The 55,897-nt window shown below is 66.6% G+C and carries 50 protein-coding genes and 1 pseudogene (2 of these 51 cut by a window edge); 34 read left to right on the top strand and 17 right to left on the bottom strand.

Annotation, left to right across the window (positions count from 1 at the left end):
- On the top strand, positions 1–373 hold the 3' portion of the coding sequence (locus ACSQ9E_RS25725) for an esterase/lipase family protein (RefSeq protein WP_436219542.1). The gene continues 524 nt to the left of window position 1, outside the view; 373 of the gene's 897 nt are visible here — the last part of the coding sequence; its start codon lies off the left edge, out of view; the stop codon is at positions 371–373.
- On the opposite strand, the gene ACSQ9E_RS25720 is transcribed toward ACSQ9E_RS25725, so the two are convergent.
- The 3 genes from ACSQ9E_RS25720 to ACSQ9E_RS25710 all read right to left on the bottom strand — a co-directional run bounded on the left by ACSQ9E_RS25720 (position 374) and on the right by ACSQ9E_RS25710 (position 3,429).
- Positions 374–1,342, bottom strand: coding sequence for a Bug family tripartite tricarboxylate transporter substrate binding protein (locus ACSQ9E_RS25720; protein WP_057200006.1), 969 nt, complete (start codon positions 1,340–1,342; stop codon positions 374–376).
- A 130-nt stretch (positions 1,343–1,472) separates the two neighbouring features.
- The gene (locus ACSQ9E_RS25715) at positions 1,473–2,468 is read right to left on the bottom strand and encodes a lipase secretion chaperone (RefSeq protein ID WP_436219541.1); all 996 of its coding nucleotides are present in this window, start codon (positions 2,466–2,468) and stop codon (positions 1,473–1,475) included.
- A 19-nt stretch (positions 2,469–2,487) separates the two neighbouring features.
- The gene (locus tag ACSQ9E_RS25710) at positions 2,488–3,429 is read right to left on the bottom strand and encodes an esterase/lipase family protein (protein ID WP_436219540.1); all 942 of its coding nucleotides are present in this window, start codon (positions 3,427–3,429) and stop codon (positions 2,488–2,490) included.
- A gap of 167 nt (positions 3,430–3,596) precedes the next feature.
- Here ACSQ9E_RS25710 and ACSQ9E_RS25705 point away from each other — a divergent pair, with 167 nt between their 5' ends.
- The 9 genes from ACSQ9E_RS25705 (at position 3,597) to fabB (ending at position 12,354) form a co-directional block, all read left to right on the top strand.
- Positions 3,597–4,079 (top strand): Lrp/AsnC family transcriptional regulator, encoded by a 483-nt coding sequence (locus ACSQ9E_RS25705; RefSeq protein WP_057200007.1) that lies wholly within the window; start codon positions 3,597–3,599, stop codon positions 4,077–4,079.
- A gap of 49 nt (positions 4,080–4,128) precedes the next feature.
- Positions 4,129–5,022 (top strand): ATP-binding cassette domain-containing protein, encoded by an 894-nt coding sequence (locus ACSQ9E_RS25700; protein WP_436219539.1) that lies wholly within the window; start codon positions 4,129–4,131, stop codon positions 5,020–5,022.
- On the top strand, positions 5,019–5,852 hold the full coding sequence (locus tag ACSQ9E_RS25695) for a hypothetical protein (protein WP_057200008.1): 834 nt from the start codon (positions 5,019–5,021) through the stop codon (positions 5,850–5,852). The genes ACSQ9E_RS25700 and ACSQ9E_RS25695 overlap by 4 nt, the downstream gene beginning before the upstream one ends.
- A complete protein-coding gene (locus ACSQ9E_RS25690; protein WP_428002601.1) occupies positions 5,849–6,805 on the top strand; it encodes a hypothetical protein in 957 nt (318 codons plus the stop codon). Before ACSQ9E_RS25695 ends, ACSQ9E_RS25690 begins: the two co-directional genes overlap by 4 nt.
- A 278-nt stretch (positions 6,806–7,083) precedes the next feature.
- Complete coding sequence (locus tag ACSQ9E_RS25685) at positions 7,084–7,815, top strand: GNAT family N-acetyltransferase (RefSeq protein WP_057200010.1); 732 nt, start codon at positions 7,084–7,086, stop codon at positions 7,813–7,815.
- A gap of 122 nt (positions 7,816–7,937) precedes the next feature.
- Positions 7,938–8,813: an HlyC/CorC family transporter gene (locus ACSQ9E_RS25680; RefSeq protein ID WP_057266387.1), complete on the top strand. Its 876-nt coding sequence runs from the start codon at positions 7,938–7,940 to the stop codon at positions 8,811–8,813.
- A complete protein-coding gene (lnt, locus tag ACSQ9E_RS25675) occupies positions 8,813–10,444 on the top strand; it encodes an apolipoprotein N-acyltransferase (RefSeq protein WP_436219538.1) in 1,632 nt (543 codons plus the stop codon). Before ACSQ9E_RS25680 ends, lnt begins: the two co-directional genes overlap by 1 nt.
- 168 nt (positions 10,445–10,612) lie before the next feature.
- Positions 10,613–11,143: a 3-hydroxyacyl-[acyl-carrier-protein] dehydratase FabA gene (gene fabA, locus ACSQ9E_RS25670; RefSeq protein WP_057200013.1), complete on the top strand. Its 531-nt coding sequence runs from the start codon at positions 10,613–10,615 to the stop codon at positions 11,141–11,143.
- On the top strand, positions 11,140–12,354 hold the full coding sequence (fabB, locus tag ACSQ9E_RS25665; protein WP_436219537.1) for a beta-ketoacyl-ACP synthase I: 1,215 nt from the start codon (positions 11,140–11,142) through the stop codon (positions 12,352–12,354). The genes fabA and fabB overlap by 4 nt, the downstream gene beginning before the upstream one ends.
- 70 nt (positions 12,355–12,424) lie before the next feature.
- On the opposite strand, the gene ACSQ9E_RS25660 is transcribed toward fabB, so the two are convergent.
- Positions 12,425–13,333 carry a LysR family transcriptional regulator gene (locus tag ACSQ9E_RS25660; RefSeq protein WP_436219536.1) on the bottom strand — a complete coding sequence of 303 codons (909 nt, stop codon included), beginning with the start codon at positions 13,331–13,333 and terminating at the stop codon, positions 12,425–12,427.
- A gap of 154 nt (positions 13,334–13,487) precedes the next feature.
- On the opposite strand from ACSQ9E_RS25660, the gene ACSQ9E_RS25655 reads away from it, so the two are divergent.
- The 8 genes and pseudogenes from ACSQ9E_RS25655 (at position 13,488) to ACSQ9E_RS25620 (ending at position 21,523) form a co-directional block, all read left to right on the top strand.
- The gene (locus ACSQ9E_RS25655) at positions 13,488–14,558 is read left to right on the top strand and encodes an asparaginase (RefSeq protein ID WP_428002599.1); all 1,071 of its coding nucleotides are present in this window, start codon (positions 13,488–13,490) and stop codon (positions 14,556–14,558) included.
- Positions 14,559–14,871: 313 nt separating this feature from the next.
- Complete coding sequence (glyQ, locus tag ACSQ9E_RS25650) at positions 14,872–15,792, top strand: glycine--tRNA ligase subunit alpha (RefSeq protein WP_057200239.1); 921 nt, start codon at positions 14,872–14,874, stop codon at positions 15,790–15,792.
- A gap of 23 nt (positions 15,793–15,815) precedes the next feature.
- Complete coding sequence (gene glyS / locus ACSQ9E_RS25645) at positions 15,816–17,948, top strand: glycine--tRNA ligase subunit beta (protein ID WP_436219535.1); 2,133 nt, start codon at positions 15,816–15,818, stop codon at positions 17,946–17,948.
- A gap of 35 nt (positions 17,949–17,983) precedes the next feature.
- Positions 17,984–18,553: a D-glycero-beta-D-manno-heptose 1,7-bisphosphate 7-phosphatase gene (gene gmhB / locus ACSQ9E_RS25640; RefSeq protein WP_436176663.1), complete on the top strand. Its 570-nt coding sequence runs from the start codon at positions 17,984–17,986 to the stop codon at positions 18,551–18,553.
- A gap of 69 nt (positions 18,554–18,622) precedes the next feature.
- A complete protein-coding gene (locus tag ACSQ9E_RS25635; RefSeq protein WP_057200240.1) occupies positions 18,623–19,381 on the top strand; it encodes a lysophospholipid acyltransferase family protein in 759 nt (252 codons plus the stop codon).
- A gap of 18 nt (positions 19,382–19,399) precedes the next feature.
- The gene (locus ACSQ9E_RS25630; protein WP_436220267.1) at positions 19,400–20,344 is read left to right on the top strand and encodes a YgjP-like metallopeptidase domain-containing protein; all 945 of its coding nucleotides are present in this window, start codon (positions 19,400–19,402) and stop codon (positions 20,342–20,344) included.
- Positions 20,345–20,380: 36 nt separating this feature from the next.
- Positions 20,381–20,911 (top strand): annotated as a pseudogene (locus ACSQ9E_RS25625) (MBL fold metallo-hydrolase); the annotation flags it as partial.
- A gap of 201 nt (positions 20,912–21,112) precedes the next feature.
- Positions 21,113–21,523, top strand: coding sequence for a rhodanese-like domain-containing protein (locus ACSQ9E_RS25620; RefSeq protein ID WP_369818153.1), 411 nt, complete (start codon positions 21,113–21,115; stop codon positions 21,521–21,523).
- A gap of 63 nt (positions 21,524–21,586) precedes the next feature.
- Here the strand turns inward: ACSQ9E_RS25620 and lysM are convergent, their stop codons facing one another.
- Positions 21,587–22,069 (bottom strand): peptidoglycan-binding protein LysM, encoded by a 483-nt coding sequence (lysM, locus tag ACSQ9E_RS25615; protein ID WP_057200020.1) that lies wholly within the window; start codon positions 22,067–22,069, stop codon positions 21,587–21,589.
- Positions 22,070–22,261: 192 nt separating this feature from the next.
- Here lysM and ACSQ9E_RS25610 point away from each other — a divergent pair, with 192 nt between their 5' ends.
- Positions 22,262–23,029: a type III pantothenate kinase gene (locus ACSQ9E_RS25610; RefSeq protein WP_436219534.1), complete on the top strand. Its 768-nt coding sequence runs from the start codon at positions 22,262–22,264 to the stop codon at positions 23,027–23,029.
- A 24-nt stretch (positions 23,030–23,053) separates the two neighbouring features.
- Here the strand turns inward: ACSQ9E_RS25610 and ACSQ9E_RS25605 are convergent, their stop codons facing one another.
- From ACSQ9E_RS25605 to ACSQ9E_RS25595, 3 genes are all read right to left on the bottom strand, one after another.
- The gene (locus tag ACSQ9E_RS25605; RefSeq protein ID WP_057200022.1) at positions 23,054–23,827 is read right to left on the bottom strand and encodes a tetratricopeptide repeat protein; all 774 of its coding nucleotides are present in this window, start codon (positions 23,825–23,827) and stop codon (positions 23,054–23,056) included.
- A 59-nt stretch (positions 23,828–23,886) separates the two neighbouring features.
- Positions 23,887–24,549: a TetR/AcrR family transcriptional regulator gene (locus tag ACSQ9E_RS25600; RefSeq protein WP_057200023.1), complete on the bottom strand. Its 663-nt coding sequence runs from the start codon at positions 24,547–24,549 to the stop codon at positions 23,887–23,889.
- Between the two features lie 246 nt (positions 24,550–24,795).
- Positions 24,796–25,410 (bottom strand): phasin family protein, encoded by a 615-nt coding sequence (locus ACSQ9E_RS25595; RefSeq protein WP_057200024.1) that lies wholly within the window; start codon positions 25,408–25,410, stop codon positions 24,796–24,798.
- A gap of 206 nt (positions 25,411–25,616) precedes the next feature.
- Here ACSQ9E_RS25595 and ACSQ9E_RS25590 point away from each other — a divergent pair, with 206 nt between their 5' ends.
- The 13 genes from ACSQ9E_RS25590 (at position 25,617) to ACSQ9E_RS25530 (ending at position 43,601) form a co-directional block, all read left to right on the top strand.
- A complete protein-coding gene (locus ACSQ9E_RS25590; RefSeq protein ID WP_436219533.1) occupies positions 25,617–27,602 on the top strand; it encodes an SDR family oxidoreductase in 1,986 nt (661 codons plus the stop codon).
- A gap of 111 nt (positions 27,603–27,713) precedes the next feature.
- Positions 27,714–28,802, top strand: coding sequence for a dTDP-glucose 4,6-dehydratase (gene rfbB / locus ACSQ9E_RS25585; RefSeq protein WP_057200025.1), 1,089 nt, complete (start codon positions 27,714–27,716; stop codon positions 28,800–28,802).
- Positions 28,799–29,689, top strand: coding sequence for a dTDP-4-dehydrorhamnose reductase (gene rfbD / locus ACSQ9E_RS25580; RefSeq protein WP_436219532.1), 891 nt, complete (start codon positions 28,799–28,801; stop codon positions 29,687–29,689). The genes rfbB and rfbD overlap by 4 nt, the downstream gene beginning before the upstream one ends.
- Positions 29,690–29,700: 11 nt before the next feature.
- Positions 29,701–30,585: a glucose-1-phosphate thymidylyltransferase RfbA gene (gene rfbA, locus ACSQ9E_RS25575; protein WP_057200027.1), complete on the top strand. Its 885-nt coding sequence runs from the start codon at positions 29,701–29,703 to the stop codon at positions 30,583–30,585.
- Positions 30,586–30,603: 18 nt separating this feature from the next.
- Positions 30,604–31,167: a dTDP-4-dehydrorhamnose 3,5-epimerase gene (gene rfbC / locus ACSQ9E_RS25570; protein ID WP_057200028.1), complete on the top strand. Its 564-nt coding sequence runs from the start codon at positions 30,604–30,606 to the stop codon at positions 31,165–31,167.
- A 32-nt stretch (positions 31,168–31,199) separates the two neighbouring features.
- Positions 31,200–32,171 (top strand): glycosyltransferase, encoded by a 972-nt coding sequence (locus tag ACSQ9E_RS25565; RefSeq protein WP_057200029.1) that lies wholly within the window; start codon positions 31,200–31,202, stop codon positions 32,169–32,171.
- Positions 32,168–33,283: a DUF1972 domain-containing protein gene (locus ACSQ9E_RS25560; RefSeq protein ID WP_436219531.1), complete on the top strand. Its 1,116-nt coding sequence runs from the start codon at positions 32,168–32,170 to the stop codon at positions 33,281–33,283. Before ACSQ9E_RS25565 ends, ACSQ9E_RS25560 begins: the two co-directional genes overlap by 4 nt.
- On the top strand, positions 33,280–34,176 hold the full coding sequence (locus ACSQ9E_RS25555; protein ID WP_436219530.1) for a hypothetical protein: 897 nt from the start codon (positions 33,280–33,282) through the stop codon (positions 34,174–34,176). The genes ACSQ9E_RS25560 and ACSQ9E_RS25555 overlap by 4 nt, the downstream gene beginning before the upstream one ends.
- A 342-nt stretch (positions 34,177–34,518) precedes the next feature.
- A complete protein-coding gene (locus ACSQ9E_RS25550) occupies positions 34,519–38,400 on the top strand; it encodes a glycosyltransferase (RefSeq protein WP_436219529.1) in 3,882 nt (1,293 codons plus the stop codon).
- A 57-nt stretch (positions 38,401–38,457) separates the two neighbouring features.
- On the top strand, positions 38,458–40,254 hold the full coding sequence (locus ACSQ9E_RS25545; protein WP_436219528.1) for a methyltransferase domain-containing protein: 1,797 nt from the start codon (positions 38,458–38,460) through the stop codon (positions 40,252–40,254).
- Positions 40,255–40,287: 33 nt separating this feature from the next.
- Positions 40,288–40,803 (top strand): hypothetical protein, encoded by a 516-nt coding sequence (locus ACSQ9E_RS25540; RefSeq protein ID WP_057200034.1) that lies wholly within the window; start codon positions 40,288–40,290, stop codon positions 40,801–40,803.
- Between the two features lie 373 nt (positions 40,804–41,176).
- Positions 41,177–42,349, top strand: a complete 1,173-nt coding sequence (locus tag ACSQ9E_RS25535; RefSeq protein ID WP_157412321.1) for a hypothetical protein — start codon at positions 41,177–41,179, stop codon at positions 42,347–42,349.
- A 67-nt stretch (positions 42,350–42,416) separates the two neighbouring features.
- Complete coding sequence (locus ACSQ9E_RS25530; protein WP_164470707.1) at positions 42,417–43,601, top strand: hypothetical protein; 1,185 nt, start codon at positions 42,417–42,419, stop codon at positions 43,599–43,601.
- 243 nt (positions 43,602–43,844) lie between these two features.
- Here ACSQ9E_RS25530 and ACSQ9E_RS25525 read toward each other — a convergent pair whose 3' ends face one another.
- The 9 genes from ACSQ9E_RS25525 to ACSQ9E_RS25485 all read right to left on the bottom strand — a co-directional run bounded on the left by ACSQ9E_RS25525 (position 43,845) and on the right by ACSQ9E_RS25485 (position 52,869).
- Positions 43,845–44,729, bottom strand: a complete 885-nt coding sequence (locus ACSQ9E_RS25525) for a hypothetical protein (protein WP_436219527.1) — start codon at positions 44,727–44,729, stop codon at positions 43,845–43,847.
- A gap of 214 nt (positions 44,730–44,943) precedes the next feature.
- Complete coding sequence (locus tag ACSQ9E_RS25520) at positions 44,944–46,077, bottom strand: glycosyltransferase (protein ID WP_436219526.1); 1,134 nt, start codon at positions 46,075–46,077, stop codon at positions 44,944–44,946.
- A complete protein-coding gene (locus ACSQ9E_RS25515) occupies positions 46,068–47,252 on the bottom strand; it encodes a class I SAM-dependent methyltransferase (RefSeq protein WP_436219525.1) in 1,185 nt (394 codons plus the stop codon). Before ACSQ9E_RS25515 ends, ACSQ9E_RS25520 begins: the two co-directional genes overlap by 10 nt.
- Positions 47,249–48,010, bottom strand: coding sequence for a hypothetical protein (locus ACSQ9E_RS25510; RefSeq protein ID WP_436219524.1), 762 nt, complete (start codon positions 48,008–48,010; stop codon positions 47,249–47,251). The genes ACSQ9E_RS25515 and ACSQ9E_RS25510 overlap by 4 nt, the downstream gene beginning before the upstream one ends.
- Positions 48,011–48,025: 15 nt before the next feature.
- Positions 48,026–48,886: an LpxL/LpxP family acyltransferase gene (locus ACSQ9E_RS25505; protein ID WP_162261371.1), complete on the bottom strand. Its 861-nt coding sequence runs from the start codon at positions 48,884–48,886 to the stop codon at positions 48,026–48,028.
- Between the two features lie 77 nt (positions 48,887–48,963).
- On the bottom strand, positions 48,964–49,974 hold the full coding sequence (locus ACSQ9E_RS25500; RefSeq protein WP_436219523.1) for a hypothetical protein: 1,011 nt from the start codon (positions 49,972–49,974) through the stop codon (positions 48,964–48,966).
- Positions 49,971–51,308, bottom strand: a complete 1,338-nt coding sequence (locus tag ACSQ9E_RS25495) for an ABC transporter ATP-binding protein (protein WP_436219522.1) — start codon at positions 51,306–51,308, stop codon at positions 49,971–49,973. The genes ACSQ9E_RS25500 and ACSQ9E_RS25495 overlap by 4 nt, the downstream gene beginning before the upstream one ends.
- Positions 51,298–52,089 (bottom strand): ABC transporter permease, encoded by a 792-nt coding sequence (locus tag ACSQ9E_RS25490; RefSeq protein WP_157412327.1) that lies wholly within the window; start codon positions 52,087–52,089, stop codon positions 51,298–51,300. Before ACSQ9E_RS25490 ends, ACSQ9E_RS25495 begins: the two co-directional genes overlap by 11 nt.
- An 81-nt stretch (positions 52,090–52,170) precedes the next feature.
- Entirely contained in the window at positions 52,171–52,869 is a 699-nt protein-coding gene (locus tag ACSQ9E_RS25485) for a Crp/Fnr family transcriptional regulator (RefSeq protein ID WP_162261372.1), read from the bottom strand.
- Between the two features lie 319 nt (positions 52,870–53,188).
- Between ACSQ9E_RS25485 and ACSQ9E_RS25480 the strand changes: the two genes are divergently transcribed.
- Together ACSQ9E_RS25480 and ACSQ9E_RS25475 are read left to right on the top strand one after the other, a co-directional pair.
- Positions 53,189–54,637 (top strand): FecR family protein, encoded by a 1,449-nt coding sequence (locus ACSQ9E_RS25480; RefSeq protein ID WP_428002581.1) that lies wholly within the window; start codon positions 53,189–53,191, stop codon positions 54,635–54,637.
- Positions 54,638–54,730: 93 nt separating this feature from the next.
- Positions 54,731–55,897, top strand: the 5' portion of a protein-coding gene (locus tag ACSQ9E_RS25475) for a CHASE2 domain-containing protein (RefSeq protein ID WP_436219521.1). 906 nt of this gene lie beyond the right edge of the window; 1,167 of the gene's 2,073 nt are visible here — the first part of the coding sequence; the start codon lies at positions 54,731–54,733; its stop codon lies beyond the right edge, outside the window.

Below are 55,897 nucleotides of genomic sequence, written 5' to 3'. Positions count from 1 at the left end.
GTGCCACAGCATGGGTGGCTTGGCGGTGCGCGCCTGGCTGCGCGTGCATGCGGCCGATGCGCGCGTGCACCGCATCCTGACCCTGGGTACGCCGCACGGCGGCACGTGGCTCGGGCGCTTCAGCCGCGCCGTCAACGGCCGCCAGATGAGCCTGGCGGGCGACTGGGTGAAGGGCCTGCTGAGCGTGGAGCCGCAGGGGCGGGCGCAGCGCTTCACCTGCTGGTATTCCAACTGCGACAACATCGTCTTCCCGGCCAGCACCGCGACCCTGGCGGGGGCGGACAACCGCTTCCTCGACGGCCTGGCGCATGTGCAGATGGCACTGCACCCCGAAGTGATGGCCGCCTGCCTGACCGAGATCGGCAGGGACTGACTATTCGATCTTGATCTTCGCGGCCCGGATCAGGAACTCGTACTTGCTGTTTTCCGAGCGCACGAACTGCGCGAACCCGTCCAGCGTGAGCTCCTCGGGGGTGATGCCCATCTGCTTGAACTTCTCTTTGCCGGCCGCCGACTGCATGGCGGCCGTGAAGGCCGCCGCGTAGCGCTGCGCATCGGTCTGCGGCAGCGATGCCGGTGCGAACAGCCCGAACCAGGTCGAGACGTTGAAGCCCTGCACGGCATCGTTGATGCTGGGAACCTGCGGCAGCGCGTCGCTGCGGCTCAGGGTGGTCACGCCCAGCGCGTGCAGCTTGCCCGAGCGGATGTGCGGCAGCGCCGACGCGAGGTTGTCGAACACCATCAGCACCTGGCCAGACTGCAGCGCTGCCAGCGCCGGGTTCGAGCCCTGGAAGGGTGTGTGGCCCATCTTGGTATTGGTCAGCGACTTGAACATCTCGGCCGAGATATGGCCGATGCTGCCGTTGCCGCCCGAACCGTACTTGGCCTGGTCGGGGTTTTTCTTGAGGTACTGCACCAGGTCGGGCGTGGTCTTGATGCCCAGCTTGGCTGCCTGCTCCGCGTTCACGACCAGCACGTTGGGTGTGCGGGCCACAAGTGCGATGGGCTTGAAGTCCTTGATGGCGTTGTACGGGAAGTTCTTGTACAGCCAGGGGTTCACTGCATGGGTAGCCACGGCGCCCATCAGCAACTGGTTGCTGCCGGCCGGTGACTTGGCCACCAGGTCGGCGCCGGTGCCGCCGCCGGCGCCGGGCTTGTTCTCCACCTTGATGGCTCCCAGTTGCGCAGCTGCGCCTTCCGCGATGATGCGGGCCGAGGTGTCCAGAGGGCCGCCCGCAGGGTAGGGCACCACGATGGTCATCGGGGCGGAAGGGGTCTGGGCCATGGCGGCGGTGGCCGCCATGGCCAGGGCCACACTGAACAAGGTGCTACGGAGCGACATCGGGATCCTCTTGATTTCCGGAGTGCGCAGTATATGCACGTGTACAGGGTTTACCCTTTGTTACTTACCGAGTGGTCAAACCGCCTGTGCAGGTGGAACGCGCTCAAGAGGCGTTTGGCTGTGCCCCGCTTCAGCGGACGGGAGTTACGCCCTGGAGTGCACGCAACGCCAGCGCGGCATCCACGCGCTGCAGTTCCTCCGGCGTGAACAGCTGCTGGCGCAGGGCTTGCGCCGCCGCCTCACCCTGTCCGGTGCGCGCCTGGCTGAGTTCGTCGAGCCGGCTTTGCCACTGCTGATCCTCGCGGTCCAGTTGCGCCAGGGCATGGGCGGCCTGCTCCCCGAACTGTGCGCTGCGCGCCGTGTGGCGCTGGAAATCGCCCACGCCCTGGGCATTGAAGGCGGCCGTCTGCGCGGCGGCATCCATGTGGGCCATGGCCGCAGCGCGCTCGGCACGGCGCTCGGGAGCGAGTTCGGCTTCGGTGGCGCGCAGCGCGCTGTCACGCTGCTGCGGAGTGAGTTGGGTATTGCGCGCGATCTCCAGGCGCGCCAGGGTGTAGCGGTCGAGTTCGGCCTCCTGTGCAAACAGGGCGTCGTACTCTTCGTCCTGGAAGTGCTGCTGCCGGATCTTCTGGCGCGCCTCCATGGCCTCGCGCAATGCGCGCGGATCACCGGGGTCGCGGGGGGCCGACAAGGCGCCCAGTGCCACGCGGTAGTCCACATAGCGCTCGGCCAGGGTCAGGGCGCGCGTGGCCAGTTCGGCGGGGAAATGCTTGCCCACCAGTTGCGCCAGGCGTTGCTTGAGCGCTTCGGGATCGCTGGCTTCGCCGGCTTCGAAGAGGAGGGCCTCCAGCGTGTTGCGCAGGCCGGGCACCAGCAAGGGGTCGGCCCCCCCGGCTGTCGAAGAGGCGGCCGGGGCAGCGGCGAGGGCTGCGGAAGCCGGTGTGAGCGCTGCCGATGCCGTGCGGCCGGGGGGCGCCGCCGCGCCTGCCGCAGGCAAAGCCGCGCTGGCGCCAGGACCGGTGTCCTGGCTCGCCTCGGCCCGCCAGGCACGCCACCCGAGCACGGCCGCGACCAGCAATGCCAGCACGATGGCAGCGGTTACGGCAGGGCGGGGGAAACGGTCCATGGCGGAGATCATCGCAAAATCACAGGCCGGCCGCCTTGAGGCGGTTGCCCTGCTGGCGGTACAGCGTGACCGGGTCGGTCGAGAGCCAGTCGCGCAGGCCCACGAGCTGGTTCACTTCATCGAGGTGGTTCTGGCGGTAGTCGCCCAGGTGGGTGCCCAGGCGCGAGGAGCAGGCCGAGACCAGGCCGTCGTTGGCTTCGCCGAAGACCAGGCCCAACACGCCCAGCAGCGCGTCGCTGGCGTCCAGCACATTGGTCAAGGTCTTGGTACCCGTCCAGGAGTAGTAGCGCACGCCGTTGACCAACTCGGCGCCATTGCCGCAGCCTGCGGTGGGAACGCCCTGCGGGAAGCGGCGGTTGAACGCGGCCGAGCCGGCGGTGGTGAGCGAATCGAGCGCAGCCGTGGGCATCTGCGGCAGGCCTGAGCCGCCCGAGGTCAGGTTGATCAGCGCCACCAGGGCCGATGCCGCGCCGCTGGCGACGGTTTCGGACACCGAACCCGCCGGCGCCACGCCGCGCAGGATGTCGGCCACGCGCGAGCCGCGGTTCACGCCGCCCACCGAGGTCACCGAGGCGATCTTGCCCGGGGCCACGCCGGCCACGTAGCGCGCGGTGGGGCCGCCATGCGAGTGCCCCACCAGGTTCACCTTGGCTGCGCCGGTGATGGCCAGGATGTTCTTCACTTGGGCCAGCAATTGCTCGCCTCGCACTTCGGTGCTGTTGGCTGCCGAGACCTGGGCCACGTAGACCTTGGCGCCGCCCTGGCGCAGCGCGTCGGGAATGCCGTAGAAGTAGTCCACGCCCAGCGCCGAGTCGAAGCCGAAAAGGCCGTGCACCAGCACGATAGGGTAGCGCGTCTGCGTGTACCCGGCCTGTGCGTGGGCACTGGCCCCGAGGAGCAGTGTCGATGCCGTGGCGGCGAGCGCCAGTCGCCGCAGAAGGCGGCCAAAGAAACCTGTCATGTGCTTGTCTCCGTTGATGGATATTTTTGGTTTTCACAAAAAAGAACGACCGTTCGTTTTTTGCGGTATTCATTGTTCTCTGGCAGCCCCTGGTGTCACTATCGGGACATACCCGAGTCTGGTGAAGGGCCATCGCGGTCGACGCCAATTTCGTAGAATCCTGCGTCATGACTGCTTTCAACGCACTTGACAAGCTGGATCGAGCAATCCTGCGCCGTTTGCAGGAAAACGGCAGGGAAACCTACGACGTGATCGGCGAGCAGGTGGGCCTGTCGCCCAGCGCCGTCCTGCGCCGGGTCAAGCGGCTCGAAGACAGCGGCGTGATCGCGCGCTATGTGGCCCTGGTGCCGCCCGAGGCCGTGGGCCTGGGGCTCACCGCCTACCTCAACGTGCGCCTGGAAAAGCACACCGAGAGCCACAAGCGCAACCCCATGGACGTGTTCCGCGCGAGCGTGCAGACCTGGCCCGAAGTGGTCGAATGTGCCTCGCTCACGGGCGAGATGGACTACCTGCTGCGCGTGGTGGTGGCCGACATGGCGCACTACAGCCGCTTCATCATGGACACGCTGCTCAAGCACCCCAGCGTGCAGGACTGCAAGACCAGCTTCGTGCTGGACCGTGTGAAGGCGACCACGGCCGTGCCCGTGTGAGAATCCGCGGGCCTGCTCCCATGCCGAGGGAGGTGTTTCACGGATGCCCATGATCGCCATCGACGACCTGCACTTCGGCTACGGCCGCATCGCGCTCTACCAGGGGTTCTGCGCAGAGGTGCGCCAGCCCGGCATCTACGGCCTTTTCGGGCGCAACGGCAGTGGCAAGTCCACCTTGCTCAAGCTCCTGTGCGGGCTGCTCACGCCCTGGGGCGGGCAGGTGCGGGTGATGGGCCAGGTGCCCCGCCAGCGAGCGGCGGACTTCCTGGCCAGTGTCTACATCGTCCCCGAGGAATTCCACCTGCCCAATCTGACCACGGGCCAGCTGGCAGACACGCAAGGCGTGTTCTACCCGCGCTTTTCCACGGCTCTGTTCGGCGAATACCTGGCCGAGCTCGAGGTGCCCACCGCCAGTCGCTTCGAGGCCATGAGCCTGGGGCAGAGGAAGAAGGCGGCGATCGCCTTCGCGCTGGCGACGGGTACGCCGCTGCTGCTGATGGACGAGCCCACCAACGGGCTGGACATCGTCGGCCGCGGCCAGTTCCGTCGCCTGATGCAGCGCCCCGAGCATGCCGAGCGCGCCGTGCTCATCAGTACCCACCAGGCGCACGACCTCGAAAGCATACTGAGCCACATCTGGTTCATTGACCAGGGGCAACTGGCCCTGTCGGCGCGCATGGCCGATCTCGCCGGCGTGCTGCGCACCGGCGTGGCGAGCGGCGCGCAGGATTTGCCTGCCGCGCAGGACCTGCTGTACCAGGAGCGCATCGGCCAGCAGACTGCCTATGTGGCGCGGCATTCCCGATCCGATGCAGAGGCTCCGCTGGCTGGCGGGGCGGTGCAGCTGGAGCTGCTCTACAAGGCACTGAGCCTCAACCGCGATGGCATGCTGGCGGCGCTGGTGCCGGCGCAGCAGACGGGCTTGTCCGTGGAGCAGGCATGAACATCGAATTCATCCCTGTGCGCGCCCCGGAATCGCCCACTTTTTCGTGGGCGCGCTGGTGGCGCCTTGCGCGGGCCCAGTGGGCCGAGCAGCGGCCCCAGTACCTGGCGCACCTGCTGGTGTGCGGAATGCTCTACATCGCGCTGCTGCTGTTCTTGCTGGGGGTTTCAGGCTTTTCTGCGTTCCAAACCGCGGTGCAGGTCTCGCTGTACTTTGGGGGCTTGTTTCTCACGGGCTTCGTGTTCGCCGGGCGCTATTTCGGGGCCATGGCGCAGCGCGAGTCGGCCTTGCTGGCATTGATGCGGCCCGCGTCGGTGTTCGAGAAATGGCTGCTGTGCGCCGTGGTGGTGGCCATGGCCTACCCGCTGGCCTACAGCCTGCTGTTCCTGGCGATCTCCTGGCCCGTGCAGCAGATGGTCATCGCAGTGCGCTCGGCCCTGGAGCCGCAGACCTTCAAGCCCGAGGACTATGCGCTCTTCGTGCCGCTGGCGAAGATGGCCGCCCGGCAGGCCATGCCGGTGCCCCAGCAGGCAGGCTTTCTGGTCGCTTTCTGGGCCCTGCAGGCCTTTGCCGTGGCGGGCTCGCTCTACTATGCGCGCGCCTCTTTGCTCAAGACCCTGGCGTTGGGCTTTGCGCTGTTCGTGCTCACGGCGCTGGTGTGCTCCGTGGCGGGTGTGCGGGGTGAGGTGCTGTTTGCCTGGTGGTCTTCGAGCGGGGCCGTGCCCCGGGATGCGGGCGTCCATGCCATCAACGCGCTGCTGTGGATCGGCCTGCCCGCGCTGCTGTGGCTGCAGGCCTATGTGCACCTGAAAGAAAAGGAGCTGCGGTGAGCACCCCCGTGGCCCCACGGCGCGCCCCGCCCCGGCGCGGGCGCTGGCTTTTTCTGGGAACCCTGCTGCTGTTCTGGACGCTGCTGTTCACGAGCGGCATGGATCGCTTCAAGAGGCCGGAGCCCACCGCCGTCGCCTACACCGTCGAGGCCCGGGCGCTGGTGGGCGTGAACGGTCTGCGGCTGGAGGAGGCGGGCGACAATGCCTCGCGGTTGTCGGTGCGCGTGGTGCTGGACGATGTGCCCGATGTGCGGATCACAGTGCAGTCGCGCCATGGGGACGGCGATGGTCCGGAGACGCTGCCCGGAAAATTCCCGGGGCTCACCGCCACCCGCGAAGGCGACACGCTGGTCCTGCACTGGACTGACGTGCCGGCGCCTGCCGGTGCGCAGCCCAGACGGCCTGGGAAACCCGCCGTGTGGATGGAACAGATCGTTCTGCCCACCCAGTTCAGGCACCTGGCACTCGCACGCGCCCGTATCGAAGCGCAAGCCCCCGTGGAGCGGCTGGAAGTGGCCGGGCAGGCTATCGCCGTACGCGGCACCGTCACACACCTGGACCTGTGGTCCACGCAGTGCCGGCCCTGTGGCACCTGGGTGGTGCCCGCAGTGGCCGAGGACCCGGCCCAGTGCGCGGAACGCACCCGCCGGGGCACGGCGTCGATGGAGGTGCAAGCGGCCGGCATGCGTTCACTGCGGGTGGACGCCCTCGCCGGGAAACTGGATCTATCGGAGACCCAGGGCCTGCAAAGCGCGGTTCTGCAACTGGGGGACTCCGTCGCAGTTTCGGTCGACCGTGCGAGCGTGCTGGAGAAGGCGCGCGGCAGCGCCAGGGATGATGCCCTTGGCCTGCCTGACGCCTGCGGCGTGCCGGCTGCGGCGCCCAGGCCCGTGCCCGTGTCGTCGGCCTATACATCGCAGGCCGAGGACACACCGGCCCGCCAAATGCCTTGAACGGCGAGCTGCCAACAGCGGGCAGTCCCCGTGTGGCCAGGGGTGTTGCTCTTGCATCCTGTGCGCCACAGGCTTAACGTGGCGCTGCCGGGCGGATGGCTCGCAGGGCTGGTGCGCAACCGGCATGCCGGTCGTTTTGCTATTAAATGGAGAGCATCCCGTGCCGGCTGTGTTTCATGTCATCCCACTTTTCGAAGGAATTCGACGCACCTCACTATTTTGCTGCAATGCAGCAAAAATCACTGGAAATTCCTAGGGAAAACCCTTATATTTGCAGCATGACCGCTACCAAAAACTGGCTCAAGGCATCCTGGGACGCAGGCCGGGGAATGCTGCGCCCGGTCACGGGGCGTCCGCATGAGAGCGAGGACAAAATGTCTCCACCGGTGATGGTTCCCATCCGTTCGCTCGGCCCTTCTTACCGCGAGCGCATCACGGCCCACCTGCTGCAGCTGGAGCCCGCTGACCGCTATCTGCGCTTCGGCTACGCTGCCAACGACGAGCAGATCCGCCGCTATGCGGACCAGCTCGACTTCAACCGCGACGAGATCTTCGGCATCTACAACCGGCGCCTGGAGCTCATCGCCATGGCGCATCTGGCGTTCTCCGAGCACCCTGAGTACAAGCACTGCGCCGAGTTCGGCGTGTCCGTGCTCAAGCAGGCCCGGGGCCGAGGCTTCGGTGCACGCCTGTTCGAGCGCGCCGTGATGCACGCCCGCAACGAGGGGGTGAACATGGTGTTCATCCATGCGCTGTCCGAAAACACCGCCATGCTCAAGATCGCCCGCAATGCCGGCGCTCAGGTGCGCCGCGACGGCTCGGAGTCCGAGGCCTACCTGCAGATCGCACCGGCCAGCCTGGACACCCGGATGGCCGAACTGGTCGAGCAGCAGTTCGCCGAGGTGGACTACCAGCTCAAGCGCCAGGCCAAGCAGTTCTGGGACTTTCTGGCCAGCGTGCAGGAAGTGCGCAGCGGCGTGCAGCATGCGCGCCACCAGTCCGCCGAATAGGCCGGACAGCGTGGGCAGGCGGTCCTGCAACCGCCGATTGGCCTCAGGACGACAGGCGATGTCACAACAATCCGCTATCCTAGGGGCCTGTTCCACTACCGCACGTCCTGCACTCCAAGACAGTGTCTGACCCGCACCCCGGGCGATTGCCCGAAAAGGAAGACAAGCGCACCTTCCTGCAGAAAGTCGCCGAGTTCATCCACCCCGGACCGGACTCGACCGAAGAGCTGATCGAAACGCTGGCCGAGGCCGAGGACAACGACGTCATTGGCGCCGAGTCGCGCGTGATGCTCGAGCGTGTGATCCGCATGGCCGACATGACGGCGGGCGACGTGATGGTGGCCGCGCCCCGCATGGACCTCGTCAACATCGATGCGCCGTTCGATGAGCTCCTGTACCTGGTCATCAACACGGCGCACTCGCGCTTTCCGGTGTACCAGGGCGAGCGCGAGAACATCATCGGCATCCTGATGGCCAAGGACCTGCTCAAGCTGCAGCGGGCGCCCGAGCTGAACATCCGCGCGCTGCTGCGCCCGGCCGTGTTCGTGCCCGAGAGCAAGGGCCTCAACGACCTGCTGCGCGAGTTTCGCGGCAATCGCAACCACCTGGCCATCGTGATCGACGAGTTCGGCCGCGTGGCAGGGCTCGTCACCATCGAAGACGTGCTCGAACAGATCGTGGGCGAGATCGAGGACGAGTTCGACATCCCCGAGGATGCGGGCGACATCTTCGCCCTGGCCGACCGCACCTACCGCGTGAGCGGCGACACGCCCATCGAACGCGTCGCCGAGTCCTTCGAGGTCACGCTGCAGGGCAGCGATGCCGAGGAACAATTCGACACCATTGGCGGCCTCATCGCCCACGAAATGGGCCATGTGCCCAAGCGTGGCGAGCAGGTGGAGCTCGGTGGCCTGCACTTCGTGGTGCTGCATACCAAGGGCGGCGCCGTGCGCTGGTTCAAGGTATCGCGGATCGAAGAGAGCCAGGCTGGCGCTTGATGGGGTTGGCGCGCCGAACGCAGGGATCCGGACTTGCCTTGCCCGTGCTGATCGCCGTGCTGGCGGGGCTCGCGCAGGCGGCCTCGCTGGCCTTGCCCTGGAATGGGCAGCCCAAATGGTGGCTGCAGATCGCATCGCTGGCCGTGCTGGCCTGGCAGGTGCGCGCGGGAGCCTCCACCGCGCGCCGTGGCGCGCTGCTGGGATTTGCCTTTGCCACCGCCTGGCTGTGCGGCACCTTCTGGTGGCTCTATATCTCCATGCACACCTATGGCGGGCTGGCTGCGCCGCTCACGGTGGCTGCCATCCTGGGGCTGGCGGCCTTTCTGGCCAGCTATTACGCGCTCGCGCTCGGCGTCTTTTGCCGGCTGGCCGTGGTGCACCGTGCCGGCGCTGCGCTGCTGTTCGCCGCGCTCTGGACGCTGGCCGAGATGGCGCGCGGCTGGCTCTGGACCGGTTTTCCCTGGGGCGCCGGCGGTTATGCCCATGTGGATGGCCCGCTGGCGGCGCTGGCGCGCTACGTGGGTGTCTACGGCCTGTGCTTCGTCGCGGCCGCCATCGCCATGCTGCTCGTGCAGGCGCGCGCCAGCGATCTGCTCCGCCTGCGCGCCTGGGCCCTGGTGGCGGGCGGGCTGGCGGTGCTGGGTCTGGCCACGGTGGACCGCCACTGCGCCGTGGAGCTGTGCCACACCCCTGCGGCGCGCGCACCGGCCCCGCTGCAACTGGCGTTGTTGCAGGGCAATATCCCGCAGGACGAGAAATTCCAGCCGGGCTCGGGTGTTCCCATGGCATTGCAGTGGTACCGCGAGCAACTGGAGCGTGCCACCGCGCCCCTGGTCGTGGCGCCCGAGACGGCCATTCCCCTGCTGCCGCAGCAGCTGATACCGGGCTACCTCGAAGGCATCGCCCAGCGCTACGCCAGCGGCTCGCAGGCGGTGCTGCTGGGCATTCCGCTGGGGGATGAGCGCGAGGGCTACACCAACTCGGTGCTGGGTGCACGGGCGGGGCTGGCCGAACCCTACCGCTACGACAAGCACCACCTGGTGCCGTTCGGCGAGTTCATCCCGCCCTTCTTCAAGTGGTTCACGCAGATGATGAACATCCCCCTGGGGGACTTCAACCGGGGGGGCTTGGGCCAGGCGCCGTTTGCCTTTGCGGGCCAGCGCATCGCCCCCAACATCTGCTACGAGGATCTGTTTGGCGAGGAGCTGGGAGCGCGCTTTGCCGATCCGGCCGGCGCCCCCACGGTGTTCGTCAATTTCAGCAACATCGGCTGGTTCGGCAACACGGTGGCCATCGACCAGCACCTGCACATCAGCCGCATGCGCGCGCTGGAGTTCGAACGCCCGATGGTGCGCGCCACCAACACCGGTGCCACGGCCATCATCGATCATCGGGGCGTGGTCACGCACCAGCTGGAGCGCCACACCCGTGGCGTGCTGCTGGGCGCGGTGCACGGCCGGGGAATGGATGCGCAGCAGGGCTGGGCCATCACGCCCTACGCCTTCTGGGTGTCGCGCTGGGGCCTGGTTCCCCTGGCACTGCTGGCGGCCGCCATCGTGCTGGTGGCGGCCCTCGGGGCGGGTCGGCGTGGCCGGGCTGTGCGGTCTAAAAACGGTGGTTTTCGGGAGTAGCGGGCCTTGATCCTGGTCAGCTGCGGCAGGGGTGCCCCAGTGCCCTGGCAGGCCAATGCGCGGCACAGGCTCGCCGTGCCTTGATAATAGAGCCCGCAAGCGGGGGCTTGTGTTGGATACAACGATGATTTGAAGCGGTGTGGCCGCTGTTCTGGAGCACGACTGAAAATGGCAGATTCCTTTTCCTACGAACAACTGATCGCCTCGGGCGAGGGCCGGCTGTTCGACGCTGACAGCGGGCGCCTGCCGCTGCCGCCCATGCTGATGTTCGACCGCATCACGCACATCGATAGCGATGGTGGCGAGCACGGGCTGGGAAAGGTTCGCGCCGAGCTGGACGTGCGTCCTGACCTCTGGTTCTTTGCCTGCCACTTCCAGGGTGACCCGGTCATGCCCGGTTGCCTGGGCCTGGACGCCATGTGGCAGCTGATCGGGTTTTACCTGACCTGGCTGCGCCTGCCGGGCAAGGGCCGCGCCCTGGGCGCCGGCGAAGTCAAGTTCACCGGCGAAGTGGGCCCGGACGTTAAATTGGTCACCTACGAGATCGACATCAAGCGCGTGATCAAGCGCAAACTGGTCATGGCCATCGGTGACGCGCGCCTGTATGCTGACGGCAAGGAAATCTACGTGGCCAGCGACTTGCGCGTGGGCCTGTTCAAGCGCGAGGAAGCCGGCGCAGCCCCAGGGGAGGCAGCATGAAACGCGTGGTCATCACGGGCACGGGCATCGTCTCGTGCATTGGCAATGACAATGCCAGCGTCACCGAGTCGCTGCGCGAGAGCCGTCCGGGCATCCGCGCCATGCCCCAGTTCACCGAGCTGGGCATGCGCAGCCAGGTGGCCGGCGTGCCGCAGATCAACCTCGAAGAGCTGATCGACCGCAAGCAGCTGCGCTTCATGGGCGATGCGGCGGCCTATGCGCACATTTCGCTGGCCAACGCCATTGCCGAATCGGGCCTCACGCCCGAGCAGGTCTCGCACCCGCGCACCGGGCTCATCATGGGCTCGGGGGGCGGCTCGCCCGCCAACCAGATCGAGGCCGCCGACATCCTGCGCAGCAAGGGCATCCGCCGCGTGGGGCCTTACCAGGTCACGCGCTGCATGAGCTCCACCGTGTCCGCCTGCCTGTCGACCAACTTCGGCATCAAGGGCATCAACTACTCCATCACCTCGGCCTGCAGCACCTCGGCGCACTGCATCGGCGCAGCCGCCCAGCAGATCGCCTGGGGCATGCAGGACGTGATGTTCGCCGGTGGCGGCGAAGAAGTCAGCTGGGGCATGGGCCTGCTGTTCGACGCCATGGGCGCCATGTCCAGCGCCTACAACGCCACGCCCGAAAAAGCCTCGCGCGCGTACGACGCCCACCGCGACGGCTTCGTGCTGTCGGGCGGCGGCGGTGCCGTGGTGCTCGAAAGCCTGGAACATGCACAGGCACGCGGCGCCACCATCCTGGGCGAAATCGTCGGTTTCGGCGCCACCTCGGACGGCGCCGACATGGTCGCCCCCTCGGGTGACGGCGCCATTGCCTGCATGTGCCAGGCCATCGCCACGGTGGACGGCTCCATCGACTACATCAACACCCACGGCACCTCCACACCCGTCGGCGACGTGCCCGAGTTGCGTGCGATCCGCGAAGTGTTCGGCGATGCCATTCCCCCGTTCTCGTCCACCAAGTCGCTCACCGGCCACTCGCTGGGCGCCACCGGTGTGCAGGAGGCGATCTACTGCCTTTTGATGCTGCGCCAGGGCTTCATCGCCGGCTCGGCCAACATCGAAAACCTGGAGCCCGCCGCCGAGGGCATGCCCCTGGTACGCGAGACGCGCGATGCGCCGATCCGCACCGCGCTGTCCAACAGCTTCGGCTTTGGCGGCACCAACGCCAGCCTGGTTCTGCGCCGATGGGATAACTGATCCGCGCGATCTCCGGCAACCCACCATCCTGCAAGGGATGGGCGGGTTTTTCATGCCCGCCGGTCGGTGGTCAGCGCGTGGGCTTGGATGACAAGGCCTGGTGCAGAAGCCCTGGCAGCATGGCCAGCATGCGCGTGGCCTGCAGGCCCGGGGGTAGGGCGCGGGCGTGGTAGCAGTACAGCGACATGGGCGGCAGTTCGTGCAGCTCCACGGCCACCATGGCCTCTGGGTCGAGTTGGGTGGCGGTGAGGAAGTCGACCACCGTCCAGCCCATGCCCCGGCGCACCAGGTCCAGCGCCAGGCGCGAGGTCTGCACCTGCAGCCCCGGGCCGGCGGGTGTGCCCAGGCGCTGGGCGATCTCGTCGATGGACTGGCGCATGGGATCGTCCCCCACGAGCCGGATCACCGGCACCTGGGCCAGCCGGGCTGCGGGCGTCACAGCGCGCGGCGCACGCGTCCACACCGACTGTGCCACGGCCAGGTACATGCGGCCGCTGACCAGCAGGTCGCTGCGCACCTGCGGATGCGGGTGCTTGTAGAAGCCCAGGCAGAAGTCCACGCTGCGCGTGAGCAGCGCCTGCGTCATCTGGTCCTGGTGGATGGTGCGCACCTCCACACCCACCTGCGGGTAGCGCAGCGCGTGCTCCTGCAGCACCAGGGGCAGGAATTCGTGCGTGATGGACGGAATGGCCGCCAGGCGCACGTCCCCGGTGTCGCTGGTGCCCAGGTTGCGCGCGGTGCGGCGCAGGGCATCGAGCTGGCGGTGGATGCCGCTGGATTCGGTGGCCAGCACCTGTGCCTCGGGTGTGGGTGTGAGGCCCGCAGGCGTGCGCACGAACAGCCGGTAGCCCAGCTGCAGCTCGGTGTGCGCCACGGCCTTGCTCACGGCCGAGGGCGTGATGCACAGCAGCCGCGCTGCCGCGCTCATGTTGCCGGTTTGCAGCACGGCCTGGAACACCTCGAGTTGGCGCAGGTTCATGGGTATGAGTGAAATTCACAAGAGGTGGCTGATTATTCCCTGTTGCTGTGCGCAAGTCTCTCATACGATCCGGCACCGCCAACGAGCGGGTGAGGGCGCAGCAGCAAAGTCTGTTGGCAAGCCTCTTCAAAACAACTGTCTGGAGATTTCCGTCATGCGCATTTCCTACCCCATGCACCGCTGGCTTGCCGGCCTGCTGCTCTCCGCTGCCTCGGCTGTGGCCATGGCCCAGGCCGCCCGCCCCCATGTCGTGGTGTTGGCCACCGGTGGCACCATCGCCGGTGCCGGCGCGTCTGCGGCCAACAGCGCCACCTATGCGGCGGCCAAGGTGCCGGTGGACAAGCTGTTGGCCGGCCTGCCCGAACTGACGGGCGTGGCCCGTGTCACGGGTGAGCAGGTGTTCCAGATCGCCTCGGAAAGCTTCACCAACGAGCACCTGCTGCAGCTCGGCAAGCGCGTCTCGGCCCTGGCCAAGCAGGCCGACGTGGACGGCATCGTCGTCACGCACGGCACCGACACGCTCGAAGAAACGGCGTACTTCCTGAACCTGGTGGTGCGCACCGCCAAGCCCATCGTGGTCGTCGGCTCCATGCGCCCCGGCACGGCCCTCTCGGCCGACGGCGCGCTGAACCTGTACGACGCCGTGAGCGTGGCCGCCAGCAAGGATGCTGCCGGCAAGGGCGTGCTGGTCACCATGAACGACGAGATCCAGAGCGGCCGCGACGTCAGCAAGACCATCAACATCAAGACCGAGGCCTTCAAGAGCCAGTGGGGCCCGCTGGGCATGGTGGTGGAAGGCAAGAACTACTGGTTCCGCGCGCCGGTCAAGCGCCACACCACGGCGTCCGAGTTCAACATCGACGAGATCCAGGCCCTGCCCGCAGTGGATATCGTCTACGGCTACGGCAACATGAACAGCACCGGCATCGAGGCCTACGGCAAGGCCGGCGTGAAGGCGCTGATCCATGCCGGCACCGGCAATGGCTCGGTGGCGGCCCAGGCCGTGGCCTCGTTGCAGGCGCTGCGCGCCCAGGGCGTGCAGATCGTGCGCTCGGCCCGTGTGCCCGATGGTTTTGTGCTGCGCAATGCCGAGCAGCCCGACGACAAGTACGACTGGGTGGTGGCCCACGACCTGCGCCCACAGAAGGCCCGCATCCTGGCCATGGTCGCTTTGACGAAAACAAACGACAGCAAAGAGCTGCAACGCATCTTCTGGGAATACTGATTTTTGACTTGGCGCACCACGCGTGCGCCGACCGGTCGCCCCAAGGGGCGGCCACCGGTGCGCACCGGCAGACTGCCCGCGCAACTGGTTGGAAAGGCCGGGGCTCCAAAAGGGCCCCGGCCTTTGTACTTGGTGCTTTGTTTTCGCGCTCTGGCGCGGCCTCCCAGGGCCTTGCGAGCGAAGGCTTGCTGCAGCGCCGTAAAATCACGGGTTTTGCGCGCACGCTGCAAAGCCCCTCGGGCCTGTCTGCTGCGCGCCTTCGGCTTTTTCATCCCCCTTTGCCCGGCCCTGGTCCGCCAGCGCCACAGACGCCATGTTGACATTCCAGCAAATCATTCTGAAGCTGCAGTCCTACTGGGACGCGCAGGGCTGCGCCCTTTTGCAGCCCTACGACATGGAAGTGGGCGCTGGCACCTCGCACACCGCCACCTTCCTGCGCGCCATCGGCCCCGAGCCCTGGAAGGCCGCCTACGTGCAGCCCAGCCGCCGCCCCAAGGATGGCCGCTACGGCGAGAACCCCAACCGCCTGCAGCACTACTACCAGTTCCAGGTGGTTCTGAAGCCCGCGCCGGCCAACATCCTGGAGCTGTACCTGGGCTCGCTCGAAGCGCTGGGCTTCGATCTCAAGAAGAATGACATCCGCTTCGTCGAAGACGACTGGGAGAACCCCACCCTGGGCGCCTGGGGACTGGGCTGGGAAGTCTGGCTCAACGGCATGGAAGTGACGCAGTTCACCTACTTCCAGCAGGTGGGCGGCATCGACTGCAAGCCTGCCACCGGTGAAATCACCTACGGCCTGGAGCGCCTGGCCATGTACCTGCAGGGCGTGGACAACGTCTACAACCTGACCTGGACCGAGGGAGCGGACGGCTCGAAATTGAGCTATGGCGACGTCTACAAGCAAAACGAGGTGGAGCAGTCCACCTACAACTTCGAGCACAGCGACGCCGACTTCCTGTTCACCGCCTTCAATGCGCACGAAAAGCAGGCCAAGCACCTCATGGAGCAGCAGCTCGCCCTGCCGGCCTACGAGCAGGTGCTCAAGGCTGCGCACAGCTTCAACCTGCTGGATGCGCGCGGGGCGATTAGCGTGACCGAGCGTGCTGCCTACATCGGCCGCATCCGCAACCTGGCGCGCGCCGTGGCGCAAAGCTACTACGAGAGCCGCGAGCGCCTGGGCTTTCCCATGGCCCCCCGCGAATGGGTGGAGCAAATGCCCAAGAAAGCCGCCTGAGCCACCGCCGGAGCCCCTGAAAAATGACAACGCAAAATCTTCTGGTCGAATTATTTGTGGAAGAGCTGCCTCCCAAGGTGCTCAAGAAGCTGGGCGATGCCTTCGCCAGCGTGCTGGCCGAGCAACTCAAGGCCCTGGGCCTGGCCACGCCCGCATCCGCCGTGACGGCATTCGCCTCGCCGCGCCGCCTGGCCGCGCACGTGACGGCCGTGGCCGGCAAGGCCGCCGACAAGGCCGTGCAGCAAAAGCTCATGCCCGTGACGGTGGGCCTGGATGCCAGCGGCAACGCCGCGCCCGCACTGCTCAAGAAGCTGCAAGCCCTGGGCGCGGATGTGTCCGACCCGGCAGCGGCCGTGGCCGCCTTGAAGCGCGCCCCCGACGGCAAGGCCGAGGCGCTGTTCTATGACAGCGTGGTGCCTGGCGCCACGCTGGAAGAGGGGTTGCAGAAGGCACTTCTGGAATCCATCGCCAAGCTGCCCATTCCCAAGGTCATGAGCTACCAGCTCGAGTCCGACTGCGAGTTGCCCGGCTGGACCAGCGTGAACTTCGTGCGCCCCGCGCATGGCCTGGTGGCGCTGCATGGCAGCACCGTGGTGCCCGTGAAGGCGCTGGGCCTGAAAGCCGGCAACAGCACCCTGGGCCACCGCTTCGAGGCGGCCGTGTCGCCTGTGGTGTTCAAGGATGCCGACAGCTATGCCGCCACGCTGCACAAGGACGGAGCGGTGATCGCTTCGTTCGCCGAGCGCAAGGCCGAGATCGCGCGCCAACTGGCCGCCGCCGCCGCCCAGGTGGGCAACGGTGCCCGCCCCATCGAGGACGATGCGCTGCTCGACGAAGTGACCGCCCTGGTCGAGCGCCCCAACGTGCTGACCTGCGCGTTCGAGCAGGAATTCCTCGACGTGCCGCAAGAGTGCCTGATCCTCACCATGAAGGCCAACCAGAAGTACTTCCCGCTGCTGGACGCCGCAGGCAAGCTGACGCACCAGTTCCTGGTGGTGAGCAACATCAGCCCCGAGGACGCGAGCTTCGTGATCGGCGGCAACGAGCGCGTGGTGCGCCCGCGCCTGGCCGATGCCAAGTTCTTCTTCGACCAGGACCGCAAGAAGACCCTGGCCTCGCGCGTGGACGGTCTGTCCAAGGTGGTCTACCACAACAAGCTCGGTACGCAGGGCGAGCGCGTGGAGCGTGTGCGTGCCATCGCCAAGGCCATTGCCGAACAACTGGGCGATGCCACCCTGGTGGCGCAGGCCGATCAGGCCGCGATGCTGGCCAAGACCGACCTGGTGACCGACATGGTCGGCGAGTTCCCTGAGTTGCAGGGCACCATGGGCCGCTACTACGCGCTCAACGACGGTCTGGGCGAGGTGGTGGCCGATGCCATCGAAGACCACTACAAGCCGCGCTTTGCCGGCGACACGCTGCCACGCAATACCGCTGGCGTGGTGGTGGCCCTGGCCGACAAGCTTGAAACCCTGGTCGGCATGTTCGGCATCGGCAACCTGCCCACGGGCGACCGCGACCCGTTCGCGCTGCGCCGCCATGCGCTGGGCGTGATCCGCATGCTGGTCGAAAAAGACCTGCCGCTGGACCTGAGCGCCCTGCTGGCCGGCGCCGTTCCGGCCTTCGGCGACAAGATCACCGATGCCTCGGCCGCCCTGGCCGACTTCATCTATGACCGCCTGGCCGGCAGCCTGCGCGAGCAGGGTTACAGCGCCCAGGAAGTCGACGCCGTGCTGGCCCTGCGCCCGCAGCGCCTGGCACTGGTCGAAAAGCAGCTGGCCGCCGTGCGTGCCTTTGCCGCGCTGCCCGAAAGCCCGGCCCTGGCCGCCGCGAACAAGCGCGTGGCCAACATCCTCAAAAAGGCCGGCGAGGTGGATGCCCACGTCAACCCCGAGCTGCTGCAGGAAAAGGCCGAGCAGGATTTGTATGCGGCACTGCAGCGCTTCGTGCCCGAGGCCAACGCGCAGTTCGACGCGGGCGACTACACGGCATCGCTGCAGACCCTGGCCGTGCTGCGCGCCCCGGTGGACGCTTTCTTCGACGACGTGATGGTGAACGCCGAGCAGATGGACCTGCGCCTGAACCGCCAGGGCCTGCTCAAGAGCCTGCACGATGCGATGAACCGGGTAGCCGACCTCTCCCGCCTGGCGGCGTGACCTGCTAGGCTGGCGTCTGTCACAAGGGGACCCCCATGAAACTCGCCATCCTGGACCGCGACGGCACGTTGAACCCGCTGGGTGAGGACTTCGTCACTTCGCCCGAGGAATGGACGGCCGTTCCCGGCGCGCTCGAGGCCGTTGCACGCCTGAACCACGCCGGCTGGCATGTGGCGCTGGCCACCAACCAGCCGGGTCTGGGGCGCGGGCTGTTCGACGTGGTGGCGCTCAACGCCATCCACGCCAAGATGCACAAACAGCTGTCGGCCGTGGGTGGGCGCATCGACGCCGTGTTCTATTGCCCCCATGCGCCTGACGAAGACTGCGCCTGCCGCAAGCCCGGCCCGGGCCTGCTTGAGCAGATCAGCGACCGCTATGGCGTGGAGCGCAATGACGTGCAGGTGGTGGGCAGCTGCCTGGCACACCTGCAGGCCGGCGCCGCGCTCGGTGCGCAAGTGCACCTGGTGTGCACGGGCAGCTCCGCCGGCGTGGTGCCGGGCCAGGCGCTGCCGCCCGGCTATCCCCCCGGCACGCAGGTGCATGCGAGCCTGGCGGCCTTCGTCGAGCAGCTGCTGCCGGCCGCCATCCCTTTGATGGCGGTCTGACCCTCAGCGCCCCTTGGTGCCTGCCACACGCCTTTGCTGCGGCGGCACCCATCGCAAGACCTTTTCACCATGGCCCTGATCCGCTCCATCATTCACCTGCTCTGGATGGCGACCACCGTCATGCCCTATGCGCTGGCCATCATGCTGGGCACGCTCTTCGGCGTGCGCGGCCTGCCGCTGTACCGCATCGCGGCCGCATGGCTGTCGCTGTGCATCAGCGGCGCACGCGTGCTGCTGGACATCCGCACCCGGGTGACGGGCATGGAGAACCTGCCGCAGGGCGAGCACGAGGGGGCGATCCTGCTGGTCAAGCACCAGTCGACCTACGAGACCTTTCTGATGCCCACGATCATGCCGCACCCGCTGGCCTACGTGTTCAAGAAGGAGCTGCTGTACGTCCCCTTCTTCGGCTGGGCCATCGGCCGGCTGGACATGATCCACATCGACCGCAGCCAGCGCGCCCAGGCCTTCAACAAGGTCGTGGAGCAGGGCAAGGACCTGCTGGCCAAGGGCATCTGGATCATCATGTTCCCCGAAGGCACGCGCATCGAGCGCGGGCAGAAGGGCACCTACAAGACCGGCGGCACCCGCCTGGCCATCGACACCGGTGCACCGGTGGTGCCGATTGCCGTGACCTCGGCCAAGGTCTGGTCGCGCAAGGCCTTCGTCAAGCGCCCCGGTGTGGTGGATGTGTCCATCGGCAAGCCGATCTCCAGCGTGGGGCGCGAGCCGGAAGAGCTGATGCGCGAGGTCGAGGACTGGATCGAGGCCGAAATGCGCCGCCTCGACCCCGAGGCCTATCCCGCAGCCGCACTGACGGCGCCCTGATCGGACCCCATTCCCATGATGCAGCGGCTCGTGCAACTGGCGTTGGACTTCTTCGACACTCCGCCTGCCAGCCCCGCACCGGCGCCCAAGGCGGTCGAGCCACCGCCGGCGGCCAGGGTTCCCGTGGCCGCACCGCCCCGGCCCGTGGGTCCGCCTGCGGTCCCGCTGCCTTCGCTGCTGTCTCCCGCCGAATTCCGCCACCCCGAGGCCAAACGCGAACTGCTGCTGGGTGACGCCGTGGTGGCGTATGCGCTGCAGCGCGCGCGCCGGCGCACCATCGGCTTCAGCGTGGGCCCAGACGGCCTCTCGGTGCGCGCCCCCAGCTGGGTCACCCTGGGCGCCATCGACGCGGCGCTGCGCGAAAAGTCCGAGTGGATCGTGCTCAAGCTCGGCGAGGCGCGTGAGCGCCAGCAGCGCATGGAAGGCGGACGCATCGTTTGGGCGGATGGCGCCGTGCTGCCCTACCTGGGCCGGCCGGTCACTGTGGTGCTGGACCCCGCGCACGGCTTCAGCGGCCGTGGTGGGCAGCTCAAAACCATCGCCGCAGCCGAGGACCCGGATGCACCGCTGGCCTCGCGCCTGCACATCGGCCTGCCGCACAGCGCCGGGCCTGCGCAGATCCGCGATGCCGTGCAGGCCTGGCTGATGCGCGATGCCAAGCGCCACTTCACCGAGCGGCTGGAGCACTTTGCGCCGCTCTTGGGCGTGCGCTGGACCAGCCTGCGCCTGTCGAGCGCGCAGACGCGCTGGGGCAGCGCCAAGGCCGACGGCTCCATCCGCCTGAACTGGCGCCTGCTGCACTACCGGCCTGCGGTCATCGACTACGTGGTGGCGCACGAGCTGGCCCACCTGCGCGTGATGGACCACAGCCCGCGTTTCTGGGACACGGTGGCCACCGTGGTGCCCGACTACGCGGCCCTGCGCAACCACCTGCGCGACGAGCCAGCCCCGCTCTGGGATTGAGCGCGCGCAGGGCAGGGCGAAACCGGGCGCGGCAAAATGGCGGAAACCACCGCATTCAGGCCCACCATGATTCCCCTGCAGCTCTTCGATCCCGCCTCCAGCACCTACACGTACGTGCTGCACGACCCCGCCACGCGCCAGGCCGCCATCATCGACCCCGTGGACGAGCAGCTCGACCGTGACCTGGCGGCACTGCAGTCCCTGGGGCTCACGCTGCGCTGGACGCTGGAGACGCACACCCATGCCGACCACATCACCAGCGCCGCGCGCCTGGCCGAGCACACGGGTGCGCAGACTGCGGTGCCCGCAGGCTGCGACATCGGCACGGCGGTCGTGCAGCTGCAGCATGGCGACACGCTGGCCTTCGGCGGCGAGACGCTGCAGGCGCTGCACACGCCTGGCCACACGGCGGGCAGCATGTCCTACCGCTGGCGTGACCATGTGTTCACGGGCGATGCCCTGCTCATCAACGGCTGCGGCCGCACGGACTTCCAGTCGGGCGACGCGGCCGAGCTCTACCGCAGCATCACCGGCGTGCTGTTCGCACTGCCGGGTGACACCACTGTCTGGCCCGGCCATGACTACCAGGGCCGCAGCCACAGCAGCATCGCCGCCGAAAAGGCCGGCAATGCGCGCGTGGCCGGTCGCAGCGAGGCCGAATTCGTCGCGCTGATGGACTCGCTGAACCTGCCGCGCCCACGCCGCATGGACGAGGCCGTGCCCGCCAACCAGCACTCGGGCCAGCGCCAGGACGCCGATGGCGCCGCGCTGCAGGCCCCGCGCGGGGCCGAGGGCTATGCCGGCGACGTGTCACCGGCGCTGGCCTGGCAGTGGGTGCAGGATGGCCAGGCCGTGCTGGTCGACGTGCGCAGCGATGCCGAGCGCGAATGGGTGGGCCAGGTGCCGGGGGCCGTGCCCGTGGCCTGGAAGCAGTGGCCCGGCATGGCCATGAATGCCGATTTCGATGCGCAGATTCGCCTGGCTGTGCCCGAAGGCGGGCGCGTTGTATTGCTGTGCCGCAGCGGCGTGCGCTCCGTGGCGGCCGCGAAGCGTGCGACGGAGCTGGGCATCACGGCCTACAACATTCTCGAAGGCTTCGAGGGCGACGCCGATGGCCAAGCCCACCGCGGGCGCAAGGGCGGCTGGCGCTACCGCGGCCTGCCATGGCGTCAGGGCTGAAGACACAGCTCCATGAAAAAAGCGGGCCATGTGGCCCGCTGTTCGTTGGGGAGCGCTGTGCGCTCAGAGTGGCGGAATGCGCAGCTTCTGGCCAGGGTAGATCTTGTCGGGGTGCGTGAGCATGGGCTTGTTGGCCTCGAAGATCTGGGGGTACTTGTTAGCGTCGCCGTAGAACTTCTTGGCGATGGCCGAGAGCGTGTCGCCGCGCACCACGTCGTGGTACTGGGCTTCGGGCTCGGGGTTGGTCACGTTCATCAGGTTCTCGACGCTGGTGACGCTGGCCACGTTGCCGCAGCACAGGGTGATCTTTTCCTTGGCCGCCTGCGTAGGGGCGTCGCCCTTGACGGTGACCTTGCCCTGGCTGCCATCGAACGCCACCTGCACGTTGGTCGCGCCCAGGTTCTGCGTGCCGATGTAGGTCTCGATGGCCTTGGCGGCCTTGGCGTTGAGTTCGTCCGGCGATGGAGCGGCGGCCGTGGCGGCCTGTGCTTCCTTGCCACCGAACAGCTTTTCGCCGGCTTCCTTGATGAAACTGAAAAGACCCATGTCGTATCTCCTAAGGTTGCAGAAACAGGAAGGGCCACTGTAGCGGCAAAGTGCGACACCCTGGTGTAAGACGGGCGCGCGACACGATTTTTCACATTGGCAGGTACCGCTGTCGCCGGGGCGACGAGCTGCGCTGCTGCCTTTGGCAAATGCACCAAGTGCGCATGGCCAAAACTCGGGATAATCCGCCGCATGACTTTTCTGGCCATCGACGTCGGCAACACCCGTCTCAAATGGGCGTTGTACGACGCCCACCGCCCAGGGGCTGCGCTGTTGGCGCATGGCGCCGAGTTCCTGGACCATATCGAGAAGCTCGCCGAAGGCAGCTGGGCAGCCCTGCCAGCGCCCGAGCGCATGCTGGGCTGCGTGGTGGCGGGCGATGCCGCCAAGCGCCGCGTGCAGGAGCAGATGGAGCTCTGGGATGTGGGCGCCCAGTGGGTGGTCTCATCCGACGAAGAGGCGGGGCTGGTCAATGGCTACGACCACCCCTCGCGCCTGGGCTCGGACCGCTGGGTGGCCATGATCGGTGCGCGCCACCACGTGCTGGCCCAGGGGCCTGCGCGGCCGCTGGTGGTGGTGATGGTGGGCACGGCGGTCACCGTGGAGTGCATCGATGCGCATGGGCGCTTCCTGGGCGGGCTGATCCTGCCGGGCCACGGCATCATGCTGCGCGCACTCGAAACGGGTACCGCCGGCCTGCACGTGCCCACGGGCGACGTGCGCATGTTCCCCACCAACACCAGTGATGCACTGACCAGCGGCGGCACCTACGCCATCGCCGGTGCCGTGGAGCGCATGGTGCAGCATGTCATCCAGCACTGCGGCGAGGAGCCGGCCTGCATCATGACCGGCGGCGCCGGCTGGAAGATGGCGCCGAGCATGACGCGCCCCTTCGAGCTGGTGGACAACCTGATCTTTGACGGCCTGCTGGAGATCGCCTCGCGCCGTTTCACCAGCTGAGCGCCGGGGCGGCGCCCGGCAGCTTCAGTCTTCCAGTTCGGCGCGCGCCATCTCCACGTCCAGGCGCTCCATCGCGTCGGCCGACTCGCAGGCAGCGGCCTTCTCGTAGAGCTGGGTCGCCTCCTTCATCTTCTTGTCGCCTTCGAGCATCACCAGCGCGTTGGCGTACTCCACCATGGCGATGGCCGAGCCGGGGTTGAGTTTAAGGGCCTCCTGGAACAGCTTGAGCCCGGTGTCCTTCTTTGCGCCATAGGTCATGCCGCCGATCAGCGAGCCCACCTTGTCGATCACCTCGGCGTGGAAGGCGCCCAGCGCAATGCGGGCGTCGGCGTGCTTGGGTGCCAGCGCGATGGATTTCTCCAGCGATTCCTTGACCTTGCCACCCAGGCCCTGGGCCAGGGCCTTGGCCACGCTGATGCCCTGGCTGTAGCGGCCCAGGGCATAGGCATGCCAGTACCAGGCGTTGGCGTTGTTCGGGTCTTCGCCGGCCTGGGCTTCGGCGCGCTCGGCCACCTGGGTGAACAGGTCCAGGCGGGTCTTTTCCTTTTGCTCCAGGTAGTTGGCGTAGATGGCCGTGGCCTTGTTGGCCACGGTGATGCCGGGGCCGCCAGCGGCCAGGCCGGCGGCCGTCGCCTTCTCGAAATCACCGCTGTGGAACAGCGCCCAGGCCTGCAGCACGGCCGGATCCTTGGGGCAGGGTTCGGCGTCGCCGCTGTGCAGTCGCGCCCAGTGCTTCTTCACGCTCGTGGCATCGAAGCTGTAGTCACCCGCATGGGGAAAAGGGGTCCATTTGGCCATGGTGTGTCTCCTGTGGTTCTTGGGGTCGGGTGTAGGGTGTGGACAGGGCGCCCTGGCGCTTAGCCCGGCGCGGTGGCATAGGCGCCGACGAGTTCCAGCAGGTGTGCGCGCTGCCCGCTTTCCAGGTAGGGCATCAGCAGGTTGAGCACGTGGTGGGCTCCGCGCAGCAGGGCTGCCTGGGCGCTCTCGGGCTCCAGCGCGCGGCGCGGGTCGCGCACGTACTCGAAGCTCAGCCAGTAGGTCAGCACCACCACCATGCTGGTCGCGGTGGCCTCCAGCTCACGCGTGTCGATGTGCAGCGCGTCCGATCGGCCCATGCCGTCCAGCATGGCGCGCACGGCCCGCGTCTTGTTCTTGAGGATGGCCTGGAAATGCGTTTCCAGGCGCCGGTTCTTGGACAGCAGGTCGTTCAGGTCGCGGTACAGGAAGCGGTACTGCCAGATCAGCTCGAACAGCGTGTGCATGAAGAACCAGGCGTCCTCCACGTTGCGCACGCCATCGGCGGCAGCCAGCAGCTCGGTCAGCGACTGTTCGTAGCGGTCGAACAGCGCATTGATCAACTCGTCCTTGGCCGGGTAGTGGTAGTACAGGTTGCCGGGGCTGATGCGCAGCTCGGCCGAGATCAGGGTGGTGGAGACGTTGGGTTCGCCAAACCGGTTGAACAGGTCCAGCGTGACTTCCAGAATGCGTTCTGCGGTGCGTCGCGGCGCTTTCTTCACCATGTGTGCGGGCCCTCTTCGCGTCGTTTTGGATCGGTGTTGGTATGTCTCTGGGGCCTACTCTAACCGAGCCGCAGATGCTGCACTGCATCAATATTGGCATGTCCTTGGAACGTGTTGACGTTCCGGCTGCGGCCACCCGCGCAGAGAGCGCGGCCCATGGCCCGAAGCGCTCCACAACGCAAAAGCGGCTGGCACGCACAAGGCGTGTCAGCCGCTTGCCGCAGCGGGCGGGCCGCTGGCAGAAGGTCAGTTGGAGGCGGCGGGTGCCGAGGCGGAAGCTGCGGCCTTGGCGCTGGCCTTCTTGGCAGGGGCTGCTGCGGCCTTCTTGGCGGGCGCGGCCTTGGCTGCAGGCTTGGCGGCGGCCTTGCGGGGAGCGGCTGCCTTCTTGACAGCGGCCTTCTTCGCGGGGGCTGCTGCCTTCACGGCGGCCTTGGCAGGTGCCTTGGTCGCGGCCGCTTTGCCGGCGCCCTTGGTGAGTGCGTCCACGCGGGCCGTCAGGGCTTCCAGGTCACGCGCCGAGGGGACACCGAGCTTGGACAGGGCCTTGGCCACGCGGTCTTCGAAGATGTTCTCGAGCTTGTCCCACTGGCCCTGGGCCTTGGAGCCGATGTCGCTGGCCATGGTGGTCACGCGGCTCGTCGCTTCGGAGATCTTCTCTTCGGCCACGGCCTGGGTCTTGCGCTGGATGGACAGGCCTTCCTTGACCAGGGACTCGAACACCTTGCCGCCTTCTTCCTGGGCCTTGGAGAAGGCACCCAGGCCCGCCAGCCAGATCTGCTGGGCCGAGTCCTTGACGGTGCTCGACAGCTGGGCGTTGCTCTTCTTGTTGTCGGCGCTGAGTTTCTGCAGTTTCTTGACCATGGGGCCTCCGGTATGCGGGTGGATAGTGGGGGTTGCCAGTGCCGGTTGGCTTTGGCGCATGGCCGAACTGTACGCCGCGCGGCAGGCCAGGTGTAGGCGCGCGCTCCTAAAAACGTAGAGCGCAGCGTCTAAGGCTGCGCGGGTTTGTGCTGAATCGGTCGGCGATGCGCTTGGGCAAGAATGAACAGATCTCACAGGAGTTTTTCATGCAGTATTTCGTGACGGGAGCGACGGGGTTCATTGGCAAGCGGCTCGTAAAGAAGCTGCTGGAGCGAAAGGGCGCCGTGGTGCACTTCCTGATCCGGCGAGAAAGCGCGGACAAGGTGGCCGACCTGCGCAGCTACTGGGGCGTGTCGGCCGCACGGGCCGTGCCGGTGTTCGGCGACCTCACGGCCAAGAAGCTCGGCGTGGCCTCCGAGGACGTGAAAAAGCTCAAGGGTCAGATCGACCATTTCTACCACCTGGCCGCGGTCTACGACCTCGGTGCCGACGAAGAGACCCAAGTGGCCGTGAACATCGAGGGCACGCGTAACACGGTCGATCTTGCCAAGGTCATCGACGCCGGGCATTTCCACCACGTCTCGTCCATCGCGGCTGCCGGCCTGTACGAGGGCGTGTTCCGCGAGGACATGTTCGAGGAGGCCGAGGGCCTCGATCACCCCTACTTCCAGACCAAGCACGAGAGCGAGAAGATCGTACGCCAGGACTGCAAGGTGCCCTGGACGGTGTACCGCCCGGCCATGGTGGTGGGCGACAGCACGACCGGCGAGATGGACAAGATCGACGGCCCCTACTATTTCTTCAAGCTGATCCAGCGCCTGCGCCAGCTGCTGCCGCCCTGGATGCCCACCGTGGGCCTGGAAGGCGGGCGCGTGAACATCGTGCCGGTGGACTTCGTGGTCAATGCGCTCAACGTCATCAGCCACCAGCAGTCCATTGCCAAAAAATGCTTCCATCTGGTGGACCCGGTCGGCTACCGCGTGGGCGACGTGCTGGACATCTTCAGCCGCGCCGCGCATGCGCCGCGCATGAACCTGTTCATCAACGCCGCGCTGCTGGGCTTCATCCCCAAGGGCATCAAGAAGAGCCTGATGGCCATGGCGCCGGTGCGCCGCGTGCGCAATGCCGTGATGAAGGACCTGGGCCTGCCCGAGGACATGCTGACCTTCGTGAACTACCCCACGCGCTTTGACTGCCGCGAGACCCTGGCGGCGCTCAAGGGCTCGGGCGTGACCTGCCCCAATCTCAAGGACTACGCCTGGCGCCTGTGGGACTACTGGGAGCGCAACCTCGACCCCGAGCTGTTCATCGACCGCAGCCTCAAGGGCACGGTGGCCGGCAAGGTGGTGCTGGTGACGGGGGGCTCCTCGGGCATCGGCCTGGCAGCGGCGCACAAGTTCGCCGAGGCCGGTGCCACCACCGTCATCTGCGGGCGCGACCAGGATAAGCTCGACGAAGCCTGCGCCGAGGCCCGGGCCAAGGGCTACGAGTTCATCGCCTACGCCGCCGATATCGCGGACATGGCCGATTGCGATCGCTTCGTGCAGTTGCTCATCGACAAGCATGGCGGCGTGGACTTCCTGATCAACAACGCGGGCCGCTCCATCCGCCGCGCCATCGAGTCGAGCTACGACCGCTTCCACGACTACGAGCGCACCATGCAGCTCAATTACTTCGGCTGCCTGCGCGTGACCATGGGCTTTTTGCCGGGTATGGTGGCCAAGCGCAAGGGCCATGTGGTCAACATCAGCTCCATCGGCGTGCTGACGAATGCGCCGCGCTTTTCGGCCTATGTGGCCAGCAAGGCGGCGCTTGATGCCTGGACGCGCTGCGCGTCGAGCGAGTTCGCCGACCAGGGCATCACCTTCACCACCATCAACATGCCGCTGGTGCGCACGCCCATGATCGCGCCGACCAAGATCTACAACAACGTGCCCACGCTGAGCCCCGAGGAGGCGGCGGACATGATCGCCCAGGCCTGTATCTTCAAGCCGGTGCGCATCGCCACGCGCCTGGGCATCACCGGCCAGTTACTGCATGCCCTGGTGCCCCGCGTGGCGCAGATCACCATGAACACCAGCTTTCGCATGTTCCCGGATTCCACTGCCGCCAAGGGCAGCAAGGACGCCAAGCCACAGCTGTCGGCCGAGGCGGTGGCGCTGCAGCAGATGATGCGCGGTATCCATTTCTGATGGCCTTTCAACCCGCCCCGGGGAGCCCGTGTTGAACTCTGTTACCGGGTAACCGGGCAGGGTGGGATAATCGCGGGTTCTGCCGAGCAGGCATTTCACACAGCCCACCCTATGATTCTGGTTACCGGCGGCGCGGGTTTCATCGGCGCCAACTTCGTTCTTGACTGGCTTGCTGCCTCCAGCGAGCCTGTCGTCAACCTCGACAAGCTCACCTACGCGGGCAATCTGCACAACCTGGACAGCATCCAGGGTGATGCACGCCATGTCTTCGTGCAGGGCGATATCGGCGACAGCGCCCTCATCGCCCGCCTGCTGGCCGAGCACCAACCCCGCGCGGTGGTCAACTTCGCGGCCGAATCGCATGTGGACCGCTCCATCCACGGACCCGAGGATTTCATCCAGACCAACATCGTTGGCTCGTTCCGCCTGTTGGAGGCCGTGCGTGCCTACTGGAGCGCGCTGCCCGAGGGCGAGCGCGAAGCCTTCCGCTTCCTGCACGTCTCCACCGACGAGGTTTACGGATCGCTGGCACCCACCGACCCGGCCTTTGCCGAGACGCGCGGTTTCGAGCCCAACAGCCCCTACAGCGCCAGCAAGGCCGCCAGCGACCACCTGGTGCGCGCCTGGCACCACACCTACGGCCTGCCGGTGCTGACCACCAACTGCAGCAACAACTACGGGCCCTACCACTTCCCCGAGAAGCTGATCCCGCTGATGATCGTCAACGCCCTGGCCGGCAAGAACCTGCCGGTCTACGGCGACGGCATGCAGGTGCGCGACTGGCTGTACGTGAAGGACCACTGCAGCGCCATCCGCCGCGTGCTGGAAGCCGGCACTGCCGGCGAGACCTACAACGTGGGCGGCTGGAACGAAAAGCCCAACATCGAGATCGTGAACATGGTCTGTGGCCTGCTCGACGAGTTGCGCCCGCGTGCCGACGGCCAGAGCTACCGCACCCAGATCACCTATGTGAAGGATCGTCCCGGCCACGACCGCCGTTACGCCATCGATGCGCGCAAGATCGAGCGCGAACTGGGCTGGAAGCCCGCCGAGACCTTTGACACCGGCATCCGCAAGACAGTGCAGTGGTACCTGGACCATGCCGACTGGGTGGCCAGCGTGCAGACCGGTTCCTACCGCGACTGGGTGCAGACCCAGTATGCGCAGGAGCCCGCAGCCGTGGCGGATGCCAGCGCATGAACATCCTGCTCTTTGGAAAGGGCGGCCAGGTCGGCTGGGAGCTGCAGCGCAGCCTGTCGGTGTTCGGTACCGTCACGGCGCTGGATTTCGACAGCACGGAACACTGCGGTGACTTCGCCAACCCGGCCGGCGTAGCCGAGACGGTGCGCGCCCTGCGCCCTGACGTCATCGTCAATGCTGCCGCCCACACCGCCGTGGACAAGGCCGAGAGCGAGGTCGACTTCGCGCGCACCCTCAACGCCACCACGCCCGGCGCCATTGCGCAGGAGGCCGCGAAGCTCGGCGCCTGGCTGGTGCACTACAGCACCGACTATGTGTTCGACGGCAGCGGCAGCCGCCCCTGGGTGGAGACCGACGCCCCTGCGCCCCTGAGCGTCTACGGCCGAACCAAGCTCGAAGGCGAGCAACTGATCGCCCAGTCCGGCGCAAAGCACCTGATCCTGCGTACCAGCTGGGTCTATGCGGCACGCGGCGGCAATTTCGCCAAGACCATGCTGCGCCTGGCCCAGGAGCGCGAGCGCCTGACGGTGATCGACGACCAGTGGGGCGCTCCGACCGGCGCCGACCTGCTGGCCGACGTGACCGCCCATGCCATCCGCCACCTGCAGCAGCACCCTGAGGATGCGGGCCTGTACCACCTGGTCGCGGCCGGCGAAACCAACTGGAGCGAGTACGCGAAGTACGTGCTGGCGGTGGCCGCCAAGCACTCCGTGGCTGAAAAGATCATCGCCAGGGAAGTGGCTCCGGTACCGACCAGCGCCTTCCCCACCCCGGCCGTGCGCCCCCACAACTCGCGCCTGGACACCACCAAGCTGCGCAGCACTTTCGGTCTGACCCTGCCGCATTGGCAGACGGGCGTGGCGCGCATGCTCACCGAGATTCTCTGAGAACGACCACCATGACGGCACGCAAAGGCATCATCCTCGCCGGAGGCTCCGGTACCCGGCTGCACCCGGCCACCCTGGCCATCAGCAAGCAGTTGCTGCCGGTGTACGACAAACCCATGATCTATTACCCGCTGAGCACCTTGATGCTCGCGGGCATCCGCGACATCCTGGTGATCAGCACGCCGCAGGACACGCCGCGCTTCGAGCAACTGCTCGGCGATGGCAGCCAGTGGGGCATCAATCTGCAGTACGCGGTGCAGGCAAGCCCGGACGGCCTGGCCCAGGCCTTCGTGATCGGCGAGTCCTTCCTCGGCGATTCCCCCAGCGCGCTGGTGCTGGGTGACAACATCTTCCACGGCCATGACTTTCATGAGCTGCTGGGTAGCGCGACCGAGCGCCAGAGTGGCGCCAGCGTGTTCGCTTACCATGTGCATGACCCCGAACGCTATGGCGTGGCCGAGTTCGATGCGCAGGGCAAGGTGCTGTCGCTCGAAGAAAAGCCCAAGGTCCCCAAGTCGAGCTATGCGGTGACGGGCCTGTACTTCTACGACAACCAAGTGGTGGAGCTGGCCAAGGGGCTCAGGCCCTCGGCCCGCGGCGAGTACGAGATCACCGACCTCAACCGCCTGTACCTGGAGCGCGGCCAGTTGAATGTGGAGATCATGGGCCGGGGCTACGCTTGGCTCGATACCGGCACGCACGAGAGCCTGCTCGAAGCCGGCCAGTTCATCGCCACGCTGGAGCACCGCCAGGGCCTGAAGATCGCATGCCCTGAAGAGATCGCCTGGCGCAGCCAGTGGATCGACAGTGCCCAACTCGAGCGTCTGGCCCAGCCGCTGACCAAGAACGGGTACGGCCAGTACCTGATGCGCGTGCTCAAAGAAAAGATCTACTGATTTCCTGAAATTCACTCCATGCAAGCAACCCGCCTGGCCATTCCCGATGTCGTGCTGATCGAACCCAAGAAGTTCGGCGATGCGCGCGGCTTCTTCTTCGAGAGCTTCAACCAGCGTGCCTTCAACGAGGCCACCGGTACCGACCACCAGTTCGTGCAGGACAACCACAGCCGCAGCGCCCGCGGCGTGCTGCGTGGACTGCACTACCAGGTCCAGCAGCCCCAGGGCAAGCTGGTGCGCGTGGTGCGCGGTGCCGTGTTCGACGTGGCGGTGGACATCCGCAAGGCCTCGCCCACCTTCGGCCAGTGGGTCGGCGAAGAGCTGAGCGAAGACAACCACCGCCAGCTGTGGGTGCCGCCAGGCTTTGCGCACGGCTTCCTCGTGCTCAGCGAGACGGCGGAGTTCCTGTACAAGACCACCGACTACTACGCGCCGGCGCACGAGCGCTGCATCATCTGGAACGACCCCTCCATCGGCATCGAGTGGCCCGACATCGGTGCCAACCCTTTGCTGTCGGCCAAGGACCAGCAGGGCCTGACCCTGGAGAATGCGGAAGTCTTCGCTGCTGTCGCCGCCCGCTGACGGCGGGCCGTGGCGCACCTGAAAAGTCCGGCATGACCCTGCATGTGCTCCTGTGCAGCCACAACGGGGCACCTTTCATCGCACAGCAGATTGCCTCGATCCGCGCCCAGTCCCGGGCCGTTGACGTGATCCACGTCTTCGACCATGCATCGGAGGACGGCACGCGTGAAGTGCTGGCGCAGCTGGCGCAGGATGCAGGCGAGGCACCGCTGGAACTGCACTGGGTCGACAACGCCCCCGGCCCCGCCTTGTCCTTCTTCAATGCCATGGCGCAACTGGCCCCCAAGGTGGGCGCAGGCGATTGCATTTTCCTGGCCGACCAGGACGATGTATGGCTACCTGGCAAGGTGGCGGCCATGCTCGATGCCGCCGCCGGGCTGCCGCAGCCCTGGGCGCTGTTCCACGATGTGCAGGTGGTGGACGAGGCGCTCGCGCCCCTGCAGCCCACTTTCTACACCGGCAACCCCTATGCCGTGCCCCGTGACCTCGACGCCCGGCGCCTGTTGCTGGTCAACCCGGTGATTGGGCACACGCTGGTGCTCTCGGGCGACATGCTGGCCTGCGTGGCCCGCCTGCTCGAGCCTTCGGCCTATGTGATGCACGACTGGGCCGTGGCGCTGGTGGCGCAGCGCATGCAGCGCCTGGCATGCGTGCCGCAATGCCTGTCGCTGTACCGCCAGCACGGCGCCAACCTGCTGGGTGCATCGCGCCAGCGCTCGCTGGGCGAACAACTGGGGCGCGGCATGCAGCTGGCCGAGCGGGTGCTGGTGCAGTCCATGGCCTGGGCCCGGGCGCAGCAGGGTGGCGCACTGCCTGGGGCGTCCCCGGCGGCCCAGGTGCCCGGCTGGCTGTCGATGCCCTGGGCTGGCCGCAGCCGTGTGCGGGTGGCGCTGCACCTCGCATGGCACGCGCTGGTGTCGGGGCCCACGCGGCGGCGCCGGGCCATGGGGCTCTTTCTGGTGCTGCAGGCGCTGCGCCCGTCGGCCCAAGGCACGCAGCGATGACCGATTCCTCCAGGGGACCGCTGCGCATCGCGGTCATCGGTACCGATGGCCTGCCGGCACGCTATGGCGGCTTCGAGACCTGCGTCGATCAGCTTGCCCCCCGGCTGGCGCGGCGGGGGCATGCCACACTGGTCTTCGGTTCCTCTGTGGGCCGCACCGCATTGGCGGCGGATGGCGAGCGCCTGGCGCACCGCTACCTGCCATTGCGTGCCAACGGCCTGTGGTCGGTGCCCTATGACCTGCTCAACTTCCTGGTGTGCTGGCGCAGGGTGGATGCCATGCTGGTGATGGGCGTGTCGGGCGGCATCTTCCTGCCCCTGCTGCGCCGCATGGCCGGCCCACGGCGCATCATCGTGAATGTGGACGGGCTGGAGACCCGGCGCGACAAATGGACCGGGTTCAAGCGCTGGTTCCTCGAGCGCAGCGAGGCCCTGGCCGTGCGCCACGCCCATGTGGTGGTCAGCGACAACCAGGGCATTGCCGACATGGTGCTGGGCCGCTATGGCCGCACCAGCAGCGTCATCGCCTATGGCTGCGACCATGTGCTGCAGTTGCCTGCGGACCAGGCGCACGCGCTGCTCAAGGAACGCTTTGGCCTGGCGCCCGGCGGTTACCTGTTGACCGTGGCGCGCATCGAACCCGAGAACCACATCGCCGAGATGCTGCAGGCCTTTCTGGCATCGCCCCAGCCGCTGTATGTGCTGGTGGGCAACTTCAGCGCCACGCCGCTGGGGCGTGAGCTGCTCGCGCGTTACCAGGGCGAGCCGCGCGTGCGCTTCATCGATTCCCTGTTCGACCCCAAGGCGCTGGCGGCCCTGCGCGCCGGTTGCCATATCTATTTGCACGGGCACAGCGTGGGGGGTACCAATCCCTCGCTGGTCGAGATGCTGCCGTACCAGCGGCCGCTGCTGGCCTTCGATTGCGTCTTCAATCGCTACACGCTGGGGGACGAGGGGGGCTACTTTGCCGACGTATCCATGCTCACCCGGCATTTGCAAAGACCGCAGGCGAGCGCGTGGGTGCCAGGGCCATCGCTGGCGCAGCGCTATCGCTGGGAGGCCATTGCCGACGCCTACGAGGCACTGTGCAGCGGGCCGGGTGCCACGCCATGACGCCGCGCGTTCTGGCCTGCGTGGTGGCGTACCACCCGGACAGCCACAGGCTGTCGGCCTTGATCGCGCGACTGCTGCCGGATGTGGCGCAGGTGCTGGTCATCGACAACGGCCAGACCATCGACCCGGCGGCGGGGCCCTGGTCGGGCATGACCGCCGTGCAGTGGCACCTGGCGCCAGGCAACCTGGGCGTGGGTGCCGCGCTCAACCTGGCGCGCCAGCGGGCGCTGGATGGCGCCTTTGACTTCCTGCTGAGTTTTGACCAGGATTCCCTGCCCCCCGCCGGGTACCTGACCGGCCTGCTGGACATCTGGGCGCGGGCCGGTGATGCCGCTGGCGGCTGGGCGGCGCTCGGCCCCGCCGTGCGCGACGAAACCACGGGACGGGCACTGCCCGTCCAGCGCGTGGATGCGCATCTGCGCCTGGTGCCGTCTGCAGACCCCTGGTCCGCGCAGCAGGCGGTGGCGGTGGACCACGTGATCACCTCCGGCTGCCTGTACCCGGTTGCGGCGTTGTCCGCCGTAGGCCCGTTCAGAGGGGGCTGGTTTGTGGACATGGTCGATACCGAGTGGTGCTGGCGTGCGCGCCACCGGGGATGGGCGGTGATGCAGACGGGGGCGGTGGTATTGCAGCACACCATCGGCAAGGCGGGCGTGAAGGTGCTGGGGCGCCAGGTGCTGGCGCATCCGCCGCAGCGCATCTACTTCCAGGTGCGCAACACGCTGTGGCTAATGCGTTCCCATGACGTGCCCCGTGGCTGGCGCCGCAAGCTGCTCGCCCCGCTGGCGCGCAAGCTGCTGCTGCAGCCACTGCTGCCCGAGCGGCGGCTGGCGCGCCTGCTCGCCGCAGTCCGGGGCGGGGTGCACGGGCTGTTGCAACGCCCGCCTGGGTAAGGCCGTGCGCCGAGGGAGATGCCGCCGGGTGTGACCGGTGTCGCACCAATGCGCAATATTTTGGACGCAAGAGGGCCTTGTGGTGCAACAATCCGTTGCCATTGCCAGGATAGGCGCATGATCGTGGCTGCTTACGACAGAATATAGAATTGCAGACCTGCTCTGAGGGCCGCTGCGGCGGGCTTCAAGCGAAAAATCCCACAGACCTGGTCTCTGCCTGGCATCCACGGCGGTCCTTTTCGTTGACGAGGGACCGGCCCTTGCCGTGCCTGCGCCTTTTTTGCGGAAGCACGCCGGTTTCCATGTGCCACAGACCGTTCCCACGTTCCTTTCCTGATCTGAATGCACAACATGCACCCTAGCGAGGCTGAGATCATCCCCTACCACGCCTCACCCGTGCCTCCCGCCCCAGGGGGCGTACTCGTCCTGGCGCCCCATCCCGATGACGAAGTCTTTGGATGCGGCGGGGCCATCACCGGGCATGTTCAGGCGGGGCACTCCGTGCATGTCGTCCTGCTGACCGCTGGCGGGCATGGCGAAGAAGGTGCGGCCAAGGGGTATGCAGACACCCGCCTCTCCGAAAGTGCCGATGCGGCCCGTGTACTGGGCCTGCCGCCGCCCCAGTGCTGGGGTCTGCCAGACCGTGAAGTCACCTATGGCGAAGTGCTGGTGCACAGAATCATCCAGGCTATTGGCGACACTGGCGCCGACGTGGTGTATGCCCCGTCGCCTTGGGAACTGCACCCCGACCACCGCGCCACGGCGCTGTGCGCCATCGAGGCCGTGCGCCGGCTGGAGGGCGTGGGCCTGCACCTGTACGAGGTGAGCGCGCCGCTCAGGCCCAACCGGCTGCTGGACATCACGCCCGTGTGGGCGCTCAAGCAGCAGGCGATGCAGGTCTTTGCCAGCCAGGAGAAGAAGCTGCCGTATGCGAGCTTCATCTCCGCGCTCAACCGTTTTCGTGCGCTTACGCTGTTCCCGGCGTCGGAATACGCCGAGGCTTTCGAGAGCTACACCTCGGCCGATCTGCGCGCTGGCGGCCCGCTGCTGATCGAGGGCGAAAGGCAGCGCCTGCTGGGCCGCGGCGTGGCCGTGCTGCCGCAGGACTTGCCGCTGGTATCGGTCATCGTGCGCACCATGGGCCGCCCCACGCTGGCCAAGGCCCTCGGGTCTGTGGCGTTGCAGACCTATCCGCACCTGGACATCGTGCTGGTGGACGCCGCCGGCGACGGCTTGCCTGGTACGAAGTGGGCCGACGGCCCCGTGCCGGTCACCCTGGTCTCCCAGGGCAGGAAGCTCAACCGCGCGCTGGCGGCCAATGCCGGCATGGCCGCGGCCACGGGCGAATACCTCATCTTCCTGGACGACGACGACTGGTTCTACCCGGACCACATTGCCAAGCTGGTGCTGGCCGTGCGCCAGAGCACGACGGTCAAGGCGGTGCACACGGCGGTGGAGTGCGTCGATGCCCAGAGCGAGCCCGTGGGAGAGATCTTCCAGTTCCCCTATGCCTCGGGCGAGCTGCGCTACGGCAACTTCATGCCCATCCACTCGGTGCTGTTCCATCGCAGCCTGGTGCAGGCCGGCGGGGCCGCCTTCGACGAGCGCTTCGATCTGTACGAGGACTGGGATTTCTGGCTGCAGGTGGAAAGCCGCACGCCGTTCGAGTTCGTGCCCGGCGTATCGGCTGCCTACCGCATCCATGCCGGGGCCGGTGAGGGCGTGCAGGCCGACCGCCAGCGCGCGGCCGATGCCACTGCCCAGCTGTATGCCAAATGGCAGGTGCTGCAGTCCAAGCAGACCTTCGAGGAACTGGTCACACGCTCGTTGTCGCGGCGCAGTGTGCTGTCGCAACTGGTAGAGCGCAGCAAGGATGTGAAGCGCCTGGCGCAGGACCTGGTGGACCAGCAGCAGCGCGCCATGGATGCCATGCAGGCGGCCGACAAGGCCCGTCAGGATGCTCACCACCTGGGCGAGGCGCATGACCTGGCCTGCGCCGCGCGCGACGTGGTGCAGCAAGAGCGCGATGCCACCATCGTAGAACTCCATGCCGTGATGCGCGAGCGAGACCTGGCCCACCAGCACGGCGCGAACGTGCTGGACCTGTACACCGACGCCCAGGCGCACATCGGTTCCCTGGAGGCTTCTGCCGCTGCCCTCTCGGCCGAGATCGCCCTGGCGCGCAACCATGCGCACAACTTGCAGACCATGGTGGACGCCACGCAGCACCAGCTGCGCCTGGTGACGGGCTCGCGCTCGTGGAAGATCACCCGGCCGTTGCGCCTGGTGGTCCGGCTGCCGCGCTACGCCAGGAGCGTCGTGGCGGCCTATTCGGTCGCCCGCAGTCGGGGTCTGGGCCTGTCGCACCTGGTCAAGCGCACGGTGTCGGTGCTGCGCACCCAGGGCGTGCAGGGCGTGCGCCAGCGCCTGCGGCGCATGCTGCATGGCTCGGGGCACGAACTGGAAGCTCTGGATACTGGTTCGCCCGTGGCGGATGCCGTGCCCGGTGCGGCACCGCGAAGCTATGCCGACTGGGTGGCGAAATACGACACCATGGACCCCGTCAAGCTCTCGCGCCTGGTGGCCGAGGCGGCCGAGCTGCCGCGCAAGGCGCTGGTTTCCATCGTCATGCCGGTCTACAACCCCGACCCGCAGGACGTGGGTCGTGCCATTGCCTCGGTGAAGAACCAGGTCTACCCGCACTGGGAGCTGTGCATCTGCGACGATGCCTCGACCAAGGCCGGCACGCGTGAACTGCTGGAGGCTGCAGCCGCCGGAGAGCCGCGCATCCGACTGGCCTTTCACGACAAGAACCAGCACATCTCCGCGGCGACCAACACGGCCATCGCCCTGGCCAAGGGCCAGTACATCGCCCTGCTGGACCACGACGACGAACTCACGCCCCATGCGCTGCTGCGCGCCATGCAGGCCTTTGCGCGCCACCCGCAGGGCAAGGTGCTGTATTCCGACGAGGACAAGATCGACCAGACCGGCCGGCGCTTCGATCCGTATTTCAAGCCCGATTTCAACCTGGGCCTGCTGCGCTCGCACAACTACATGTGCCACTTCGCGGTCTATGACGCCGACTTCATGCGCCAGCTCGGTGGCCCGCGCGTGGGCTTCGAGGGCGCGCAAGACTACGACCTGGCGCTGCGCGCCATCGACAGCGTGGAAGCCGCCGCTGTGCTCCACGTGCCGCAGATCCTCTACCACTGGCGCACGGCAACCGGCAGCACGGCCTCTGGCCATGGCAACAAGAGCTATGCCTTCGAGGCCGGCCGGCGTGCGCTGCAGGAGCACCTGCAGCGCCGTGGCCTGCAGGGCGAGGTGCTGGAGGCGCCCGAGGCCTCGGGCATGTACCGCGTGCGCTGGGGCATACCGGCCAACCCGCCGCTGGTGAGCATCGTCATTCCCACCCGCAATGGCGAGAAGATTCTGCGCCAGTGCCTCGACAGCCTGGTGCAGACCCGCTACCCCAACTACGAAATCATCGTGATGGACAACGGCAGTGACGAAGCGGCTTCGTTGCAGTTGCTGGCCGAACGCACGGCGTCGGGGCAGATCCGGGTGCTGCGCGACGATGGCCCGTTCAACTTCTCGGCCATCAACAACCGTGCGGTGCACGAAGCCACGTTTGGCGAGTTCGTGCTGCTGATGAACAACGACATCGAGGCCACCCACCCCGAATGGCTCGACGAGATGGTGGGCCCGGCCCTGGAGCCCGGCGTGGGCTGCGTGGGCGCCCGTCTGTGGTACCCCGATGGCCGCATCCAGCACGCGGGCGTGGTGCTGGTCTGCGGCGTAGCCGGCCATGCGCACAAGCTGCTGGCCCGGGGCCAGCATGGCTACATGGGCCGCGCGGTGCTGGCGCAGGACTTCGTCGCCGTGACGGCGGCCTGCCTGCTGCTGCGCAAGTCGGTCTACGAAGAGGTGAGCGGCCTGGACGAGAGCCTGGCCGTGGCCTTCAATGACGTGGACTTCTGCCTGCGCGTGCGTGAGGCGGGATACCGCAACCACTGGACGCCCTATGCCGAACTGATCCACCACGAGTCCGTCTCGCGCGGCTATGAGGACACGCCCGAGAAGCAAAAGCGCTTCAACTCGGAAGTGAAGATCCTGCAGACCCGTTGGCCTGCCTTGCTGGCCAACGACCCCTGCTACAACCCCAACCTGACCATCGACGCCGAAGATTTTTCGCTGGCCTGGCCCCCCCGCGTTTCCTGAAACGGCGCTTGTCGCCGTCCTCACTTGCCTGACCGTTTCCTTCCTTGAATCCACCGTATGAGCCGACTTGACTCCCTTTTGCCCCTGCTGGCCTGCCCGCGTTGCGGCTCCAGACTGATCCAGCACGAGAGCCGGGTGGTGTGTGGCGGCTGCGAGGCGGCCTACCCCCTGCGCAATGGGGTGCCCGTGCTGCTGCCGGAAACCATCGAGGAGGCGGGAACGGGGGAGGCCTCGGTGGACGATCCGGTATCGCGCCACCCCTACAGCCAGGAGTCGCTCAGGATCATCGAGGAGCACCGGGACGAATGGGTGCTCGACCTGGGCGCAGGCGGCAAGCTGCAGCGCTGGGACAACGTGGTGCAGATCGACATCTTTCGCTACCCCATGACGGACGTGGTCGGCTCTGCCGACCGGCTGCCGTTCCGGGACAACAGCTTTGGCGCGGTGATCAGCCAGGCGGTGTTCGAGCACCTGCAGTACCCTCAGGCGGCGGTGGAGGAGATTCGCCGCGTGCTCAAGCCGGGCGGCGTGGTCAAGATCGACACCGCCTTCCTGCAGCCCGAACACGGCTACCCCCACCATTTCTACAACGCCACCGAAACCGGCCTGCGCGAGTGGTTCCGCGAGTTTGACCTGCGTTGGAGCGGTGTGGAACCCCACCAGCACCCGCGGTGGTCGCTGAGCTGGTTCCTCGGGGTCTACCTGGACCGCCTGCCCGCCGATGCGGCGGCACTGCTGCGCACCACGCCGCTGGGCGAGGTGGTCGACGCCCTGCAGCGTTCCGGCACGGGGGCGGCCCAGCCGCAGGACGTGGCCATCATGGATGCCCTCGGCGCGCTGCCCGAACACCACCTGCGCACGCTGGCTGCGGGGGTGTCCATTCGGGCGGTCAATCCTCCCAAGACCTTGTCTTCGACATCGATGCCATCCCTGGCGGGTGCGTCCCCCGTCGTGGCCACCGATCTGGACCGCAAGCTGGCTGCCGCGCGCATGGACCTGGAATACCTGCGCTCGGAGCTGGCCACGGTGCATGAGCGCCAGTTGCTCGCCAACGACCAGGCGCGCTACATGGCGCAGTACTACCGCCTGATCGCCGATGCTGGCGAAGAGGTATCCCTCGGGGCCGGACGACGAGCGCATGCCCTGTTCCACGCCAAGAACATGGTGCGCGCCGTGGTGCCGCCAGGCATGTGGCGGTTCATGAGGGATGGCTGGCGCACATTGTCTGGCGCAAGCGCCGTGCAGGGCGCGCAAACAGTCCCCTCTCAGGCGGTGGCCGCGCCGTTCGTCTCGGCCGTGGTGCAGCCTTTTGATGTGGCGGCGCTCACCGCCACCTTCTTCTCGCTGGTGCACCAGACCTACTCGGGCTGGGAGCTGCTGCTGCTGGGGCACCCCGACCAGTCACCTGCAGTGCGCAGGGCCATGGAAGACTTTGCCCGACTCGATTCGCGGCTGACCATCGTTGCGCGGACGGATCCCGAAGGCGACTACGATTGGCGCGGACAGTATCGCCTGGTGCTGCAGGAGGGCACCACGCTCTCCTTCAACGCGCTGCAGGAGATATTCACCTTGGCCAAAGTGCGCCCCGATACCTGGGCCATCATGGCAGACTACGACGCCTTCCTGGGGCGCGATGACGTGATGCCGCCCATGCGCTGCCTGAGCGCCCCGGTGCCGCAGACCGACAGTTCGTTTGCTGTCTTGGCGCCTTGCGTCCTGCTCGCGGGTGACGCATTGCGCCGAAATGGTGGCCGCAGCATCATTGATGTGAACTATCAGCAGGTCGCCCATATCCCATTGGTGCTTTTTCACACGCTGCAAGAGCCCTCATCCCTGCGAGTCGCTCCCCCGTGATTCGTTGAACCTCCACACTATCTTGAGACACGCATGAAGAATTTTGCACAAAAGATCACGCTCGCCGCTGCCATGGTCGCGGTGTTGCCATGGCTGGCCGGCTGCGCGACCTCGCAGACTGCAGGCAGTGCAACCGCCGCACCGAGTACGGTTTCGAAGGAGTCCAAGCCGCTGAACCTGGTGTTCGCATCGCCTGCGCTTGAGCCCAAAATGGCGCAAATTGGCGTGCTTACCAATTTCAAACGCTATTGGCAAGCCCATGTGGACCGCAACTGGGGCGTGCGCTACGATCTGGAGCACGGGATCGACCCCAAGCGGACGGATTCCAAGTTCTATGCCGATTACCATGCGAAAGCATGGATCCTGAAATCCATCAAGGTGCATGATGTCACCCAGGATGGCAAGAATGCCAATGTGGAAGTCGAACTCACACTGGTCGATCCAACCGGGAAGAAGTCTGACTCCAATTTCCGCACCTCCGATATCTGGGAGATCGTGGATGGGCAGTGGAAGCACGTCAATCTCGACGCTGTTCTGAAGTCTCGCTGATGAGGGGCCGTGGCAGCGGCGCAAGGGTCAGTTGGGTACGCCCGCTGGCTCTCTGGCGACTTGCCTCTGGCCCGCTGTGCCGCAGCAGGGCAGGCCGCAGGCTTGCCGTGTCGGGCGCAGGAAAAGGACAACGGGCGCTTGTTGCTGAGGTGCAACATCCTTCGCCCTAGTTGTGACACCAAACACATTTTATCTACGCACCCCTGCGCAAACCGGGGGGCGATTGTGTAGGATGCGAATCAACAGTCCATAGAGTCCGCTTGTCTAGATTGTGTACGCGGGGCGGATTGTTGAAGTATCTGGTGTAAACTTGTAAAGCTATGAGTGTGGGCTTGCTCAGGTGCTTTTTTTAATTTTTATGGAGAAATCTGTGATGAAGAAGAAACTTCTTGCTGTAGCAATGGGCGCCATGCTCGCTGCTGGTGCTGCAAACGCTGTGACCGTGAATCACGCTGGTTTGGGTGATTTGCTGGTCGCTCCCTCGTATTTCATCGGTGGGGGATGGCAAAGTGAGTTGAAGGTTATCAACACTAGCCTGACGCAATCCGTCGTCGCCAAGGTCGTGATTCACGACAATGAGCGCTCCGAAGAACGTCTTGACTTCTTGATCTACCTGTCGCCTGGCGACGTGTGGGTCGGTACCCTGGCAAGCCAAGCTGCTGCCGCCAACGGCCAAACGACGCGTTCGGTTGTGACGTCCAGCGACGACTCGATCCTGCTGCCTAACTCCAACACCTTCGCATCCGCTGCTACCCCAGCAGTGATCGTGAGCGGTGCTGGCGAAGGCCGCTCGCCACTGACCAACATCGGTTACATCACGATCATCGAATCGCAAGCATTCGACCTCGCTCCTAACCGTCCTGGCGTTGCCAAGGCTGCCATCAAGGCCGCATTTGACGCAGCTCCAGCTGTGGTCGCTGACACCAACACGCCTAACGTGCTGGCCGGTTTCCTGACCATCTCGAACTCGCTGAACGGTCAGAACGCTTCGCTGCCTACCCTGGCACTGGCTGACTACAACAACCGCATCAAGCAAAACATCGGTGTTGACTCCAGCCTGGGCGCTCCACGTTCGCAAGCTACGGTTGCTGACATCGAAGACGCACTGTGGAAGACCTCCTTCGTCGTGCCTTACGTGGTCGGCGGTTCGCAATCTTCGCTGGTGTCCTTCACGTTCCCCACGAAGCTGACGTACCGTAACGTCATCAGCGGCCAGTACCCCTTCCAACAGAAGGTGCAGATCGCTGCTGACGTGTTCGATTACAGCGAAAACACCATCGCCGGTCCAACGTTCAACATCTCGCCTCTGCCACCAGCATCGTCGACCAGCGTGTTCGAACACGACTGGCTGGCCTTCGGTAGCCAGATCAGCGTGGGCACGTTCACCGCTGGCTGGGCTAACGTTCGCTACGCAAACCCAACGGTCTCCGTTGGCCAAACCTCGGCTCCTTCTGTGAACCTGGGCAAGTCGGGCGGTCCTGGCGTTGTTACCTACATCAACACGATTGGCCCAGAAGTCACGTGGCACTACGCTCCTTCTAACTAAGAAGTTGCGACTTTAGTAAAAAGGCCGCCGGCGAGAGCTCGCGGCCTTTTTTTTTTGGGCGGATGCAATGCGGTATCTAATTGTTATTTTTTTGGCTGCAATGGGCACGTTTGCACAGGCTGCAAATTTTGTTTCGATGCACCAGTCAGCACACAGAATTGCCCTGTCTCTGCCGTCCGGCAGCAGCAGCTATACCTTCGACACCAAGGTCGGCTTCAAGGAGCAGTACGCGCCTACCGGCGTGACGGGTTGTGCCATCGGTTTTGGCACCGGCGGCTGTGCCTTCCCTGGCGGCGGATCGCTGTCCCTGCCTGAGTTCACCGGCTTTCAGATGCAGAGCCAGGAATTCAAGATCTTCATTCCTGCAGGCACGCGCTCGTTCCTGTTCTCGGGCTACGCGGCCCAAACTACTCAGTCGGCCTTCGTGCTGCGCTACGGCAAGGAGCCGACCCGTGTCGCTCCCCTGAGCGGCGCAGAGTACCAGGCTGCACAGACCGGCGAGCGCATCGACTCCTCGTTCACACGCCTCATCAATGAAGACGTCGACCATTTCGTCGTGCACGACGGTGGTGGCACCCTGCGCTTCGTGGGCGGCCAGCTCGATGCCAACCGCAGCAGCACTGACCAGGGCAAATGGCTCTATGTGCGCCAGCTGAGCGGCGCCGGGCTCTATGACTACCAGGGCGCCCTCGACGTCGACATGCCCAAGTATGCGGCCGGTTACGCCAAGATCTCCTGGACGACCAGCCCCTTCCCGGATCCCGTGGACGCTGCTTCGCCTACGACCCCGACGACCCCGACGACGCCCACCACGCCGACGACACCTACTACGCCGACGATTCCGACCATCCCCACCACACCGACCGCGCCCACCACGCCTGGATCGGTGACCACCAACGTGGTGTCCACAGCAGGCCAGCCTCTGAAGCTGGATATCACGTTGACGCAGACCACTGCAGACGTCGCTGCCAGCGAGAAGACCAGTGTGTGGATCGCGGCGCGCATTCCAGCCAATGGTCTGTTCTTCACGACCGATGTGTGGTTTTTCCGGAAGGTTGACAGCTGGGTTCAGCTCGGACTGCCCAACCCTGAAACCGTTGCGTACTCCAGTCAGATCACCAATGCAGGAACCCTCAAGTTCACACCCACCATGGATCTGACGGCTGATGACCTGCGTGCGTTCAACGTCGAAATCTATTTCGGCTTCAGGAACAGCAACGGTTCCTTCGTCAACAAGGGCAAGATCTGGTAAACACCAGCCAGCGCTTTGCTCATACGTAAAAAAGGCCCCGAGGGGCCTTTTTTTATTCCATGAAGTGATCGCGCGGCGGGTCGGATCGATTGCTGCGATCTCTTCGCCACCGCTGCTGGTCCCGCGCACAGCGCTGGGGCCAAGACGCCGCGGGGCAGAAGGAGCAACGCCCGACAAACCGGTTCCTCGGTTGTGAACCGTTTCGCTTCGATGCTTTCTGCCGCGCAGCCTCCTAAGTGGGCTTCATTGCCGGGGTGCGCTGGGAACCTGGAAAGGGTTGGCACCCTGGTTCTGCTGCATGTTGGCATTGTTGCGTGCAGCATTCAGTGCCTCGGACAGGCTGTTGAACACCGTGTTGGCTGCGTTCGGTGAGTTGGCTGCCGGTGGGGCCGCCGGGGCTGCCGCTGCCTGCTGCTGGGCAACCTGCCCGGCATTGGCCCCTGGTGGGGGCGCGACCGCTGCGGCGGCTGCCTGCGTGGCGGCTGGATCTCCGGCTGGCGCCTGCACTACCGGCGTCGCGCCCTGAACGGGGGCCTGGCCTTGCGCCACAGGGGCCGGTGCCCCCGGGCCGGCGGCCCTGTCCGTCTTCTTGGTGAAATAGATGCTCTGCTGCCCGCCGGGTGCTGACAGCACCACGTGGGTAGGGTGCACCTGTGTCAGCGTGAATTCGCCCAGTGTCTGCCCCTCGCGGAAGGTCGAGAAGGGGCGCCCCTCGGTGGCCGAGCTGGCAAAGCGCGGCCCCAGGCGCACATTGGCCATTTTGACGCTGCCTGCAATCACCACACCGTACAACTGCAGGTCCTGGTCGGTCACCACGGCGGGTGGCGGCGGTGGTGGTGGCGGCGGGACGGGTGGGACGCGATCCGGCCATGCCTTACGCTGGGCGTCGAAGGGGTTGGCGCCCCCCGCCTGGAGGGAGGCGGCCGCAGGAGGCGCAGTTGCGGGCGAGGGGGCAGCCACCACAGTGCCTGGGCGCGCGAGCGCGCCAGGAGCGGTACCCTGGGGGGCGGTCTGCGCCAGTGCTTGTCCACCCAGGGCGATGCCGGCGACGGCCATTGCCAACTGCATAGCCATGGCGCTGGGCGACGGCTTGTCCGGCGGGGGTGAAAGGAAACCAAGAGTAGACATGTACTCACTCCCAAGAAGTCGAAATGCCGGGCAAGCCTGGCGGGGAAAAGTGCTGCTGGCACGGCCTGACGGGGCGGTCAGGACATGAAGGCGGTGGGTGGCAAAGGTGCCTCGGGCGGCTTGTCGGCATGCCCTATCGGGCGTGATTTTCGCAGAGTGGCGGGTGCACATCGCGCTACAGGATGTGTCGGGTCCCGGGCCAGTGACGCACCGTTCAACCTGTGGAACCTGTTCCTGTCTCCCGTGGGGCGGTATGTGGCGGCTCCAGCATGGCCATCACTTCGGGTCCATCGCGGTCATCCACCCGGCTGCTGCGCAAGCGCACAAACACGGTGCCGGAGCCGAAATGCTCCAGCGTCTGGTAAGAGGCCGATGCCCGTGCTCCGGTTCCCAGGTGCCCGACGCAGATCTGCCGCAAAGGATCGGGGCTGAGCTCCAGCACCCAGCCTGTCTGGAGGGGGGCGGGCACCTCCAGCTCGATGCCTTCGAGGGTCCGCTGGCCTGGCTGGTTGATGTCCCTGAGCGGCCCGGGCGGTACCTGCTGCAGACGGTGGGCCTTGTGCATCCAGCCGTCATCGGCATGGTGTTTGGCGAAGTAGATGGCTGCGCCGGCTTCCATCAGGCCCTGCTTGTGGGGGGCGTTGCGCCAGGCGTGGACGGCCTGCGCTTCAGGTGCCATGGCCATGCCCAAGCCTTGGCGGCGCAAGCGCAGGCTGAGATCGGAGTCCTCGAAGTACATGAAGAAACGTGGGTCGAACAGGTCTCCGCCTGCGTCCAGTGCACGGCGGTGCACCATGACCGCGCCACCGGACAGCGCCCGCTGGCGCAGCGGTGCATGGCGGGCTTGCCAGTAGCGCAAGGCCTCAGCCCCCGTGGCGTGGCGAACCCGATCCCGGATGGGGGGCTCCCTGCGTGCGCGCTCGGTGGCCCATGTGCGCACGGCCGTGGGCAGCCAGCTGGGCGGCAGGCGCCACTGCAGGGCCGCATCCAGGAACTGTCGGGGGGCGATCGCTCCCAGCGTGGGGTCGTGGGCAAGTGCTTCGATCAGTGCCGCTGTGCAGCCCTTGACCAGGCGCACATCAGGGTTCACCAGGAAAAAGCAGTCGGCTAAAGAGGCGCGCACGGCCAGATTGCAGCCCCGGCCGAACCCGATGTTCCCCTCGGCGCGATGGCATTGCACTGCCTGCGGGAGCAGTGATCGCAGCAAGGCCCATTCGGCATCGTCATCGCTGTTGTCGACCACGCGCACCTCGATGCCCGGCGCATCCGCCAGCACCGACGCCACTGCCGCCGCAACCTCGGCGGCATCCCGGTAGTTCACCAGAACGGCGCAGCAGCTCAAGCCCATGGGCCCTCCTTGAGCGGGGTGGCGCGCACCAGGAAGGCATAGGTATTCCAGCTCACCGGATCCGCCTTCAGGCGCGGGGTGTGCGCCCAGTGGCTAGCCCAGTCTTCGGGGGCGGGCACCTGGACGCGCTCCAGGTGATCCACCGCAAATCCCGCGCTGGTCAGCAAGTCCTGCAGGGTCTTCCAGGTGAAAAAGCGCACATGGGTCACGCAGTGGATGCCCAGCGGGCAGTAGTCCCAACGCCCCTCGATCAGGTCGGCCATCACGCCCCAGTGGCCCACATTGGGGATGGAGATGAGCACCGATCCGCCCGGCGCCAGCAGGCCCCGGGCCCTCGCCAGCCAGGCACGCGGGTCGTTGGCATGCTCCAGCACGTCCAGAAAACTGATGCAGTCGAACGCACCCTGGCCTTGCCCCAGCAGCCCGTCGAACGGCTGCGTGAGAAAGTCGCCCTGCCACACATGGTCCACCTGGGTGCGTGCGGTGCGGCAGGCCTCTTGCGAATACTCGGCCAGGTGGGTCTCGCAGCCGCGCAGTTCCTTGACGGCATGCAGAAATCCACCTTCACCGCCACCCACATCCAGCACACGGGCCACGCCGGCGGGCAGCAGCGGCAGCATGTCCTCGCGCCGCGCCTGGTGGTAGCTGGCAAAGTCGTGCACGAAGGCACCGGGTACCCAATGGGCGCGGCTGCGCACGGTGCCGGCGCGCACGGCGGCCACCGTGGTCAGTGTGACCAGCGGCGCATGCTGGCCACTGTCGGTGAGGAGGGGGAGCTCGCGGGCACCCAGTTGCTCCAGGTAGCGCTCCATGCCGCGCACCGTGCAGTAGTCGGGTGCCAGGGCCGGGGGAAAGCCCGGGTCGAAAGCGTGCACCGCCGTGGGCGCATCTTGCGCGTCGTCGAGCGCCTGCCCCAGCCGCTCCAGCACATCGGGGCCGATCATGGCGTGGCCATGGCGCAGCAGCAGCACGCGGGCGTTCCCGTCCAGCGGGGCCGCGGCCGGTGCTTGCTCCAGGGCCTGGTGCCATGCCTGCGGGCTGGCCAGCGCCTGCGTTTCCAGCCACACGGTGGGTGGTGGCAGCACGCGGTGCAACTGGTCCCAGCCATGGCGAAATTCTTCCGACGACAGCGGGCTCGACGCGGTGGAGACGATGACCAGGGCAATGGGGGTCATGGGGCTGCCTTTTCCAGGGGGTCAACACCGTCGCCCAGCAGCGACTGCGCCATGGCGCGCACGTCGCCGCGCTGCTGAATCGCCACACAGGTGGTCGTCACAGGCAAGTGGGACTCCCACTTGGCTTCGAAGGCCGTGCCGCTGTGCGCAATCCGCTGGGCCGTGGCGCGGGGTAGAGGGGGCTGCGAAGGTGTGTCCGACCAGTGCTCGCAAAAAGCATCCACTGCGGCCGCTTGCTGGCCTGCAGCCTGAGCCTGCAGCACCAGGTCGGTGGCGTAGAAGTCCCATCCCAGCGCGGGATCCATGCGCAGGCCGCTGTCGCTGCGCACCGCCACCAGGAGTTCATCAAGGCTGTCCACCAGGCTGGGCAGTTCCGCAGGGCCGCGCAGCACATGGCCGCGGTCAAGCACGTGGCCTGCATGGCGTGCCTGTACGCCGGCGCCGATGACACCGTAGGCGCCCACGATGGAAAGCCGGCCCAGTCGCTGCTCGGCCTGCGCGATGGCCTGGCTGAACAATGTGTCCCAGCCCTCAGGCAGCACCACATCCTGGTGCAGCCATACCACCCAGCGGTGGGGGGGGCTCGCATCCATCACGTCGTTGAAAGCCTCTGCCGCTGAGTTGGCGTTCCAGCGCAGCCAAAGGGGGCGCTTGCCCGCCTGCAGGCAGGGCGAGGTCAGTAGCCGCGCGCGGGCCACCTCCCAGCGGCTCACACAGGCCAGGAAAAGGAATTCATCATCATCCACGCAAGAGGTCATGGTTGGAGGTGTCTTTCAGCAGGCCGGGTACAGCGGTAGCAAGTGAGATCCCCACCACCGCGCAGGGTTCACGCGGATGTGTTGCTCCATGAACGCAAAGGCCCGTGCATAGGTGGCCTGGGCATCGTCCTGGGGGTCCCACAGCGGCGACAGGGCCACCGAATGCCGGCGGCCACCGTGGGCATGGCAGGCAAAGGCCGCCAGCAGGCTGCCCGACTGCGTGGCCAGGCGCAGCGCGCCCTGGGCTACCTTGCGTTGCGCGCCCAGAAAAGGCAGGCACACGCCGGGGCCGTCGGGCGGTGCCGGGGCATCGGCCAGCACCACAACCACATCGCCCTGGGCCAACATGCGGTAAAAATAGCGCATCGAGGTTTCCGCATCCGCCAGCTTGCCGCCCTGCAGGTGGCGCTCCAACCCGCTGTACTTCAGCCGGAAATGGGCCCTGATGGCAGGGTGCACACGCGGGTCTTCCGACACGATGGACATGACAGGGTGGACGCGCGTGCCGCGGCTGGCCAGGGCCGCAATACCCAGCACGAAGGTTTCCAGATGCGGTGTCACCAGCACAAGGCCGCGCCCCGGTGGGCGGGTGGCCAGCGTGTCCAGCGCTTGCGCCGCCTCGATGTCGAAATGCGAAAGGCCCCGCAATTGCAATGCCCGCGCTTCCATTTCTTCGCGGGCCACGGTTTCGAAGCGCTCCACCACTGCGTCGGCCACTTGTTCGGGCGGCAGGAGCTGTGCCAGGCCCTGTTCGACCATGGCCGCCACATGCCGGTGACCCAGGCTCAGCGAGACCCAGTCGCGGTCGTGGTGGGCATTGATAGCGCCGCGCCAGCGGGCCATGGGATAGGCCAGGGCATCAGGCAACCGTGCCATGGCGGGCACCAGCCAGCCGTACTCGGGCGCCTGCGCCCTGAGACTCCATGGGGACAATGCAGCGGCTGCCGACATGCTCAGCGAAAGTCTGTATCGCCACCCGTCAGCCACCAGGGCTGGTTACGCAGGGCAGCAGGCACCGCTGGTGCAGTGCGTTGCGTCACGCAGTAGGGGCAGGCGGATTGTTCGGATGCCTGTGCGCCATCCGGCGGGGGCGCGAGCGCCTGCAGGTGGCGTACCAGAGGCTGGCTCAGCCAGCTGTTCAAGGCCCTGGCGCCACCGTGCGCGGCCAGCTCGCGGGCGGCAGCCAGCAGGGTGGGGGCGTCCTGCACGGCACCCAGCCAGTCCAGCAGCTCCCAGTCCGCCGCCGCGCCCTGCCCAGGTCGCAGTACCAAAGCGCCCAGAATGCGGCGTGAAAAGCGGCCGCGCACCCACCAGCACCGGTACGGTCCATCAGGATGGTTGGCAAAGCGGTGGCGCCACCAGCGCGCGTCGCGCTGGGGCAGCACGAAGCCCTGCGCGGTCTGGCGCAAGGTATCCCACAAGGCATCAAGGCGGGCGTCGGTGTGCGCTGCACTCCAGTCCACGGGGGCGCAGACCCAGGGGCGTTTCCAGAATGGAGTGGGGCAGGAGGGCGTGTTCCAGCGCACCTCCAGCACCTCGCCCAGCGGGGTGTACAGGCCGAGCTTTTCACCCAGGCGTGTGTGGCGCGCGCTCGGAAAGCCAAACCCCAATGCAAACCCGCCGGGTGAGCCGATATGGTTCTGCAAAAAGGCCTGGGTGGCTGTGGCAAACGGCCCCTGGCGCGACAGAATGCCGCGCGCCTGGACTTTCACCATCACATCGCCCAATTGCACGGCCTGCAGCGGTTGCCCCTCGCAGACCAGCGTTCGGGCTGTTCCGCCGTAATGGGCTAGCAGGGCGCCATCTTCGTCCCGCGTGCCGGTGGCGCACCCCCGTCCGCCGTCGTATTTCCAGCGCCAGAGCGCTTCGCTCATGGAATGGCCGAACACCTGCTCAAACAGGGCGCGGGTCTCGCCCATCTGCGATTCGCCCAGCTCGACGGCATGCCATGGCCGCACGCTCACGCACCGGCTCCGCTGTTCCATTGGTGGGGCAGGCTGACCAATCCCTGCTCCAGCCCGGTCTGCACCACGCGCAGCGTGATCGCGCGCTCCACGACTTCATAGACATGCAGGCCACGCTCGCACGCCAGGATGATGGATACCGTGTAGTCACCCTTCAGGAGCGGCAGGCGCGGCAGCGTGAGCACGCCCATGCCGGCGCCCGAGGCGTCGCGGGACAGTTCCACTCCATCGTTGGCGCTTCCAGCGCTGGCGACCACCGTGCCATTGGCGTGGGCGATGCCGATGGCCACCGAAGGGCAGGGCAATGCCGGGTCGCTGGCAAAGCGGATGCGCACCTCCAGCGTGGTCACCCCGGAGTGGATGGCCAACTCGCTGGCAGCAACGCCATCGGCCAATGCCTCGATGCCGGTGAGCACGGCGGTGCCGTCTGGCGCCTTGCGCACCAGGGCGCCATCGGCCTTCATGCGGGCTTCAAAGCGATCGGTGTCGCTGGATGGTGCGTCGCCATCCGTGGCGGGCGATGCCGGCTCGGCATCGTGTGCCCCCAGGGTGGACTGCTGGCTGGGAGGGGCTTCCATCACCAGCGAAGTCTCGTAGGCCGCTGTTACCCGTGGTGCATCGTCCCACATGCGCATGCGTCCCCCTTCCAGCCACAGGGCGCGGGAACACAGGGCCTGCACGTGGTACATCGCATGCGAGCAGAACAGGATGGTGGCGCCCTTGTCCTTGAGGTCCATGATGCGGTCGAACGATTTGCGTGCAAACGCGCCATCGCCGACCGACAGCGCCTCGTCGATCACCAGAATGTCGGGCTCCACGCTCGTCGCCACGGCAAACGCCAGGCGCACGAACATGCCGCTGGAATACGTCTTGACCGGCTGGTGGATGAACTGGCCGATGTCGGCAAACGCCAGGATGCTGTCCAGCCGCTCGTCCACCTGAGCGCGCCCCATGCCCAGGATGGCGGCGTTCATGTACACGTTCTCGAGCCCGCTGAAATCGGGGCTGAAGCCCGCACCCAGCTCCAGGAGGGCTGCCACACGCCCGCGCACTGCCAGCGAACCCGTGGTTGGGGCCAGCGTGCCACACACCATCTGCAGCAAAGTGGACTTGCCGGCGCCATTGCGGCCCACCAGCCCGACCACCTCGCCGCGGCGGATGTCGAAGCTCACGTCCTGCAGCGCCCAGAAATCGCGGCTGTACTGCTTGTAGCGGCCCCAGAGCAATTGCTTGAGCCGGTCGCTGGGTTGCTCGAACAGCGAAAAGCGCTTACCCACGCCACGGGCCTCGATGGCCAGCGCCGGGGTGGCGTCTGCGGGGGTATCAAACGACATCGGAGAACCCCGTGCGAACCTTGTGGAAGAAAGCGGCGCCCGCAGCGGCGATGACCGTGCAGGCCGCCAGCAGCAGCGCCAGGGCCTGCCAGTCGGGCCAGCGGCCATGCAGCAGCACTTCGCGCGTCCCCGTCATGATCCAGGCCAGCGGGTTCAGCAGCAGCCAGGGGCGCACTGCCTCGGGCAGGGCCTCCACCGGAAAGAAGATGGGGCTCAGGAACATCAGCGCGGCCACTACCATGCCCAGCAACTGCCCCACATCGCGCACGTAAGTGCCCACCCCGGCCAGAAGCCAGCCCAGGCCCAGCACCAGCGGCAGCAAGGGCAGCCAGACCAGCGGCAGCGCCAGCATGGTGACGGACAGCCCATGGCCGCTGAGCAATGCCAAGCCGACCAGCAGCAGTCCAGACACCCCCAGCCCCACGGATGCGCTGACCGCATTCACCCAGGGCATGATCTCCAGGGGAAACACCACCTTCTTGACCAGGTGCGGCTGCTCCAGCACCAGGTTGGGCGCGCGGTTCACGCACTCGGCAAAAAAGCCGAAGACCGCCAGCCCCGCGTAGATGCGCAGTGCGAAGGCCATGTTGCCCTCATCCACCCCATACCAGCGCACGCGCATCACGTGGCGGAACACCAGGGTGTACACCCCCAGCATCAGCAGTGGGGTGAGCACCACCCACACCATGCCCAGCCACGACTGGCGGTAGCGTGCATGCACTTCGCGGCGTGCCAGTTGCATCACCAGCGACATGTGGCGCCAGGGCCACAAATACGACAACAAGACTCTCAAGGGCGGTAACCGTAAAACAGGGAGGAAGGCCACCAGGGTTTCCTGCGGAAAGACCCGTGGCAAGAGGTGTCAGGCTTTGGGCGGATCGGCCCGGCCCTCGGCGATATCGCGCATCAGTTCGGGCTGCATCAGCTTGAGAATGTTGCCTTCACGCACCAGAACCTTGTGCAGGAACAGCACCTGAAACGCGCGGGTGACCGTCTCCCGGCTGGCATTGATCATGATGGCCAACTCCTGGTGGGTTGGGGCCTGGGCGACCTCGGCCACCCCGTCGACCGGGCGCTGCGGTAATTGTAAAAGCAATACGCAAAGCCGTTGAAACGGGTTGGGAAGGCTCAGCAGCGTGCGCTGCGCCATCACCGTACGCACCCGCTGCGCCAGCCGGGCCATCACCGCCTGCGCCAGCGCAGGGTGGCCCAGGATCAGCTCGCGCGCCGCTGCGCCATCGAGAAACGCCACCGTGGACTTCACAGCGGCGATGACGAATTCGGACGGAGGCTTGCCATCCACCAGCGCCAACTCGCCGAAATAGTCCCCGGGATCAACGAAGTACATGCCCACGCTGCGGCCATCCACGGTGAAATCCACCCCCTGAAGCCGTCCTTCCACCAGAAAACCCAGTTCCTGTGTCGGGTTTTCCTTGCCCATCACCATGGCCCGGCGGGGAAACGAGCGCAATGCCATGCGCGCCGACAGTGGTTCCAGGGCTTCGCGCGCCAACGGCTGCAGCAAAGGAAACTGGCTCAACAACTGAACGGAAACGGGCATAGATAGGGAAAAACGCGGCTTGAGCCGATAATACGAAGCCGCTGAAACACGGTGCCAAACGGGCGCCAGAAGGTGTCGATCCGCTGCGGATCGCGCCATGCACCAGTAGGAGTGTGCCGGGCTGCGCCAAGCAGCACATGGCGGCATTACACCACTGGCAACGCTCCCAGCATATTGCCAGCGCTGCGGCAAGTGGTGTGTGACCGCGCTCACACACTGTGAAACAGACATGAGCGAAAATACAGCGTCAGAGCCATTTCCTGGCCTTGCGCCCCTCTTTGGCGCCGCCAGGCATTCTCTGCTGTCCGAAAGGCACACCATGAACCACCGATTGCTCCCCATTGCCGCCTGCCTTGCCTTTCCCTTGATGGGGATGGGTGGCGCTGCGCATGCCTCCACGCCCGGGCAACCCTTGGGCGCCGTCGTGGGCGAAGCCACGTTTGTCATTGGCGCGGCCTCCATCCTCCAGGAAGACGGCAGCAGCCGTGCCCTGGACCGCGGCGCCGCCGTGCGCGTGGGCGACCGCATCGAAACCAAGGCTGGTGGCCATGTGCACCTGCGCTTTGTGGACGGTGGACGCCTGAGCGTGCGGCCGGCCAGCCGTCTGCACATTGAAAGCTACAGCCATTCCGCCCAGCAGCCACAGTTGGGTGCCATCAAGTTCCGCCTCGATGAAGGCGTGGTGCGCTCCATCACGGGCAGCTGGGGCGAGGCCGCGCGCGAGCGTTTCCGTCTGAACACGCCCGTGGCCGCCATTGGCGTCAAGGGCACGGACTTCGTCGTGCGCTCCGACATGGAGCGCACGGCTGCCTCGGTCTACACCGGCGCCATCACGCTCACTCCGCTGGCCAACAACGGCTGCGGTGCCAGTGTCGGCCCCTGCATCAGCGGCCATGAAAAGCTGCTGTCCGACGACATGAAGGGCCAGATTCTTGAGTACAGCCGGCGCGACGCGACGCCCCTGCTGGTGGCCACCGACACCGTGACGCGCAATGCCCGCGCAGTGGAAATGACGGCGGCACGCACGGACAAGACCCAGTCCCAGGCACTGGACGACCTGCGCGCCGAGCCCACCCCCGTCAAATCGCTCACCAGCGAGCAGAAGGCGGTGGAAGTGGCTGTCTACACGCCCCCGGTAGCGCCTGTGGCGCCACCCCCTCCTCCCGCGCCCGAGCCTCCAGTAACGGTTGCACCCACACCCGTACCGCCCGCGCCGGCGCCTCCTCCTGTGGTGGTTCAGCCCCCTGCACCCGTGCAGCCGCCCCAGGTGACACAGCTGGCATGGGCGCGCCAGTCCTGGACCTCGCGTGTCGAGGGTGATGGTTTTGTGGTGGATTACGAAGCTGCATTGAAGTCGGGCTGGAATCGCGTGGTGGGCAACGTATCCAATGTGCTCTTCCAGGCGCCTGACGCCCAGGGCAAGCTGCCCCAGGAGGGCATTGTCAACTTCCGCCTGGCCAACGCCAGTGCCCAGTTCTACAAGGACGCCCAAACCGCCATTGAATCGGTGGCGGTGCAGAGCGGTGCCTTGCAGGTGGACTTCGGCCGCTCGCTGTTCCAGACCTCGTTGTTCATGGCCAGCAAGAGCGTGGGGTCGCAAAACATACAGGCCTCGGGGAATGTGGGCGCGGCGGGGCAGTTCGTCCCCACTGCGTCCAACGCCAACATCACTGGTGCCCTCAATGCGAGCGGTACTGAAGCCGCCTATGGCTTTGAGAAAACCCTGCCCCAAGGTTCGCTCAGTGGCGTAACCCTCTGGGGGCGCTGATTGACGCCACGCCAGCCGCCAGCGGACAGACGTCCGGCAGGACGACACCGGGCGCTGCTGGCAGGTCTGGCAGCCGCTGCCATTGTCAGCCTGTTGCTCTCGCTGCTTTTTGGCCCTGCACTGCAGGCGGTTGAAGAGCGGGCGGGCGACTGGGTCTGGCGCCTGGGTTCTCAGAAGACCGAGGAGCGCCGCGTCCTCGTCGTCGACATCGATGAAAAATCGCTCGCCGAAGTCGGCCCCTGGCCCTGGCCGCGCAGCACGCAGGCACGCCTGATCGAACAGATTGCCCAGTTGGGTGCGCGCGAGCAGATCCTGGACGTGGTCTTCACCGACCCGCGTGACGACGACGCCTCGCTGCTTGCCGCCGTGGCCGAGCACCGGCCGGTGCTGGCGCAGGTGTTTGCGCTGGGCGCATCTGGTCCCGGCACGGGTCTGCCGCAGCTCAGCGAACAGGCCGCTCCGCGCGTGGGTCAGCCCTCGGGCGCGCTCGACTGGGCCAGCTGCCCGGCACCTTTCTCCGAGGCGCTGGGGCACCTGTCCAACTTCCCGGCGCTGGCCGCGCTGGGAGACATGCCGCAAGGGCGCACCGGCCACATCAGCCCCCGCATTGCGGACGATGGCGTGGTGCGCCACCAGCCGGCCATCATCTGCTGGCAAGGCAAGTCCTACCCCTCGCTGGCCATTGCCTCGCTGCTGCGCGCCACCTCCGAAACCAGCCTGCTGCTGCAGCGCGGCGGCTGGTGGGACGCGCCCTGGACCCTGGGCAGCGCCGGCCAGGCGCTGCCTGCGCTGCCCCTCGATGAGCGGGGCAACATGCGTGTGGCCTGGCGCCTGCACCCCGACAGTTTCGTGAGCATTCCGGCCGCCGACGTGCTGGCTGGCCGGGTGCCTACCGACATCATGACCGGCGCGTGGGTGTTGGTGGGCGCCAGTGCCTTCGGCATGAACGACACCATTGCCACCCCCTACAGCGGTGCCAGTGCCGGGTTGCTTGCGCATGCCCAGATCCTGAGCGCCCTGGTAGACGGGCACACGCCCTACACCCCTCGCGCAGCGCTGCCCCTGCAGGCGGTGGCGGCAGCACTGGGCGCGCTGCTGTTGTGGCTGCTGGTGCGGCTGGCCGGGCAGGGCGGCAGCGCCGCCCGCGATGCCCAGGCACTCACGCCCTCGCCCATGCTGCGCATGCCGGTGTACCTGCTGCCCCTGGCAGCCCTGGCCTTTGCCCTGGCACTGGTCGTTGCGCATGCCCTGGCCCTGTGG

This window comes from Acidovorax sp. LjRoot118 (assembly GCF_964253575.1).
Lineage (GTDB): Bacteria > Pseudomonadota > Gammaproteobacteria > Burkholderiales > Burkholderiaceae_C > Acidovorax.
Note: the sequence above shows the minus strand (reverse complement) of the source record. Positions and strands in the feature narration are given on the sequence as shown.

Excerpts from the sequence above, each read along its gene's own strand:
- ACSQ9E_RS25720 (WP_057200006.1), bottom strand. The coding sequence starts at position 1,342 with ATGTCGCTCCGTAGCACCTTGTTCAGTGTGGCCCTGGCCATGGCGGCC.
- ACSQ9E_RS25715 (WP_436219541.1), bottom strand. The coding sequence starts at position 2,468 with ATGGACCGTTTCCCCCGCCCTGCCGTAACCGCTGCCATCGTGCTGGCA.
- ACSQ9E_RS25710 (WP_436219540.1), bottom strand. The coding sequence starts at position 3,429 with ATGACAGGTTTCTTTGGCCGCCTTCTGCGGCGACTGGCGCTCGCCGCC.
- ACSQ9E_RS25705 (WP_057200007.1), top strand. The coding sequence starts at position 3,597 with ATGACTGCTTTCAACGCACTTGACAAGCTGGATCGAGCAATCCTGCGC.
- ACSQ9E_RS25700 (WP_436219539.1), top strand. The coding sequence starts at position 4,129 with ATGATCGCCATCGACGACCTGCACTTCGGCTACGGCCGCATCGCGCTC.
- ACSQ9E_RS25695 (WP_057200008.1), top strand. The coding sequence starts at position 5,019 with ATGAACATCGAATTCATCCCTGTGCGCGCCCCGGAATCGCCCACTTTT.
- ACSQ9E_RS25685 (WP_057200010.1), top strand. The coding sequence starts at position 7,084 with ATGACCGCTACCAAAAACTGGCTCAAGGCATCCTGGGACGCAGGCCGG.
- lnt (WP_436219538.1), top strand. The coding sequence starts at position 8,813 with ATGGGGTTGGCGCGCCGAACGCAGGGATCCGGACTTGCCTTGCCCGTG.
- fabA (WP_057200013.1), top strand. The coding sequence starts at position 10,613 with ATGGCAGATTCCTTTTCCTACGAACAACTGATCGCCTCGGGCGAGGGC.
- fabB (WP_436219537.1), top strand. The coding sequence starts at position 11,140 with ATGAAACGCGTGGTCATCACGGGCACGGGCATCGTCTCGTGCATTGGC.
- ACSQ9E_RS25660 (WP_436219536.1), bottom strand. The coding sequence starts at position 13,333 with ATGAACCTGCGCCAACTCGAGGTGTTCCAGGCCGTGCTGCAAACCGGC.
- ACSQ9E_RS25655 (WP_428002599.1), top strand. The coding sequence starts at position 13,488 with ATGCGCATTTCCTACCCCATGCACCGCTGGCTTGCCGGCCTGCTGCTC.
- glyQ (WP_057200239.1), top strand. The coding sequence starts at position 14,872 with ATGTTGACATTCCAGCAAATCATTCTGAAGCTGCAGTCCTACTGGGAC.
- glyS (WP_436219535.1), top strand. The coding sequence starts at position 15,816 with ATGACAACGCAAAATCTTCTGGTCGAATTATTTGTGGAAGAGCTGCCT.
- gmhB (WP_436176663.1), top strand. The coding sequence starts at position 17,984 with ATGAAACTCGCCATCCTGGACCGCGACGGCACGTTGAACCCGCTGGGT.
- ACSQ9E_RS25635 (WP_057200240.1), top strand. The coding sequence starts at position 18,623 with ATGGCCCTGATCCGCTCCATCATTCACCTGCTCTGGATGGCGACCACC.
- ACSQ9E_RS25630 (WP_436220267.1), top strand. The coding sequence starts at position 19,400 with ATGCAGCGGCTCGTGCAACTGGCGTTGGACTTCTTCGACACTCCGCCT.
- lysM (WP_057200020.1), bottom strand. The coding sequence starts at position 22,069 with ATGGGTCTTTTCAGTTTCATCAAGGAAGCCGGCGAAAAGCTGTTCGGT.
- ACSQ9E_RS25610 (WP_436219534.1), top strand. The coding sequence starts at position 22,262 with ATGACTTTTCTGGCCATCGACGTCGGCAACACCCGTCTCAAATGGGCG.
- ACSQ9E_RS25605 (WP_057200022.1), bottom strand. The coding sequence starts at position 23,827 with ATGGCCAAATGGACCCCTTTTCCCCATGCGGGTGACTACAGCTTCGAT.
- ACSQ9E_RS25600 (WP_057200023.1), bottom strand. The coding sequence starts at position 24,549 with ATGGTGAAGAAAGCGCCGCGACGCACCGCAGAACGCATTCTGGAAGTC.
- ACSQ9E_RS25595 (WP_057200024.1), bottom strand. The coding sequence starts at position 25,410 with ATGGTCAAGAAACTGCAGAAACTCAGCGCCGACAACAAGAAGAGCAAC.
- ACSQ9E_RS25590 (WP_436219533.1), top strand. The coding sequence starts at position 25,617 with ATGCAGTATTTCGTGACGGGAGCGACGGGGTTCATTGGCAAGCGGCTC.
- rfbB (WP_057200025.1), top strand. The coding sequence starts at position 27,714 with ATGATTCTGGTTACCGGCGGCGCGGGTTTCATCGGCGCCAACTTCGTT.
- rfbD (WP_436219532.1), top strand. The coding sequence starts at position 28,799 with ATGAACATCCTGCTCTTTGGAAAGGGCGGCCAGGTCGGCTGGGAGCTG.
- rfbA (WP_057200027.1), top strand. The coding sequence starts at position 29,701 with ATGACGGCACGCAAAGGCATCATCCTCGCCGGAGGCTCCGGTACCCGG.
- rfbC (WP_057200028.1), top strand. The coding sequence starts at position 30,604 with ATGCAAGCAACCCGCCTGGCCATTCCCGATGTCGTGCTGATCGAACCC.
- ACSQ9E_RS25565 (WP_057200029.1), top strand. The coding sequence starts at position 31,200 with ATGACCCTGCATGTGCTCCTGTGCAGCCACAACGGGGCACCTTTCATC.
- ACSQ9E_RS25560 (WP_436219531.1), top strand. The coding sequence starts at position 32,168 with ATGACCGATTCCTCCAGGGGACCGCTGCGCATCGCGGTCATCGGTACC.
- ACSQ9E_RS25555 (WP_436219530.1), top strand. The coding sequence starts at position 33,280 with ATGACGCCGCGCGTTCTGGCCTGCGTGGTGGCGTACCACCCGGACAGC.
- ACSQ9E_RS25550 (WP_436219529.1), top strand. The coding sequence starts at position 34,519 with ATGCACAACATGCACCCTAGCGAGGCTGAGATCATCCCCTACCACGCC.
- ACSQ9E_RS25545 (WP_436219528.1), top strand. The coding sequence starts at position 38,458 with ATGAGCCGACTTGACTCCCTTTTGCCCCTGCTGGCCTGCCCGCGTTGC.
- ACSQ9E_RS25540 (WP_057200034.1), top strand. The coding sequence starts at position 40,288 with ATGAAGAATTTTGCACAAAAGATCACGCTCGCCGCTGCCATGGTCGCG.
- ACSQ9E_RS25535 (WP_157412321.1), top strand. The coding sequence starts at position 41,177 with ATGAAGAAGAAACTTCTTGCTGTAGCAATGGGCGCCATGCTCGCTGCT.
- ACSQ9E_RS25530 (WP_164470707.1), top strand. The coding sequence starts at position 42,417 with ATGCGGTATCTAATTGTTATTTTTTTGGCTGCAATGGGCACGTTTGCA.
- ACSQ9E_RS25525 (WP_436219527.1), bottom strand. The coding sequence starts at position 44,729 with ATGTCTACTCTTGGTTTCCTTTCACCCCCGCCGGACAAGCCGTCGCCC.
- ACSQ9E_RS25520 (WP_436219526.1), bottom strand. The coding sequence starts at position 46,077 with ATGGGCTTGAGCTGCTGCGCCGTTCTGGTGAACTACCGGGATGCCGCC.
- ACSQ9E_RS25515 (WP_436219525.1), bottom strand. The coding sequence starts at position 47,252 with ATGACCCCCATTGCCCTGGTCATCGTCTCCACCGCGTCGAGCCCGCTG.
- ACSQ9E_RS25510 (WP_436219524.1), bottom strand. The coding sequence starts at position 48,010 with ATGACCTCTTGCGTGGATGATGATGAATTCCTTTTCCTGGCCTGTGTG.
- ACSQ9E_RS25505 (WP_162261371.1), bottom strand. The coding sequence starts at position 48,886 with ATGGCACGGTTGCCTGATGCCCTGGCCTATCCCATGGCCCGCTGGCGC.
- ACSQ9E_RS25495 (WP_436219522.1), bottom strand. The coding sequence starts at position 51,308 with ATGTCGTTTGATACCCCCGCAGACGCCACCCCGGCGCTGGCCATCGAG.
- ACSQ9E_RS25485 (WP_162261372.1), bottom strand. The coding sequence starts at position 52,869 with ATGCCCGTTTCCGTTCAGTTGTTGAGCCAGTTTCCTTTGCTGCAGCCG.
- ACSQ9E_RS25480 (WP_428002581.1), top strand. The coding sequence starts at position 53,189 with ATGAACCACCGATTGCTCCCCATTGCCGCCTGCCTTGCCTTTCCCTTG.